Annotated in this window: 53 protein-coding genes and 1 pseudogene (2 of these 54 running past the window's edge); 25 read left to right on the top strand and 29 right to left on the bottom strand. The window is 58.4% G+C overall.

Annotation, left to right across the window (positions count from 1 at the left end):
- Positions 1-354 carry the 5' end (the start) of a LysR family transcriptional regulator gene (locus tag ASC85_RS17895; RefSeq protein WP_057450725.1) on the bottom strand. Its footprint begins 594 nt before the window's first position, so only the first 354 of its 948 coding nucleotides appear in the window; its start codon is at positions 352-354; its stop codon lies beyond the left edge, outside the window.
- Positions 355-607: 253 nt separating this feature from the next.
- Between ASC85_RS17895 and ASC85_RS17900 the strand changes: the two genes are divergently transcribed.
- From ASC85_RS17900 to ASC85_RS17910, 3 genes are all read left to right on the top strand, one after another.
- Positions 608-1,891 carry an MFS transporter gene (locus tag ASC85_RS17900; RefSeq protein ID WP_162254879.1) on the top strand — a complete coding sequence of 428 codons (1,284 nt, stop codon included), beginning with the start codon at positions 608-610 and terminating at the stop codon, positions 1,889-1,891.
- A 119-nt stretch (positions 1,892-2,010) separates the two neighbouring features.
- Positions 2,011-3,249, top strand: coding sequence for an OprD family porin (locus tag ASC85_RS17905; protein ID WP_057450727.1), 1,239 nt, complete (start codon positions 2,011-2,013; stop codon positions 3,247-3,249).
- Between the two features lie 333 nt (positions 3,250-3,582).
- The gene (locus tag ASC85_RS17910; RefSeq protein WP_177343175.1) at positions 3,583-4,179 is read left to right on the top strand and encodes a phosphoglycerate mutase family protein; all 597 of its coding nucleotides are present in this window, start codon (positions 3,583-3,585) and stop codon (positions 4,177-4,179) included.
- Here the strand turns inward: ASC85_RS17910 and ASC85_RS17915 are convergent.
- From ASC85_RS17915 to ASC85_RS17925, 3 genes are all read right to left on the bottom strand, one after another.
- Positions 4,168-4,848: a class I SAM-dependent methyltransferase gene (locus ASC85_RS17915; protein WP_057450728.1), complete on the bottom strand. Its 681-nt coding sequence runs from the start codon at positions 4,846-4,848 to the stop codon at positions 4,168-4,170. The genes ASC85_RS17910 and ASC85_RS17915 overlap by 12 nt on opposite strands.
- Positions 4,849-4,911: 63 nt before the next feature.
- On the bottom strand, positions 4,912-5,541 hold the full coding sequence (locus ASC85_RS17920; protein ID WP_057450729.1) for a LysE family translocator: 630 nt from the start codon (positions 5,539-5,541) through the stop codon (positions 4,912-4,914).
- 217 nt (positions 5,542-5,758) lie between these two features.
- The gene (locus tag ASC85_RS17925) at positions 5,759-7,306 is read right to left on the bottom strand and encodes a TerC family protein (RefSeq protein WP_057450730.1); all 1,548 of its coding nucleotides are present in this window, start codon (positions 7,304-7,306) and stop codon (positions 5,759-5,761) included.
- Between the two features lie 407 nt (positions 7,307-7,713).
- Between ASC85_RS17925 and ASC85_RS17930 the strand changes: the two genes are divergently transcribed.
- The 8 genes from ASC85_RS17930 (at position 7,714) to ASC85_RS17965 (ending at position 16,144) form a co-directional block, all read left to right on the top strand.
- The gene (locus ASC85_RS17930; RefSeq protein WP_236712375.1) at positions 7,714-8,847 is read left to right on the top strand and encodes an MFS transporter; all 1,134 of its coding nucleotides are present in this window, start codon (positions 7,714-7,716) and stop codon (positions 8,845-8,847) included.
- Positions 8,848-9,033: 186 nt separating this feature from the next.
- A complete protein-coding gene (locus tag ASC85_RS17935; protein ID WP_057450732.1) occupies positions 9,034-9,888 on the top strand; it encodes a MurR/RpiR family transcriptional regulator in 855 nt (284 codons plus the stop codon).
- Positions 9,889-9,926: 38 nt separating this feature from the next.
- Complete coding sequence (gene ddpX, locus ASC85_RS17940) at positions 9,927-10,466, top strand: D-alanyl-D-alanine dipeptidase (protein ID WP_057450733.1); 540 nt, start codon at positions 9,927-9,929, stop codon at positions 10,464-10,466.
- A 161-nt stretch (positions 10,467-10,627) separates the two neighbouring features.
- A complete protein-coding gene (locus ASC85_RS17945) occupies positions 10,628-12,208 on the top strand; it encodes an ABC transporter substrate-binding protein (protein WP_057450734.1) in 1,581 nt (526 codons plus the stop codon).
- Between the two features lie 76 nt (positions 12,209-12,284).
- Complete coding sequence (locus tag ASC85_RS17950) at positions 12,285-13,301, top strand: ABC transporter permease (RefSeq protein WP_003201952.1); 1,017 nt, start codon at positions 12,285-12,287, stop codon at positions 13,299-13,301.
- Between the two features lies 1 nt (position 13,302).
- Complete coding sequence (gene ddpC, locus ASC85_RS17955; RefSeq protein WP_013693388.1) at positions 13,303-14,184, top strand: D,D-dipeptide ABC transporter permease; 882 nt, start codon at positions 13,303-13,305, stop codon at positions 14,182-14,184.
- A 2-nt stretch (positions 14,185-14,186) separates the two neighbouring features.
- Positions 14,187-15,176 carry an ABC transporter ATP-binding protein gene (locus ASC85_RS17960; RefSeq protein ID WP_053179869.1) on the top strand — a complete coding sequence of 330 codons (990 nt, stop codon included), beginning with the start codon at positions 14,187-14,189 and terminating at the stop codon, positions 15,174-15,176.
- Positions 15,176-16,144, top strand: coding sequence for an ABC transporter ATP-binding protein (locus ASC85_RS17965; RefSeq protein WP_057450735.1), 969 nt, complete (start codon positions 15,176-15,178; stop codon positions 16,142-16,144). The genes ASC85_RS17960 and ASC85_RS17965 overlap by 1 nt, the downstream gene beginning before the upstream one ends.
- Before the next feature lie 55 nt (positions 16,145-16,199).
- Here the strand turns inward: ASC85_RS17965 and ASC85_RS17970 are convergent, their stop codons facing one another.
- The 9 genes from ASC85_RS17970 to ASC85_RS18010 all read right to left on the bottom strand — a co-directional run bounded on the left by ASC85_RS17970 (position 16,200) and on the right by ASC85_RS18010 (position 23,529).
- Complete coding sequence (locus ASC85_RS17970; RefSeq protein WP_057450736.1) at positions 16,200-16,901, bottom strand: hypothetical protein; 702 nt, start codon at positions 16,899-16,901, stop codon at positions 16,200-16,202.
- Positions 16,902-17,016: 115 nt separating this feature from the next.
- Positions 17,017-17,427: a YybH family protein gene (locus tag ASC85_RS17975; RefSeq protein ID WP_057450737.1), complete on the bottom strand. Its 411-nt coding sequence runs from the start codon at positions 17,425-17,427 to the stop codon at positions 17,017-17,019.
- Positions 17,428-17,687: 260 nt separating this feature from the next.
- Positions 17,688-18,929: an MSMEG_0569 family flavin-dependent oxidoreductase gene (locus tag ASC85_RS17980; RefSeq protein WP_057450738.1), complete on the bottom strand. Its 1,242-nt coding sequence runs from the start codon at positions 18,927-18,929 to the stop codon at positions 17,688-17,690.
- Positions 18,930-18,961: 32 nt separating this feature from the next.
- Positions 18,962-19,288 (bottom strand): MSMEG_0570 family nitrogen starvation response protein, encoded by a 327-nt coding sequence (locus tag ASC85_RS17985; protein WP_057450739.1) that lies wholly within the window; start codon positions 19,286-19,288, stop codon positions 18,962-18,964.
- A gap of 1 nt (position 19,289) precedes the next feature.
- Positions 19,290-20,318, bottom strand: coding sequence for a sll0787 family AIR synthase-like protein (locus tag ASC85_RS17990; protein WP_057450740.1), 1,029 nt, complete (start codon positions 20,316-20,318; stop codon positions 19,290-19,292).
- Entirely contained in the window at positions 20,311-20,871 is a 561-nt protein-coding gene (locus tag ASC85_RS17995) for an MSMEG_0567/Sll0786 family nitrogen starvation N-acetyltransferase (RefSeq protein WP_057450741.1), read from the bottom strand. The genes ASC85_RS17990 and ASC85_RS17995 overlap by 8 nt, the downstream gene beginning before the upstream one ends.
- Positions 20,872-20,885: 14 nt before the next feature.
- Positions 20,886-21,986: an MSMEG_0568 family radical SAM protein gene (locus tag ASC85_RS18000; protein WP_057450742.1), complete on the bottom strand. Its 1,101-nt coding sequence runs from the start codon at positions 21,984-21,986 to the stop codon at positions 20,886-20,888.
- Positions 21,979-22,935 carry a Nit6803 family nitrilase gene (locus ASC85_RS18005; protein WP_057450743.1) on the bottom strand — a complete coding sequence of 319 codons (957 nt, stop codon included), beginning with the start codon at positions 22,933-22,935 and terminating at the stop codon, positions 21,979-21,981. Before ASC85_RS18005 ends, ASC85_RS18000 begins: the two co-directional genes overlap by 8 nt.
- 111 nt (positions 22,936-23,046) lie before the next feature.
- Positions 23,047-23,529, bottom strand: a complete 483-nt coding sequence (locus ASC85_RS18010; protein ID WP_057450851.1) for an MSMEG_0572/Sll0783 family nitrogen starvation response protein — start codon at positions 23,527-23,529, stop codon at positions 23,047-23,049.
- Positions 23,530-23,927: 398 nt separating this feature from the next.
- Here ASC85_RS18010 and ASC85_RS18015 point away from each other — a divergent pair, with 398 nt between their 5' ends.
- Complete coding sequence (locus ASC85_RS18015) at positions 23,928-25,829, top strand: sigma 54-interacting transcriptional regulator (RefSeq protein WP_057450744.1); 1,902 nt, start codon at positions 23,928-23,930, stop codon at positions 25,827-25,829.
- Positions 25,830-26,056: 227 nt separating this feature from the next.
- A complete protein-coding gene (locus ASC85_RS18020; protein ID WP_057450745.1) occupies positions 26,057-26,788 on the top strand; it encodes a hypothetical protein in 732 nt (243 codons plus the stop codon).
- 147 nt (positions 26,789-26,935) lie between these two features.
- Here the strand turns inward: ASC85_RS18020 and ASC85_RS18025 are convergent.
- The 5 genes and pseudogenes from ASC85_RS18025 to ASC85_RS18045 form a co-directional block, all read right to left on the bottom strand.
- Positions 26,936-27,658: pseudogene (locus ASC85_RS18025) on the bottom strand (cyclase family protein); the annotation flags it as partial.
- A gap of 160 nt (positions 27,659-27,818) precedes the next feature.
- Complete coding sequence (locus ASC85_RS18030; protein ID WP_057450746.1) at positions 27,819-29,261, bottom strand: hypothetical protein; 1,443 nt, start codon at positions 29,259-29,261, stop codon at positions 27,819-27,821.
- 75 nt (positions 29,262-29,336) lie between these two features.
- On the bottom strand, positions 29,337-30,485 hold the full coding sequence (locus ASC85_RS18035) for an iron-containing alcohol dehydrogenase (RefSeq protein WP_057450747.1): 1,149 nt from the start codon (positions 30,483-30,485) through the stop codon (positions 29,337-29,339).
- Between the two features lie 182 nt (positions 30,486-30,667).
- Positions 30,668-32,041, bottom strand: coding sequence for a sigma-54 interaction domain-containing protein (locus ASC85_RS18040; protein WP_057450748.1), 1,374 nt, complete (start codon positions 32,039-32,041; stop codon positions 30,668-30,670).
- Between the two features lie 70 nt (positions 32,042-32,111).
- The gene (locus ASC85_RS18045) at positions 32,112-32,612 is read right to left on the bottom strand and encodes an Lrp/AsnC family transcriptional regulator (RefSeq protein ID WP_018603980.1); all 501 of its coding nucleotides are present in this window, start codon (positions 32,610-32,612) and stop codon (positions 32,112-32,114) included.
- Positions 32,613-32,731: 119 nt separating this feature from the next.
- On the opposite strand from ASC85_RS18045, the gene ASC85_RS18050 reads away from it, so the two are divergent.
- The 4 genes from ASC85_RS18050 to ASC85_RS18065 all read left to right on the top strand — a co-directional run bounded on the left by ASC85_RS18050 (position 32,732) and on the right by ASC85_RS18065 (position 37,106).
- Positions 32,732-33,766, top strand: coding sequence for a histone deacetylase family protein (locus tag ASC85_RS18050; RefSeq protein ID WP_057450749.1), 1,035 nt, complete (start codon positions 32,732-32,734; stop codon positions 33,764-33,766).
- Between the two features lie 50 nt (positions 33,767-33,816).
- Positions 33,817-34,872: an ornithine cyclodeaminase gene (locus ASC85_RS18055; RefSeq protein ID WP_057450750.1), complete on the top strand. Its 1,056-nt coding sequence runs from the start codon at positions 33,817-33,819 to the stop codon at positions 34,870-34,872.
- A gap of 177 nt (positions 34,873-35,049) precedes the next feature.
- Positions 35,050-36,465 (top strand): amino acid permease, encoded by a 1,416-nt coding sequence (locus ASC85_RS18060; RefSeq protein WP_057450751.1) that lies wholly within the window; start codon positions 35,050-35,052, stop codon positions 36,463-36,465.
- Positions 36,466-36,560: 95 nt separating this feature from the next.
- Complete coding sequence (locus tag ASC85_RS18065) at positions 36,561-37,106, top strand: hypothetical protein (RefSeq protein WP_057450752.1); 546 nt, start codon at positions 36,561-36,563, stop codon at positions 37,104-37,106.
- A gap of 40 nt (positions 37,107-37,146) precedes the next feature.
- Here the strand turns inward: ASC85_RS18065 and ASC85_RS18070 are convergent, their stop codons facing one another.
- From ASC85_RS18070 to ASC85_RS18100, 7 genes are all read right to left on the bottom strand, one after another.
- Entirely contained in the window at positions 37,147-37,782 is a 636-nt protein-coding gene (locus tag ASC85_RS18070) for a hypothetical protein (RefSeq protein WP_057450753.1), read from the bottom strand.
- Between the two features lie 115 nt (positions 37,783-37,897).
- Complete coding sequence (locus tag ASC85_RS18075; protein WP_057450852.1) at positions 37,898-38,398, bottom strand: lipocalin-like domain-containing protein; 501 nt, start codon at positions 38,396-38,398, stop codon at positions 37,898-37,900.
- Positions 38,399-38,469: 71 nt separating this feature from the next.
- Complete coding sequence (locus ASC85_RS18080; RefSeq protein ID WP_057450754.1) at positions 38,470-39,792, bottom strand: NTP/NDP exchange transporter; 1,323 nt, start codon at positions 39,790-39,792, stop codon at positions 38,470-38,472.
- A gap of 70 nt (positions 39,793-39,862) precedes the next feature.
- Positions 39,863-40,909: an oxidoreductase gene (locus ASC85_RS18085; protein ID WP_057450755.1), complete on the bottom strand. Its 1,047-nt coding sequence runs from the start codon at positions 40,907-40,909 to the stop codon at positions 39,863-39,865.
- Positions 40,910-40,954: 45 nt separating this feature from the next.
- Positions 40,955-41,215, bottom strand: a complete 261-nt coding sequence (locus tag ASC85_RS18090) for a DUF2790 domain-containing protein (protein ID WP_057450756.1) — start codon at positions 41,213-41,215, stop codon at positions 40,955-40,957.
- Between the two features lie 130 nt (positions 41,216-41,345).
- The gene (locus ASC85_RS18095; protein ID WP_057450757.1) at positions 41,346-42,719 is read right to left on the bottom strand and encodes a heavy metal sensor histidine kinase; all 1,374 of its coding nucleotides are present in this window, start codon (positions 42,717-42,719) and stop codon (positions 41,346-41,348) included.
- The gene (locus ASC85_RS18100) at positions 42,719-43,423 is read right to left on the bottom strand and encodes a heavy metal response regulator transcription factor (RefSeq protein ID WP_057450758.1); all 705 of its coding nucleotides are present in this window, start codon (positions 43,421-43,423) and stop codon (positions 42,719-42,721) included. The genes ASC85_RS18095 and ASC85_RS18100 overlap by 1 nt, the downstream gene beginning before the upstream one ends.
- A gap of 548 nt (positions 43,424-43,971) precedes the next feature.
- Between ASC85_RS18100 and ASC85_RS18105 the strand changes: the two genes are divergently transcribed.
- From ASC85_RS18105 to ASC85_RS18140, 8 genes are all read left to right on the top strand, one after another.
- Positions 43,972-46,197 (top strand): type VI secretion system Vgr family protein, encoded by a 2,226-nt coding sequence (locus ASC85_RS18105; RefSeq protein ID WP_057450759.1) that lies wholly within the window; start codon positions 43,972-43,974, stop codon positions 46,195-46,197.
- A gap of 16 nt (positions 46,198-46,213) precedes the next feature.
- Positions 46,214-46,672 carry a DUF6484 domain-containing protein gene (locus ASC85_RS18110; RefSeq protein ID WP_057450760.1) on the top strand — a complete coding sequence of 153 codons (459 nt, stop codon included), beginning with the start codon at positions 46,214-46,216 and terminating at the stop codon, positions 46,670-46,672.
- Positions 46,673-46,687: 15 nt separating this feature from the next.
- Entirely contained in the window at positions 46,688-47,800 is a 1,113-nt protein-coding gene (locus ASC85_RS18115; RefSeq protein ID WP_057450761.1) for a DUF2169 family type VI secretion system accessory protein, read from the top strand.
- Positions 47,797-48,837, top strand: coding sequence for a hypothetical protein (locus ASC85_RS18120; protein ID WP_156395655.1), 1,041 nt, complete (start codon positions 47,797-47,799; stop codon positions 48,835-48,837). The genes ASC85_RS18115 and ASC85_RS18120 overlap by 4 nt, the downstream gene beginning before the upstream one ends.
- Positions 48,837-49,925, top strand: coding sequence for a PAAR-like domain-containing protein (locus ASC85_RS18125; protein WP_057450763.1), 1,089 nt, complete (start codon positions 48,837-48,839; stop codon positions 49,923-49,925). Before ASC85_RS18120 ends, ASC85_RS18125 begins: the two co-directional genes overlap by 1 nt.
- A 9-nt stretch (positions 49,926-49,934) precedes the next feature.
- On the top strand, positions 49,935-50,843 hold the full coding sequence (locus ASC85_RS18130; RefSeq protein ID WP_057450764.1) for a hypothetical protein: 909 nt from the start codon (positions 49,935-49,937) through the stop codon (positions 50,841-50,843).
- A gap of 70 nt (positions 50,844-50,913) precedes the next feature.
- Entirely contained in the window at positions 50,914-52,176 is a 1,263-nt protein-coding gene (locus ASC85_RS18135; protein ID WP_430458894.1) for a TIGR02270 family protein, read from the top strand.
- Positions 52,177-52,234: 58 nt separating this feature from the next.
- Positions 52,235-53,014 carry an SDR family NAD(P)-dependent oxidoreductase gene (locus tag ASC85_RS18140; protein WP_057450766.1) on the top strand — a complete coding sequence of 260 codons (780 nt, stop codon included), beginning with the start codon at positions 52,235-52,237 and terminating at the stop codon, positions 53,012-53,014.
- A gap of 66 nt (positions 53,015-53,080) precedes the next feature.
- Here the strand turns inward: ASC85_RS18140 and ASC85_RS18145 are convergent, their stop codons facing one another.
- From ASC85_RS18145 to benC, 4 genes are all read right to left on the bottom strand, one after another.
- Complete coding sequence (locus ASC85_RS18145; protein WP_057450767.1) at positions 53,081-54,337, bottom strand: OprD family porin; 1,257 nt, start codon at positions 54,335-54,337, stop codon at positions 53,081-53,083.
- A 77-nt stretch (positions 54,338-54,414) separates the two neighbouring features.
- Positions 54,415-55,755, bottom strand: coding sequence for an MFS transporter (locus ASC85_RS18150; RefSeq protein WP_057450768.1), 1,341 nt, complete (start codon positions 55,753-55,755; stop codon positions 54,415-54,417).
- Positions 55,756-55,810: 55 nt separating this feature from the next.
- A complete protein-coding gene (locus ASC85_RS18155; RefSeq protein ID WP_057450769.1) occupies positions 55,811-56,572 on the bottom strand; it encodes a 1,6-dihydroxycyclohexa-2,4-diene-1-carboxylate dehydrogenase in 762 nt (253 codons plus the stop codon).
- A gap of 10 nt (positions 56,573-56,582) precedes the next feature.
- Positions 56,583-57,042: the final stretch of a benzoate 1,2-dioxygenase electron transfer component BenC gene (benC, locus tag ASC85_RS18160; RefSeq protein ID WP_057450770.1), read on the bottom strand. Its footprint extends 563 nt past the window's final position; only the last 460 of its 1,023 coding nucleotides appear in the window; the start codon falls outside the window, past its right edge; its stop codon occupies positions 56,583-56,585.

Below are 57,042 nucleotides of genomic sequence, written 5' to 3' on the forward strand. Positions count from 1 at the left end.
GGCGGGGAAGGCTTGCATCAGCATCGACATCAACGGGCTGAGCCAGGTGTGGATCACCGTATCCATCACGCCGATGCGCACCAGGCCTTGTTGCGGGCTGCTGGTGTCCAGTGACTGCTTCAACGCCCGCTGCACTTCGAGCATCTGTTCGGCGTAGTCGAGCACCTTGAGGCCTTCGGGTGTCAGCGAAACCCCGCGTGAATCCCGTACGAACAGGCGCAGGCCCAACTCCTCTTCCAGCGAAGCGATCCGGCTGGAGATCGCCGCCTGGGTGCTGAACATCTTCTCGGCGGTGAGACTGAAACTCTGTAGCCGGGCGACCCAGACAAAGGTTTCGAGGAATTTGAGGTTCATGAAGGCTCTCTGGGGGGCGTGTGGTTCTTGTGTTGCAATTGTTACTCCAGATCGGGCCGTCGGACGCATCAAATTTTCTTATGTCCCCTCTGATGTTTTTCCCGTTTGACGCTGTGCCGATTCGCCACCAAGAATCCGCTCCACGACGCAGCCACTGCGTCCGCATCCCCAACGACAACGCCTTCACAAAAAAATAACGAGGCGTGTCCGTCATCTTCGCTTGCTGCCGCAGGAACCTTCCATGGAAAAGACCATGACTGACTGCGTAACCACCGGGACAGGGCGCACGGGCCCGTTCAGTTGGTACGGCCCCCTGTCGAAAAATGAAAAACGTACATTCTGGAGCTGCAAGATCGGCTATGCCCTGGACGGCATGGATACGCAGATGCTGAGTTTCGTCATCCCGACCCTGATCGCGACCTGGGGGATTTCCAAGGGTGACGCCGGCTTGATCGGCACCTGCACGCTGCTGGCCTCGGCGGCCGGCGGTTGGATCGCCGGGATCCTGTCCGACCGCATCGGCCGGGTACGGACCCTGCAATTGACGGTCCTGTGGTTCGCATTCTTCACCTTCCTGTGCGGGCTGGCGCAGAACTACGAGCAATTGCTGGTGGCCCGGACCTTGATGGGCTTTGGCTTCGGTGGTGAATGGACCGCGGGGGCGGTGTTGATCGGCGAGGTGATCCGCTCCAAGGACCGTGGCAAAGCAGTGGGCATGGTGCAGGCCGGATGGGCGCTGGGCTGGGGAGTGACGGCGCTGTTGTATGCCGGGCTGTTCAGTTTCCTGCCGCCGGAAGACGCCTGGCGGGCATTGTTCATGATCGGCCTGGTGCCGGCGCTGTTTGTGTTGGTGATCCGTCGACTGGTCAAGGAGTCGGACACCTTCGAACATGCGGTGCGGGAACGCCAGGCCAAGCCGGAACTGGGCTCTCGCTGGGCATTCTTCGAGATATTTGCCCCACGGATGCTCAGCACCACGTTGCGCGCCTCGCTGTTGACCACTGGTGCGCTGGGCGGCTACTACGCCATTACCACGTGGTTGCCGACGTACCTGAAAACCGAGCGCGGCCTGAGTGTGCTCGGTACTGGCGGCTACCTGGCGATGGTCATCGTCGGTTCCTACATCGGCTACGTGACCAGTGCGTTGCTGACCGATGCCATTGGCCGCAAGAAGAACTTCATCCTGTTCGCCGTCGGCTCCATGGCAAACGTCTTGGCCTACACCCAACTGCCCATCGATAACACCTGGATGCTCTGGCTGGGCTTTCCACTGGGCTTCTTCGCCTCGGGCATCTTCGCCGGCATGGGCGCATTCCTGACCGAGCTGTTTCCCACCCGCATGCGCGGGTCGGGGCAGGGCTTCTGCTACAACGCCGGGCGTTCCATCGCGGCGTTGTTCCCGTTGTTCATCGGCGCGTTGAGCAACACCTTGCCCATCGGCACTGGGATCGGCGTATTCGCCGCTGGCGCCTATGGCGTGGTGATCCTGGCGGCGTTGAGCCTGCCGGAAACCCGCGGCAGACAACTCGAGTCCTGACCAGCCGTGACGTCCGCGCACAGCGCGGACGCCGCAACAACCCTTAAAACAACAACCATCGGACGCGATTGCAACGCCCCCGAGAGGGTTCGCTCGCGTCCATAAAAAAGGAGCATGACATGGGGCATTTCACATCCACCTGGTTTTACACACCCGCCGGCACGTTGCTGGGCCTGAGCCTGATCGGCGTGCCGAACGCCCAGGCCGACTTCATCGCCGACAGCAAAGGCAGCCTGGAGGCCCGCAACTTCTACTTCAACCGTGACTTCCGTCAGGAAGGGGCACGGGACAAGGCCGAAGAATGGGCGCAGGGCTTTCTGCTGCGGATGGAGTCGGGATACACCGCCGGGACCGTGGGTTTCGGCCTCGATGCCTTGGGCATGGCCGGTTTCAAACTGGACTCCGGGGGCGGTACGGCGGGCACCAACCTGCTACCAGCGGATTTGTCTGGCGGTTCGCAAGACCGCTATGGCGAACTGGGCCTGACCGCCAAAGTTCGTGTGTCCAACAGCACCTTGAAACTGGGAACGTTGCAGATCAAGGACCCTGCGGTGAGTTCCAACGACACGCGCCTGTTGCCAGGAACCTTCAAGGGCGGCTTGCTGAGCGTGCAGGAAATCGATCGTTTGAAGCTGACTGCCGGGCAACTCACGCAGATCAACTTTGTCGACTCCACCGATTACCAGGACATGACCGCCAACCGCATCGGCGGCAGCAGCGACAAGTTCCAGTTCGCCGGAGCGGACTATCAGTTCCTGCCGAACCTCACGGCGCAATACCGCTATAGCCTGTTGGAAGACATCTACCAGCAAAACTACCTCGGCTTCGTCCACACCCTGGACCTGGGCGCAGGCCAGTCGTTCAAGAGTGACGTGCGCTATTCGCGCAGCACCGAAGACGGCAATTTTCGCGAACTCGACAACCAGGCCTTCGGCGCCATGTTCACCTATAGCCTGGCGGGCCATGCGTTGGGCCTGGGCTACCAGCGCATGAGCGGCGACGATCCATTTCCGTACATCGGACGCAGCGATCCCTACCTGGTCAACTTCGTGCAGATCGGCGACTTCGCCAACATCGACGAGCGTTCCTGGCAAGCGCGCTATGACTACAACTTTGCGGCCATTGGCGTGCCCGGGTTGACCTTCATGACCCGCTACATCACCGGCGACAACGTCCAGCGCAGCGCACTGGGCGAAGGCAAGGAATGGGAGCGCAACACGGATATCGCCTATGTGGTGCAGGACGGCACGTTGAAGGGGCTGGGCTTGAAATGGCGCAACGCGACGGTGCGCTCGAATTTTGGCAACGACCTGGATGAGAACCGGTTGATCGTCAGCTACACGATGGCGCTTTGGTAAGCTCCCGGCAATTTCTGGCCAGAGCTTGCTCTCGCTGGGTTCTGTAGGAGCTGGCGAAGCCTGCGATCTTTTGATCTTTCGCTTCGATCGTTCCCACGCTCCTGCGTGGGAATGTCGCCAGGGACGCTCCGCGTTCCGCTTCTGGAAGGTGACGCAGAGCGTCACGGGATGCATTCCCACGGACGTCGCTCTAGTTCCCTGCGCGACAGCGCAGCGTCGAAGACGTGGCGGGGGCTCCCTCGCCACAGGTTCACCACTCCTTGAATAAAACAGCATTGCACTCGATCAATGGCGTCGTTGCCTGTATACAGGTGCGCTTCGAAAGGGATTTTCATGCAAGACAAGGGAGCTGTTGCTGTGATTTACCTGATACGCCATGCCACGCCGCTGATCGATTACAAACCCTGCAATGCGTATGCAGCCAAGCTGCTGCTGGATGAATACAACCAGACCTCGTCCATCGATGAGGGTGAGATTGCCGCATTCCTGAGTCAATCGGACTTGTCCCAAGCTCTTTTGGCGACCGAAGCCAACATCATTTCCTCGCCCGTCAATAGAGCCTACGCGACGGCATGCCGGCTATTCGAAGCCACACGTATCCAACAGGATGCTCGACTACGTGAATACGACCTGCGGCTGAGCAGCATTCCCGTCTTGAAAATGGGCGTGAGGCATTGGTTCGCGTTACACAGGATCCTGTGGTTGCTGGGGATTTCACTGGGGGCTGCCAGCCGAAAAGCCGAACACCAGCGGGCGCTCGGTGTCGCCGATGAGCTTTACAACAGCTGCGGCGAACCGGGGAAGGCCACGATCGTTGTCTCTCACGGCATGTTTCTCAGAACCGTCAGGAAAACCCTGCAAAAGCGCGGGCTGCAGGCGCGCAGGGTTTATCGCTCGGGGTGTTTTACCGTCGAGTCGCTAACGCCATGACGGGGATTGCTCGGCCACCAGCAGTAAAGACTGCGGCATCGGGCTTTGTGGATGTTGCGGTTCCTGCAGGACCACCAATCGGAAACCGGCCATGTCCAGGGCATTGAGCCAACTGGACAAGGTGCGGAAGTACCACGGCATACGTTGCCATTGGCCTTTGAACCCATCGAAGGTCTCTTCTCGCCAACCGTCCTGATAATCGCCCGCCGCCACGGTCCATGGATGCAGCGTCTGAACCACCAGCGCGCCGGCTGGGCTGAGCAGGGCATTCATCGCAGCGAGCAAGGGGATGATGTCCTGGTGCAACAGGGCGAAGTTGGCGCAGATCAGGTCGTAGCCGCTGCCGACGTCCACCTTTGCCTCCACCAGCGCGTCATAGCTTGCCAGATGCACCGGCGAGGAACCCGCCGCCCGCGCCGCATCGACCAGCGTCGCGTCGCCATCCACACCCACCGCATCGATGCCCCGTTCAGCCAGCGCTCGCAACAGCCAGCCTTCGCCGCAACCCAGATCGAGCACGCGCTCGGGCTGGCGGCTCTGTACCGCCAGTAGCATGGCCTGGTTCGTGACCGTCAGCCGGCTTTCGATGGCACCCGTGCGGATGGCTTCGATCCAGGATTGGGCATTGTGATGCCAGCTTTGGAGGAGGGTGGTTTCCGAAGACGACATTGATCCAGCTCCGCAATGGATTGGCTAAGCATAGGCCAATCGCTGGCGCAGGGAAGCCAGTGGTCAAAGCGGGCGGTCAAGAAACAACAGGCGTGCGGCCAGCGCTGCCATGACCCCGGCAAAACCATACGTGCCCAGGCGCCTTGAAATCCCTCCGCTTGCCAGCTTCGCCCTGAGCAGGGCGGCGCAAACACCCAGCAAGGTATGGAAGATGAGGGCAATCAGTGCCAGCAATGCTCCGAGGAAGATCAACTGCAGGGTCACACCGCCGGCCTTGACGTTGACGAACTGGGGCAGGAATACCATGAAGAACAGCAGCGCCTTGGGATTCAGGAGGCTGTTGAGGGCACCTCGGCAGAAGATTTTCCACAGCGAAGCCGCCTGAAGCTGGCTATTCTGAGTCGCTGCCGGAGTCCTCAGTGCTTGCCAGGCAAGCCACAGCAAATAACCGGCCCCGGCCAGACGTAGCAGATCGAACGCCGGCGCCCAGCTCATCACCAGCGCACCAATTCCCGCGCTGACCATCATCGTCATCAGCCCGTCCGAAAAGGAAATGCCAAGGGCGGCGGCAATGCCGGCACGCCAGCCGTGGGCCAGCGCATGACTGGTGACAAAGGCCATGTTGGGTCCCGGTACGATCAGCAAAAGCACAACGGCAACCACGAACAGGTAGAGATTGGCGGTATCCGGCATGGGGGGCGCTCCGAGGGATGAACCATGACAGTAAGCGAATGGCGAGGAGAGTGTCAGTTACAGTCCGGGCTTATCTGATAGCAACAGTCGTTTCTCGCGATGCATCACGGTAATCGCTAAACTGCTGGCCCGAATTTCGACGATCCCGACGCGAGCTAATGTTGGACGCCACCGCGTAGAGAATAAACAAGGCCGCAAATGCGGCCTCGTCTTGCGCTTATTCCTTACGCAACAGCACCCTGGTTACCCGACGCTCTTCAACCTCCATCACGGTCATGCTCCATCCTTGCCAACTGAGCGTGTCGCCAATGATCGGCAAACGATCCAGCAGGCTCATCATCAACCCGGCAAGCGTCTGGTAATCCTCCGTCGCTTTCGCCTGGAAGCCGATGTGCTCGCGAACCTGACTGAGATTCAGGGCACCGCTGACGAGGAAACCCTCGTGCTGGGGAACAATGTTCGGGCCTTCGATTTCACTGGCATCCGGCAGTTCACCTGCAATGGATTCCAGGATGTCGGTCATCGTGAGAAGCCCCACGAAGTCACCGAACTCGTTCACCACGAACGCGATATGGGTCGACTCCTTACGCATTTGCTCCAGTGCATTAAGGATCGTGAAGCTGTCCAGCAGGTTGATGGCTTTGCGCGCCATGGCCTCCAGATTCGGCTGATTGCCCGCGAGTATTTCCTTTAGCAGTTCTTTCTTATGGACAAAGCCAAGCGGCTCATCCACGCGTCCTTCCCGGATCAATGGCAAGCGCGAGTAAGCAGAGTGCATCAGCGTCGTACGGATTTCTTGTGGAGCATCTGCCAAGTCGAGGTGGTCAATTTGCGCACGAGGCGTCATCACGCTGCGTATCGGCCGCTCGGCCAATTGCAGCACGCCACTGATCATGACCCGTTCGCGCCGATGGAAAACCTGTTCGGGTTCGTCGCCTTCAAGCATGTCGGCGATTTCCTCGCCGACTTCATCGGCCCCCAGCTTTTGGCCGCCCAGCAGGCGCAACACCGCATGGGCGGTACGTTCGCGCATCGGTCGAAGACCTTGCAGGCTTTTCTTGCGACGCGAGCGCGCCAACTGGTTGAACAGTTCGATCAGGATCGAGAAACCAATCGCGGCGTACAAGTAGCCTTTTGGAATATGGAAACCCAGGCCCTCGGCAGTGAGGCTGAAGCCGATCATCATCAGGAAACCCAGGCACAGCATGATGACGGTAGGGTGGCCGTTGACGAATTTGGTTAGAGGCTTGCTCGCGATCATCATCAAGCCGATGGAGAACATCACCGCGATCATCATGACCGACAGGTGCTCCACCATGCCCACGGCCGTGATCACCGCATCCAGGGAAAAGACCGCGTCCAGTACCACAATCTGCGCAACGATAGGCCAGAACATCGCATAGGCGGCATTGCCGGTACGTTGCGCCACGTGGCCCTCGAGTCGCTCATGCAACTCCATGGTTGCCTTGAATAGCAGGAACACACCGCCAAACAGCATGATCAAGTCCCGGCCCGAGAACGTCTTGCCGAAGACCTCGAACAGTGGGTTGGTCAACGTCACCATCCAGGAGATGCTGGCGAGGAGACCAAGGCGCATCAGCAATGCCAGGGACAGGCCGATGATACGGGCGCGGTCGCGCTGCTCGGGCGGAAGTTTGTCAGCCAGGATGGCGATGAATACAAGGTTGTCGATGCCGAGCACCAGCTCCAGCACGATCAAGGTCAGCAGGCCCAGCCATGCCGTGGGGTCAACGATCCATTCCATGGGTTATTCGTTCCCTCGGATGATCAATGCAAGGGAAGGGGGCTGCAACGCACATGTGCAGGCCATAGGGGCGCAGGAGAGAAAACGGTTCTTCGAAAGGCGACTGGGAGGTTCCTGAAGGGTGTTCATACAAACCTGGAAATAATTGGGGAAGAAATCCTACAACGGTTTCTAGCATTTCATACGAGGCGATTTATTACAGGATCTGACAGGGCGGCGATCGATGGGACAGTTGTGCATCGTATCTAGTTGTGCATCGTATCTGCTTCGGAGTAGAAGGGACCGAGCCAATCCGCGCAGTGCAGGCGGCGCAGTGGGTTTACGATGACTCAGCAGATGAACAGGGATGGACATTAGCGATGGGTAACTCAGCCTTGCGGATATGGTGTGCAGTCAGTGTGCTGTGCATGGCCTCATTCACGATGGTCACTTCCGAATTCGCGCCCATTGGTTTGTTATCGCAGATATCGACAGACCTGGATCAAACCCCGTCTACCGTCGGACTGACGGTAACGTTGTATGCCTGGATCGGGGCTGCCAGCGGCTTGTTGTCCAACTGGTTGAACCGCTGGATCCCCCGCAAGGCGTTGCTGATCGCATTGATGCTAATGCTGGCCGTATCAAACGGGCTGGCGGCGTTATCCCCTGAATTTTCGACGCTGCTCGGTGCGCGCGCCGTCGGCGCATTGGCCCATGGTGTGTTCTGGGCAATCGTGGCAGCCACTGCCGCGCATATCGTGCCGTCGCAACGCATGGGGTTGGCCACCTCGATTGTCTTGGGCGGTATCACGATCGCCACTGTAATGGGCGTTCCGCTGATCAATCTGGTGGGGCAATACAATGGTTGGCGTACGGCGTTCGTATGCCTGGCCTTGATGTGTGTCGTCAGCGCCGGTGCGATAACACTGGTGCTTCCTTCCATGCAGATTCATTCCCTGGCCAAGGGGGGCGGGTTTGCAGCGGTGCTGCGGCGCAAGGATCTGTTGATCACGTACGTCATCACCGGACTGACAGCGGCTGCGCATTTTGGCGCCTATACCTTCGTCGAGCCGTTTATTGGCCAGGTACCTGGTATCACGCCGTACTTGATTGCCACCCTGCTGTTTGCTTTCGGAGCCGCAGGTTTTCTTGGCAACCTGCTTAGCGCTTTTTTCATTGATCGCTACTTGAAGGCCTTCATTCTGGTGGCGTTGGTCGCGATGGCATTGGCCTTGGTGACCTTGGGTGTCTACGGTCCGTTACTGAGTATCGCGCCGGTGATTATCTTGCTGATGGTCTGGGGCGTCGCTATTTCCGCCTTGTTCACCGGCCTGCAGACCTGGGTCTTGAGAATTGCCGGCGATCACACGGTGCCGGCCACCGCGGTCCATACAGCCGTGCTGAATGGCGCGATCGGGTTGGGTGTGATTATGGGTGGGGAAACGCTGAATCTGGCTGGGTTCAAGGGGGCGATGCTATCGGCCAGCGTGGTGATTGTCCCGGCTATTGTCCTGATGATTGCCGCAGGAGCACGGGCTCGAAAAGAGCCCGTTTTTTCCTGAACAGAGGGGAGTAGAGATTCGTTTCCCTTCAAACTCAACCGCGTTGTGCCCCCCCCCCGCCAATCACCGCAGGACGTCTGCTGAAAATAGTCATTGTATTGCCTCGAAATCGAATGTTATTGTTATAACACTGTAGAAATTAATGACAATACAATAACATTTCGCGTTCGGGAGCTCTGAAAATCCATGGAAAAGAACAGCTTCCTGCAATTGCTGGAGCGAGAGTTCTCCAACCTGACCCCGACTGGCAAGCGGATCGCCAGTTATCTGTTGGGTAACCCAGAACAGCTTCCGTTCGAGTCGGCCGATAGCATCGCGCAGCAGACCTCCACCACTGGAATTTCCGTAGGGCGCTTTTTTCGATCCCTTGGCTACCAGAACATCGATGAAGTCAAACAGAGCTTGCGCGTTGAAACGCCAGCGTCGTGGCTGATCACCGATCGCATCGGCGCCTTTCGTGCCGAAAGCAATCAGCAAGATGCTCTTGATCGTTCCCTGAGTCGCGAGATCGAGGCCATTCGATATGTCTACGGTCTGGCGCGCAGCGACGCCTTCGCCGATATCGTGCAACGCATCTACGAAGCCGATGCAGTATTCATTCTCGGCATTCAGTCCACTCGAGGGATTCTCACAGCGTTCCATAGCCACCTTGAGTACATCCGGCCCAAGGTCTACTACGTCGATGGTCTGTCCGGCATTTACGCAGAAACCCTGAATTCCGGCTTCGCCAATCCCTACGCAATCATTGCGGATTTCCGTGCTTATTCCAGCGTGACTCAGACTTTCTGCGACGCGGCCATAGACAACGACGTCCCATTGGCCCTAATCACCGACCTGCAATGCTCCTGGGCCCGAGACTACCCACTTGACCTCTTGCAACTGAAAACCGATGTCGGGCAGTTCTGGGATTCACCTGCGCCATTGGCCTGCCTGTTGAATCTCATGGTGTCGGCCGTCGCTGAGAAATACGGGGATCGACTCGATGAGCGCTTGGCCAAGAACCGTCAATTGCAAAAAGCTTTCGGTCAGTTCGAAGGCTGATCTTCATCGTCCCACTGAATCCCAACTGGAGTATTGGCGTGAACAACAGCCCCCTTGTAGAGATCGATGCCCAGCGCTACCAAGTGCAAATCGATTTGATCTACGCCGGTGCAGACAACCTGGCAGGAAGAGTGATTTATCCAAATGCGCGCTGCCTGTTACATCGCCAGGCTGCCGACTGTTTATACAAAGCCAGTCAGCTCGCGCGTCAGGCCGGGTTTACCCTTCGCATCTATGACGCCTATCGGCCGCCTTATGCCCAGTACCTGTTGTGGGACGCGCTGCCAAACAACGACTACGTGCGTGACCCACATTTGGGCTCCCATCACAGCCGTGGCGTGGCCGTGGACCTGACTCTGGTCGGCACTGATGGCGAGCCGCTGGATATGGGGACTGAATTCGACGCAATGGAAGAGAAATCCCACCAGTTCTATCCCGACTTGCCAGTAGACGTGCAACGCAATCGACTGCTGTTGGTGGGAATCATGCTCGCCGCCGGCTTCCAGGCGATTGCCACCGAGTGGTGGCATTACGAACTTCCGGATGCCGACGATTACCCCTTGCTGGAAGACGTTTAAACCACGGATTTACCAACAGATAGCACCGCGCAGCCCACGCTCAGTGCGGCTGATAACAATAACAAGACAGCGTTACTTACGTTTCACCTGCAACTGCCCGGTTATAGCTTTTATAAAAAACCTGACGTACTTCCCTCTATCGAATGATCAAGGAAACCGGCATGAACCCAATGAACACCGTGACCTGCAAACCCTTTCCCGGCGCCGGCAAGCTATTGCTGAGCATTTTGTGCAGTGCATTGAGCCTCGGTGCCTGGCAGGCTGCGACAGCGGCTGTACCACAAGACACCCTGGTCATCGGCAAACCCGCTGATCCCCAGACCCTCGACCCGGCCGTGACCTTCGATAACAACGACTGGACCATTACCTACCCGTCGTACCAGCGCCTGGTCGGCTACAAGGTCGAAGGCGATAAAAGCAGCACCGAAGTTCAGGGTGACCTGGCCGAGAGTTGGACCGTTTCTCCGGACAATCTGGTCTGGGAATTCAAAATCAAACCTGGCAACAAATTTGACGACGGTGCCCCTGTAGATGCCGCCGCGGTGAAGTTTTCCTTTGATCGCTTGATGACTCTCAAGCAGGGACCTTCCGGTGCATTTCCGGAGGACATGGTGGTCACGGTTGTCGACCCGCAGACCATCCGGTTCACCCTGAAGACGCCTTTCTCGCCGTTCCTGTTTACCCTGGCCCACAACGGTGCGTCGATCATCAACCCCGCTGTGGTCAATAAAAGCGCGGACGTCAACGCCTGGCTGTCGAGCCATACCGCAGGCTCCGGCCCCTTCCGCTTGAGCAACTGGCAAAAAGGCCAGTCGCTGACCATGGAGCCGAACACCTACTTCGCCGGTCCCAAACCTGCGCTCAAAACGGTGGTCATCAAGATCATCGGTGAGCCCTCCGTGCGTCGCCTGCAGTTGGAGCGGGGGGACCTGGACATCATCGAAGACATGCCCGAAGACCAGCTCGGCGTTCTTGCCAGCAAGCCCGGCGTGGTGGTGAAGGAGTTCCCGTCGCTACGGGTCACCTATCTCTACCTGAACAACAAAAAGGGCCCACTGACCAGCGTCGATGCACGTCGCGCGATCACCGAAGCGGTGGACTACAACGGCATCGTCAAAGGCATTCTCAGGGACAAGGCCAAGCTCCTGAACGGGCCAATCCCGGACGGCATGTGGGCGTATGACAGCTCGTTGCCGCCGATGAAGCAAGACATGGCAGCCGCCAAGGAAAGCCTGGCCAAAACGCCGCAGAAAATTACCAACCTCAGCTACATGTACTCGGACAAGGATCCTAACTGGGAACCGATCGGCCTGACCCTGCAAGCTGCATTGGCGCCACTGGGCATCAACCTCAAGCTGGAAAAGCTCGCCAACGCCACGCTGCGTGAGCGCGTCGGCCAGGCGGACTACGACATCGCCGTCGGTGCCTGGAGCCCGGACTTTGCCGACCCGTACATGTTCATGAACTTCTGGTTCGACTCCAAGATGCAGGGCCTGCAGGGCAACCGCTCGTTCTATAGCAACCCGCAAGTCGACAAGTTGATTCGAGAAGCGGCCGCTAATAGCGACACCGCCAAGCGCGTCGAGCTGTACCAGACCGCGCAGAAAATGGTGCTCAAGGACAGCGTCTACGCCTACCTCTACCAGAAGAGCTACACCTTGCCGATGCGTGATTCGGTCAAGGGTTACGTGTTCAACCCCATGCTCGAACAGGTGTTCAACTTGGGCAGTATGAGCAAGTAAACCGGCTCCCTCGCGCTGGCCATTCGTGGCTGGCGCGGCTTCTGATTTTCGTCGCGGGTGCTACTGAGGTGCCAAAATGGCCTTCCTGACTTTGTTGCGCAAGCGCCTGCTCGGCCTGTTGCTGGTCGTGTTCGGCGTTTCGCTGATTACCTTTGCAATTTCGCACCTGATCCCGGGTGATCCTGCCCGACTGATCGCTGGCGACCGTGCCAGTGATGCGTTGGTGGCAGGCATACGTCATCAACTGGGATTGGATCTGCCGCTGTATCAACAATACGGTCGTTACCTGATGGACCTGGTGCAGGGAGACCTGGGAACCTCGATACGCACCAGCCGTCCCGTGCTGGAAGACTTGCAGACGTTCTTCCCGGCAACACTGGAGTTGGCGCTGGTAGCGCTGGTGCTGGCGATCCTGGCCGGCGTGCCGCTTGGCGTGCTATCAGCGGTTTACCACAATCGGGCGATTGACCAGATCGCCCGCACGCTTGCAGTCACCGGCATTTCAACGCCGGCCTTTTGGCTCGGCCTGGGCGCAATTGTTCTGTTCTACGGTCATCTGGGTTGGTTGCCGGGAGGAGGGCGGCTGTCCGAAGGGCTTGCTCCGCCGCCGACAATCAGCGGTTTTTATCTGCTCGACTCGCTGCTCGCCGGTGAGGGCGCGCTGTTTCTCGATGCCGTCGAGCATCTGATTCTGCCGGCGGCGACCCTGGGGTTCGTGACCTTGGGCGTCGTCGCACGGCAGATTCGTTCAGCCATGCTTGATCAACTCGGCGAAGACTATATCCGCACCGCCCGCGCCTACGGCCTGTCCCGTTGGACTGTGATCCTGCGCCATGCACTGCCTAACGCGCTCATCCCTTCGGTGACAGTCCTGGGATTGACCCTCGGAGATTTGCTGTATGGCGCGGTGCTGACCGAAACGGTCTTCGCCTGGCCCGGCATGGGCGCCTATGTGGTCAAGTCGATCCAGTCGCTGGACTTCCCGGCGGTGATGGGCTTCGCCATTCTGGTTTCGTTCATCTATGTGCTCCTGAACATGGCCATCGATATTGTGTACCGCGTGATCGACCCACGCATCGGCGAGGTAAGTTGAAATGTCCGCTACCCTGATGGCTACGCGCCGCCCGCGCTGGAACGAAAAATTCGCCTATCTGACCTACCGCATCCGCCGCAGCCCGCTGACCATGGCGGGCCTGGCGATCACCTGTATCGTCTTGCTGTGCATGATCTTCGCCCCTTGGCTCGCCAGTCACGATCCCAACGCGCTGAACTTGGCCGAACGCCTGGCGCCGCCTTCCAGCAGCCATTGGTTCGGCACCGACGAAGTCGGCCGCGACCTGTTCAGCCGCGTGTTGTTCGGTAGCCAGCAGTCGGTGGGGGTCGGTCTGTTCGTGGCTTTTGCATCCTGTTTTATCGGCGGGTTGCTGGGGTGCTTTTCCGGGGTCATCGGTGGTCGTTTCGACGCATTGATCATGCGCCTGATGGACATCATGCTGTCGGTGCCATCGCTGGTGCTGATCATGGCCTTGGCGGCTGCGTTGGGCGCGAGCCTGTTCAACGCGATGCTGGCGATTACGCTGGTACGAATTCCTTCCTATGTCCGGCTAGCCCGCGGCCAAGCCTTGAGCATCCGCGAGATGGGTTATGTCAAGGCCGCCCAAACCTTCGGGGCAGGGCGCTGGCACCTGGTGCACTGGCACGTGGCACGTAACGCAATGCCGCCATTGCTGGTGCAGTTGAGCCTGGATATCGGCAGCGCGATCCTCATGGCCTCGGCCTTGGGCTTTATCGGCCTGGGAGCGCAGCAGCCTACGGCCGAGTGGGGCGCGATGGTCGCCACCGGGCGCAACTACATCCTCGATAACTGGTGGTACTCGACCTTTCCCGGCCTGGCGATTCTGATCACGGCCACCGGGTTCAACTTGCTGGGCGATGGCGTACGCGATCTGCTCGACCCACGGCAACAGGGGAAATGACCATGCATGCGTCGAGTCCAGTATTGTCCATCGACAACCTGAGCCTGGAGTTCCCGGCTTATAAAAACAACGTCAAAGCCCTGAACGGCGTGTCGCTGCACGTCAATCCCGGGGAAATCGTCGGCGTCGTCGGCGAGTCCGGATCGGGCAAGTCGGTCACGGCCATGCTCAGCATGCGATTGTTGCCCGAGCGCAGCTATCGCATCACCGCCGGCAGCCTGAGCATGCTCGGTCGCGACATGCTGGCAGCGCCTGAAAAAGAGTTACTGACGATTCGCGGGCGCGATGCCGCGATGATTTTCCAGGAACCGATGACCGCCTTGAACCCGACCCGGCGCATCGGCAGGCAAATGCTTGATGTGATCATTCATCACCAGAAAATCAGCGCCGCCCAAGCCCGTCTCAAGGCGATCGCACTGTTGCGCGACATGCACATAGCCAGTCCGGAACAGGTATTGGAGAGCTATCCTTTCGAACTGTCTGGCGGCATGCGCCAGCGGGTGATGATCGCGCTGGCGTTCTCCTGCGAGCCTCAATTGCTGATCGCCGACGAGCCGACAACGGCCCTCGACGTGACCGTGCAACGCCAGGTGTTGTTGCTGTTGCGAGAAAAAGCCAGGCAGCGGGGCACGGCCATCTTGCTCATCACCCATGACATGGCGTTGGTTTCGCAGTTCTGCGACCGGGTCTACGTCATGTACACAGGGGCAGTGGTCGAGGAGGGCCGCACGGCGGATGTCATGGGCAATCCGCAACATCCCTATACGCAAGGTTTGCTCAGTGGTCTGCCGGAAATGGTCGAGCCGGGCCAGCCGCTGCTGACCATTCCCGGTCAAGTGCCGAACCTGGCCTCTTTGCCCGTGGGCTGTACTTTTCAGGAGCGGTGTACGTACGCCATGCCGGTGTGTAGCAAGCGCCCGAATCTCAACACCATCAACGGTAATGACCAACGTAAAAGCGCGTGCTGGTTACCGGTCAAGGAGCTTTCGTGATGAACAGTGCCGTCCTTCAACCCATCACCCAGATGGCGTCCACGATTCTTCAACTTGACGATGTCCACGTTCGTTTTCCCGTGAGCAATGACTGGTTGGGGCGGCCGCGCGGATATGCCCACGCCTTGAACGGTATTGATCTTATGGTGCGGGCAGGCGAGACCCTGGGCATTGTCGGCGAGTCAGGTTGCGGCAAGAGCACCTTGGCCCAGCTGTTGATGGGCCTGGTGCCGCCCAGCAGCGGGGAGATTAACTGGGCCAATCGCAGCGGTGAAGGCCGCAGCAACGTTCAGATTGTTTTCCAGGATCCACAATCGTCCCTCGATCCGCGCCTGCCTATCTGGAAAATCATCACCGAACCGTTATACGCCCGAGGCCATGTCAGCCATGCGCAAATGCGCGATGTGGCCGCCAGGGTCGCGGCCCAAGTCGGCATCCGCCCGGAGTACCTGGACCGCTTCGCACATCAGTTTTCCGGAGGGCAGCGTCAGCGCATCGCCATCGCCCGAGCCCTTTCGTCAGACCCGGATATCATTGTCCTGGACGAGCCCACATCGGCGCTGGACATCTCGGTTCAGGCGCAGATTCTCAACCTGCTGGCCGAGCTGCAAAGTGCCCGCAATCTGACTTACATCCTGATTTCCCACAACGTATCAGTGGTGCGTCATATGGCTAGCCGGGTAGCGGTGATGTACTTGGGGCAAATCGTTGAACTGGGCAGCGCGGCTCAAGTGCTCGATCAGCCACGTCACCCCTATACCCGTTTGTTGCTCGAGGCGGTACCACGACTGGGCGTGCCTTTGCACGACGAGCAAGTCGCCGCGCCTACCGAATTACCAGGGAACCGCCGACTACCGAGTGGCTGCTTCTTCCGCGAACGGTGCAATCTATGCACCGTTGGCTGCGAGAAGCCTCAGGCCTTGCTGGGGGATGAGCAGCAGTGTGTGCGATGTCATTTACAGGATTGAGTCACTGGCTTCGTCAATCCCCAGACCTGAACATCGCATAGGCGGCATTGCTGGATTATTTAAGATACGCCATGCGTTTTTTTGCGATGTAGCAGTCATTGGTATCAATAGCCTTCTGGTAATACTCCAAGCGCTTCGAGCGATTGCTATCGCCTTGTAGCCGATAGATTTCCGCTTGGTAGTCACGAACATTACCCCACTGCATGGCGAGGCCGACAGGTTCCTCAGGCTTGCATTCAAGACGGACAACAGGCTGTGGAAAATATTTTTCGTAGAGCGGCATGCGGGTTTCTATAGCCTGTAATGCTTTTTGGTACTCGGACCTATCAGTGGATGCCAGGCACCAATGTGCAATTTCAAGTGCCGGTGGAGCAAAGCCTTGAGCGAGGCTTCGTTCAAACAAGGGGCAAGCTTTTTCCTTGATCACTTCGCTCGGAGATAGCATCGCGTAGATCAGTCCGAGGCGATATTGGGCTACGGGATGATCAAGGGCCGCTGCTTGCTCAAGCAAAGTGAAGGCTGGCTTGAGTAGTGCACCGCCTTCTTCCGCTAAGTTCAGGGAGTGCTGTCTCTCCTCTTCGCTTGTCGTTGGCGTATCAGCTGTCACTGCTACGAGCTTGTCATTTGCTTGTAGCAGGTACGGGACAGCTTCCTGGTAGAGGCTCTCTCCACGAGGATCTATATGCAGTGTGCTGGCTACGCATAATTGCGGCAGCAGACACGCTATCAGGGTGTAGCTCCGACAGTTGGGGGACACGGATTTGCCTCCAGGCGTTAACTATTTGGGCGCGGTACAGGTCAGTAGGCTGCCATTTCTCGCGTGCGGACCTTGGTTACCAGCTATTGGGTAAACACCATTGCGTTTCAATACCCTACGATTCAATGACCCCATCCAGCAACGCCGTCCCATAGGAATTGTCCACCACACATAGCCACTTTTCCGATATCTGTCGAAATACATAGGTGGCCCGGCGCATGACTTCAGTTTTCGCACCTGACTTATCAGTGGCCTGTAGCAGGGTCTCCATGATAACAAGCGCTACATCACCACCGAGTATGACCTGCATCTCCCCCTGAGTGACTACGATGCTGTGGTTGAAGTGCTCCGCAATGGCGACAAATGCTCGGCGGATGCTCTCTTTGCCTGCGACTGTCAGCCCTGGTTTGACGACGAGACTTGCGTCATCCGCATAAAACCTCATCAACTCGTCGAAATTTTCGGCCGTAATGGCGCGGTCAGCGGCTTCGATCGTCTCTTTGATAGTTTGGGCAAGCGTGTCCATTCCTGTGCTCCTGATTAGCCTCAGAAACAGGAATGAAAAACCCCGCTTCTGAGGCGGGGTTTGGCATATCGTGCGCAGTCCCACCCTCTAAGTGAAGGTGGTAATAATTGAATTTGTGCAGGGGAAACTGTAGTTCTTCATGGCAACAATCTGCTGTATAGAGCTCAGAAAATCAACCGTATAGGCACGCCTTACGGATATCACGCTCAACCATGTCCACCAAGCCGAGATGTCCAGATTATCTACACTGCCTCTTCATCCTACTGCCCAGGACTGCATCGTTGCGCCGCGGCCAAATGTTCCACCACGTATTGCGCGTCCCGGGCGACCCCCGAGAACCGACCGGACCCCCAGGTGTGCAGCCACGGAAGACCCAGGAAATACAAACCTTGTCGAGCGGTGACGCCGCGGGTATGGCCGGGGTAGCTGCGGCCGTTGAAAACCGGTACATCGACCCAACTGAAATCAGGCTGGAAACCGATGCACCAGATGATGCTGGTGATGCCGCTGCCCGTCAGGTCCAGTTCACTTCTTTCGGCTTGCGGCACCCAGAGCGGGGCGTAAGGCGTGCCGACCGGTGCATCGATGGCGTGTTCGGCAATGTATTTGTCGATACTGGCGTTGATGCGGTTGTACACCGCATCGGCGGCATCCAGGTTGGCCCCAAGGTCAGTGGCAAATTTCAGTGTGGTGCCGTCCAGGCTATCCAGTCGTCCGAACAGTTCCATGCCTTCGCTGGCAAAACGGCGCAAGTCGATATCGCGACCGCCGTCACGCCCGGTGACGTAGTGGTTGGTGTTGTCGCGCACGCCTTCGCGCAGCGGATGGGTGTCGACGCCGATGTCGTAGTAACCCATCTCTGCCAGCCAGTCGACCACATCCTTACCGCGATAGAAACGTGCGCAACGCGGTGCATCGCCGACGGCCAGGAACACCTTGCGTCCGGCCAGGTGCAGGTCTTCGGCGATCTGCGCACCGGACTGCCCGGAGCCGACCACGAGCACGGCGCCTTCGGGCAGGGCGTGTGGGCTACGGTATTGCTCGGAGTGAATCTGGGTGATCTCGGCCGACAAGCGTTCGGCAAGACGCGGGATGATCGGGGTGTGATAGCCGCCGCTGGCGACAATCACCTGATCGGCCGTGAAGTCACCCGCCGAGGTACTGAGCAGGTAACCGCCCTCGGGGCGTGCGGTCATGCGCTGTACGGCGACGCCTTCTTTGACCGGCGCGTTGACCTTGGCGATAAAGCCGTCAAGGTACTTGATGATTTGATCTTTTTTCATGAAGCCATGGGGATCATCCCCCGTATAGGGGTGACCTGGCAGGGCGCACTGCCAGTTTGGCGTCACCAGGCAAAAGGCATCCCAACGCTGGGTGCGCCAGGTGTGTGTCAACGTGTGCTTTTCCAGGATCAGGTGATCGATGTCCTGTTGTTGCAGGTAGTAGCTGGCTGAAAGTCCAGCCTGACCGCCGCCGACGACGATTGCTTTGTAGTGAGTCATGTTGAAATCCTCTTGAGGTATAAACCGGACGGTCAGATGTCGCCGAAGCCTGAGTAGTGAACCTTGCCGGCTCCCTGGTTCTTGATTTCCAATACTTCAACCCGCGCGTCCGGATCGGCGAAGGCACGGGCCATCAAGCGCAGGCCACCCAGGCTGTCCATGGCCGAGCTGCAGTAGAAGCCCTTGACCTGCTTGACTCGCTCCGAGGCCGCGTTCAGACCGGTTTCTGCCCGTCGCAGAAACTCGGCCATGACGTAGGAACGGCCTTCTTCGAGGTGCTCGTAGATGGTGGTCGACGGTGAGTAGGCGTTGCTTTCCTGGCCATCGGGCCAGCGCAGGCGAATATTGACGGCGGGCATGTCAGTGTTCCTTTGAAACGACGGAATGAAGAAATTCGGGGTAGCTGAATCCGGTAAAAGCCTGATCGGCCAGGTTCCAGAACTCGTGGTGTTCATGGCCCTGGCTGACGCGTAGTCGGGCGCTGTCATCGACTTCGCCGATGCACGCGCAGTGCACGCCTTCAAAGGCAAACGCGGCCTCGACGGTAGCCAGATCCTTGCGGTCCAGAGTGAGCAGGAAGCCATAGCTGGGGAAGGTCTGCAGCCAGCGCTCCATCGCCGCGTCGGCGGGTAGGGGCAGGGCGTCCAGGTCAATCCGCGCGCCACAGCGGGTGGGCTCCAGCAGCATCAGTAACGTGCCGAGAATCCCGGCATTACTGATGTCCTTGGCGGCCAGTAGCAGGCCGGCTTCGGCCAGGCGCGGGATGACTTCGAGTTTTTCTTGCAGGCGGGTGCCGGGGACGTTTTCGAAGGCTTTCCAATAAGGCGCATTGCCGTGCCATTGACCGTCGAGGTCCACGGCCATGGCGATGACCTGGCCCGGTTCGACGTGCAGGGTCGAGAGTAAATTGCGTGCCCAGCCAGTGATCGCCACCGCCAGTGCCGTGGGATTGCCCGGTGCCTGGCTGGTGTGACCGCCGGCCATGATCAGGCCATAGGCCTCGCAGGCGTCACGGATACCGGCCAGCACACGGTCGGCGGCCTGGCTGTCATGGTGCCAATAGGCATTGACCACTGCGCTGGCGCGACCGCCCATGGCGGTGATGTCACTGACGTTGGCCATGACGGCCGACCAGCCGGCGAACCACGGAGCCTGTTCGACAAAGGCCGGGATCATGCCCTCGATGGCGAGCAGTTGGTACTGGCCACCGCAGCGGATGGCCGCCGTGTCGTCGCCCGGCAACGCATAAAGATCGTCACGGCTGGCCGCGTGCATCGGTAGTGCCCGCGCCGGGTTCTGGATCGCTTGCTTGGCGTGCATTGCTGGCGTGTCACGCAGCCTTGCGAGCATGCCTTGCAGCGGTGTTGGCGCGAGTATCGGGTTAGTCATGACGACGCACCTTGCGTGGCAATAGCGCAACTTGCCGGGGCATGAAGGGATAGCGATCCAGTTGTGCTTGCATCAGGCAATGCGGGTGACCGAGCAGGTCGATGGGCTGTAACGTTTGCCAGTGCAGGCTGTGGAAATAGCTCTCGTTGGCTTGTTGCACAGTCGCCAGGAAGGTCCGGCAGCCGAGATCGATGGCACGCGACACGGCTTCGTTGACCAGCGCCTTGCCGATCATCCCGTGACGGCGATAGGCCCGCTCGACACACAGGCGCCCGCCATACCAGACACCCGGTTCGGTTTCGTAGATGCGCACTGCGCCGATCACGTGCTCGGGCATGCCGCAGTGATGCGCCACGGCCACAATCGGGATCGCCTGAAAATCTTTTTCGTCTTTGTCCTGAGCCAGCAACTGCTGCTCATCGGAGAACACGGCACGGCGCAAGGCGTAATAATCCTGGCGCTCCCAGGCATCGGCAGCGGGCTTGACCAGCAGGTCATCGGCGAGAAAGTCGGCAAAGGTGCCGTCGATCAGGGCAAAGGCATGTTCGGCCATGGCGTGTACTCCCGTTACTCGTGGTGTTTCAGGGCCGAGCAGGCGCCGCATTTGGCGCAGCCGGCGTTGATGTTGGCCGAGTGCAGACCATGCTTGCGCAGGCTCGCGCCGATGCGCGGATAGAGCCGTTGCATGAAGGCACTGTCGGGCTTGGGGTGATGGGCCAGAGGCGTGCCGTCGATGGGCACGAACGGCACGACGAAGGGGTACACGCCGACGCTGGCCAGCCGTTCACTCATCTGCGCAATGGCGTCTTCGCTGTCGCCCAGGCCGGCGAGAATGTAGGTGCTGACCTGGCCGCGACCGAACACCTGGACGGCGGCATCGAAAGCACTGAAATAACGCTCCAGCGGCACTTCGGCCTTGCCCGGCATGATGCGTTGACGCACGGCGTCGGTGACCGCCTCCAAGTGCATGCCCAGCGAGACCACGCCGCTATTCTTGAGGCGCTGGAACCAGGCATCATCGTCCGGCGGCTCGCACTGGGCCTGGATCGGCAGGTCGACGACGGCGGTCACGGCCGCGGCGGATTCACAGAGGATGGCGGCGCCGCGGTCGGACGTCTGCGGGGTGCCGGTGGTCATCACCATGTGCTTGACGCCGTCCAGTTCCACAGCGGCCTTGGCGACTTGAGCAAGCTGTGCCGGGCGCTTGCGAGCGATGGTTTTACCCGCCGCCAGAGACTGGCCGATGGCGCAAAACTGGCAGGAGGTGACGGCCTCGTTCATGCGGATGCAGTGCTGCAGAATCGTCGTCGCCAGCACGTCCTTGCTGTGCAGGGTGGCAATCTTCCAGTAAGGCGTACCGTCTTCGGTACTCAAGCCATAAAAGTTCGGCACCCCGGGCAACTGCACCTGGCCGACTTGAAGACCTTCGCGAAAGATCAGCGCCTGGCCGCCAGCCGCATCCGGGATGGCGGAGTAGGGCGAGTCCAGTGAGGCGTGATTGAGCATCGGCACCATGGCGGTGTATTCGCCCAGGCTCAATGCCTTGTGGTCCGAAGGGCCGGCACCGCCTTTGCGTGACAGGCCATCAGCGCCTTGCCAGCGAACGCCGTGACATTGCAGTTCTGCCAGCAGATCGCTGCGAGATGAGGAGGCGATCAGGTTATTCATGGGCCTGCCCCTCGAAGCTTTCGTGCCGCTCGTGCAGGTGAGCAGCGGGGCGCCGATCAATCAGCAGGCTGAGCAGTTCGGGGCGGCTGTAATGGCCCACCGAGTCCATCATTCGCTTGCGTTTATTGATCAGGTTGAAGTCGAGGTCGGCAATCACCACGCCTTCACCACTTCGCAGCGGCTCACCGAGCAATTTGCCTTCCGGCGAGACGATGGCGGTGAAGCAGCCACCGGAAATAGGCTCGATGGCGCAACCGGTGTCAGCCATGATCCGGGCCTGTTGTTCGGCGTCCAGCCACGCCGTGGCATTGACCACGAAGCATCCGGATTCCAGGGCGTGGTGGCGGATGGTGACTTCAATCTGGTCGGCGAAGATCTGCCCGACCAGCGAGCCTGGGAACATCGCCGCGTGAATTTGTTCGCCATCGGCCATCAGCGCATAGCGCGCCAGCGGGTTGTAATGTTCCCAGCAGGCGAGTGCACCAATGCGGCCGACGGCGCTGTCAGTGGCGCGCAGACCCGAGCCGTCACCTTGGCCCCAGACCATCCGTTCGTGGTAAGTGGGCGTGATTTTGCGGCGATGCTGGATCAGCGTACCGTCGGCATCGAACAGCAATTGGGCGTTGTAGATCGTTCCGCCATCGCGTTCGTTGACGCCGATGCAGGCGACGATTCCGGCTTCGCGGCAGGCTTCGCCCAGTTGCCGTGTCGCATCGGACGGTACGGTGACCGATTGTTCAAGCAGCTGCAGGTGTTCTTTGCCCATCGCGAAGGGCGGCTGGACGAAAGAGAAATAGGGGTAGTAAGGAACGACGGTTTCCGGGAACACAGCGAACTGAACGCCATTGCGACCCAAGTCCAGGAGCGTGTTGCAGAGCTTGGCCACCGTGGCGTCACGGGAATACAGCACCGGACTGAACTGGACGGCGGCGGCGCGGATGGTAGGCATGTCAGGGGTTCCTGTCAGGGTGGTCGACTGAGCTTTCGGTGCCTGCGATGACGCGCTCGAGGTCGTCATCGCAGGCCAATCAGGCTCCTTGCACGAACTCGTATGCCGCTATTACGCCGTCCAGGTATCGATGATCATTGCGCCTTCACGGCGCATCAGCAGGCGCAGGTCCATCACGTCCAACGGGTTGATTGGGCGGATACCTTCGATCAGGCCTTTTTCGGTCTGGCCATACAGGGCTTGCAAGGCGAAGCGACAGGCGTACACCTCACCGCCTTCGGCCATGAACGCCTTGATCTGGTTGTTGACGGCCAAATGGCCAGGGAAGGCTTCGGCGCCGAGGGTCGGAAAGCCTCGCTGTACGCCCAGTTGTACGCCGGGTCCGTAGAGCAGGATTTTGGTTTCGAAGCCTTTGCGCAGCAGGCGTTTGGCTTGCAGCATGTTGACCAGGCCGATGGAGCCTTCGAAGGCGATGGTGTGGAAGGTCAGCAGGGCTTTTTCGCCCGGTTCGGCTTTGACATCCTCGAAGACTTTCTCTTCGTAATTGACCAGAAAGTCGCCGTCTTGGTAATAGGCAATTTCCACGTTTGGCATGTCGTCGTCTCCGTTATGGTTGCTGTTATCGATGGCCGGGATCGGCTGATCGTTGCAAGGCATAGAGCGAAGGACGTGCCAATATTTGAACGCAAGCTGAAGATGCTTTTATCTATATGAAAAATATAGATATTTTATTTATCCAAGGTCTGTGGGAGATCACGCGGGGCCGGCGGAGAAGCTACGTAATTACGTAGAAATACGATTATTCGTAGTGGATTTAACGAGAGTTCGTATGGCTGGAGTGGCGGGGCGCCTGTGCAGGCCAGACACCACGGAAGGTGTCCTACTCGGTATCTGGTATGGCTTTTTTAGAGCGATCTGATCCTATCGAGATATTACGAACTTCCGTATAAATACCTTTTTTCGACACCTGATCGTTACGAGATTTCGTAGGCATGAGCGATACCGACTTCCTCAACGGCTGGGCCGATCTGGCCTATTCCTCTCGTCATATGGTGTTCGAGCATTGCGCCGAAGCCATTGCCTTGCTCAACCCTTATGGCGACCGGTTCGGGGACTTGAACATTGCCACGTGCCAGCTGTTGGGCTACCCCCGTCAGGAGCTGCTGGAGCTGCCCGTCAGCAAGCTGTTTGGCCATCAGTTGGCGGACTTGATCGTCTTTACTCAGGCTGTGATGGACAAGGGCCGCGGCTGGACCGACGAGCTCAGTTGCAACTGCAAGAGCGGCGAGCGTATCGAGCTCGAAATATCCGCCACGGTTCTCAGCGTCAAAGGTGAGCAGCAGCTGATTCTGGTGCTGCGGGAACAGAGCAAGCAACGCTACCAGCGCGACCAGGCGGAAACCGAGCGCACCATGCGGGGCGGCCTCATTGAGTGGCGCAACATCATGAACTTGTTCCAGGAAACTGAACGAGATAAGCAGTTGCTACTCAGTTCGGTGGGGGACGGTATCTACAGCATCGACAGTGAAGGGCTGGCCACCTTCGTCAATCCCGCCGGCGCCCGCATGCTGGGCTGGGCCCCCGAAGAGATGATCGGTAAAAACATCCACCGTATCCACCACCATACCCATGCCGATGGCAGTCACTATCCGGTAGAAGACTGTCCGATCTACAAAGCGGTACATGACGGCCTGGTGCACGAGGGGCGGCAGGAGGTGTTCTGGCGGCGCGATGGCAGCTGCTTTGCAGTCGAGTTCACCAGCACGCCGGTGATCAGCGATAGCCGGATCGTCGGAGCTGTGGTGGTGTTTCGCGACATCACAGAGCGGCGCACGACAGAGTTGCAACTGCAAAACGCCCTGGCTGAACTACAGGCGCTGAAGCAGCGGCTCGAAGAGCAGAACGCCTATCTGCAGGAAGAGATTCATATCGAACACAACTACCGCGACATCGTCGGTCAGAGCGAACCGATTCTGAAGATCGTACGGCAGATAGACGTGGTCGGTCCGACCGACGCCAACGTACTGATCCATGGTGACTCCGGCACGGGTAAAGAACTGATCGCCCGGGCCATTCACCAGGCCAGCAAGCGTCGGGATCAACCGCTGATTCGGGTCAATTGCGCGGCGATTCCGGCGGAGTTGTTCGAAAGCGAGTTTTTTGGCCATTTGCGTGGCGCGTTCACCGGCGCCGTGCGTGACCGGATTGGCCGTTTCGAATTGGCCAACGGTGGAACCTTGTTTCTCGATGAGATTGGCGAGATTCCCCTGGAGCTGCAGAGCAAACTGTTACGCGTGCTTCAGGAGGGACAATTCGAACGGGTGGGCGAAGAACGTACCCGCAGTGTCGATGTGCGCATCATTGCGGCCACCAATCGTGATTTGCGCGCTGAAGTTCAATCCAAGCGTTTTCGCGAAGACCTGTTTTTCCGGCTGAATGTCTTTCCTGTCCATTCGCCGGGTTTGCGTGAGCGTCGCTCCGATATTCCCTTGCTGGCCTCGCATTTTCTCCAGCTTATCGGCGCGCGCTTGAATATGCCCGGACACCGCTTGAGCAAGGGTGACATGGCACGCCTGCAGGCCTATGACTGGCCGGGCAATATCCGCGAACTGCAGAATGTCATCGAGCGTGCGTTGATTACCGCAACCGGCGCGGAATTGAACATCGACTTGCCCAATGCAGCGGCGTCCAGCCAGGTCGATGTGGTCGAGGTCAATCCGCGAATAATGACCGAGCAGGAGTTGCGTGCGCTCGAACGGGATAACTTGTGCGCGGCAATGTCTGCCTGCGGTGGCAAGTTGTTCGGCAAGGACGGGGCTGCCGAGCTTCTGGGAATCAAGCCCACAACGCTGGCGTCGCGCCTGAAAAAGCTAGGCATTGTGGCAGTCGTTTGAGAATGGCTGCATAGGGTAACCAGGCAGAATCTGAAATATATTGTTACGTGTAATGTATATTATGTTAAACGAGATATGGGTAGATGTTTACTCCTTCGCCTGAGCCGTCTGCCTCCTATCTCCCCCTCAGCTCGAAAGACCAGAACGCTTAAGCATCAATAGCTGCCAATCCACAGGCTTGACTAGAATCTCTTCGACAAGGAGATCCTTCGCGTGGAGCCAGCGCTATGTGTGATGATGGCAACGACGACAACACCCCTAAACACTCACGAATCGTGATATGTCCATTTTCAGGACAGTCCAAGCAATGGGTCAATACGAGGGAAAACTGGCGGAAAGCCAGGCGCTCAAAGATTGAAGCCAACACCGAAAGGACCGACCTGGCCGACTATGAATTCTTCACTTTCGATGGGCCTTCAAAAAAAAGGCTTAAAGAGCGTTTGCAGAGCTGCATAGGCCCTGACGAGGTCATCTACATTTTCGGCCATTGCGCTCCTGGAAGCATTGAATTATCCAAGGAAGTCTCTGCTAGCAGCGAATCCATCACTGCCTTTGCCCTAGCTAAAATTTTAAAAGATGGAGTCTCGTTGAATAAAAATTTTGCCGGGAAGATAAAAATTTATGGCTGTAACTCGGCGTTGCCAAACGGCGCCAAAAAATCTTTCGCTCATTCATTTGCCTGCATCATGAAGCTCTACCATTATGATAACTGCGAGATTCATGGATACGCCGAAACGCTCGTGGATGGTTACGTAGGCGCGCATAAAATTGCCACTAGCGACAGCGCATTGGTTAAAGCGCTAAACACAATGATTCAGAAAGACGAAGCTTTCGGCTCCGGAATAGATGCCACGTACAATGAGGACCATGCTTTGCGCCCCAGTAAGTTTCGGCAGAACATGGAAGTCTCCGACGAAATGGCGCGCGAGTTCTACAACGAACTTAAATCAAACAAATAAAACAGGGATTTCGTACCTGATACTCCGTTTGAGTTTTGGCGTTACCCTCCTCCCCGCCTATGCTGAGCATTTTTTTGATGCGAACGGCTTAAAGCAGTGTGCTTAACTTATGCTGAGGCAGGAGTAAGCCTGCCTCAGCACAAATGACTATTTGATTACTACCGGGTTAACCGGTGATCCGGTAGCGCGATGCACTTTAAGCGGTGCAGCCACATAAAGAAAAGTATATTGCCTATCTTTAGCGCAACTTTCAGCCAGTTTTTCCAAATCACAGATCTCTGTAAAGGCGATACCGAGATTACGCATCAAAGCACAGTGCAAAGGCAGCGCGACCCCTGACACTGGGTCTGTCGTTACTTCGTTGGCAATGGTGTCGGTGACAAGATTTGGAATTTCCTTATCATGGAACCATTGAACAAGCTCCTCCGAATACGTAAGGCCTGGCTCACAGAAACCGTCATAAAACGCCTCGCCCTCTTCATAGAAAGCTTGAAGGAAGTTAGTCCTGATAATCAGGATGTCGTGCGGCTCGATCGTATGGCCCTGAGCCTCTGCGCATGCCTCAAGATCCATATGAGTGAATGTCTCTCCCTTATCCAACATGCGCTTGCCACGATGCCGCGCCATATCCAGTAACACTCCGCGCCCAACTACTCCTCGTTCGCCGATAGGCGCAACACTGGCCTTGTCGAGGCCGCCCACAGTTGTTCGTGCATCGTACCCGTTCCATATTTTTCCGCCGTACCAGAGGTGGCCAAGCGCATCATATTGCGTGGACCCTTGCAGGAACGCGTCGATCTTGTCATCCGCGTAGTGCAAGCCGCCGGGATAGCAAGGGCTATGATCATTGTCCCAACTTGACTCATCGAGAACCATCTTTTTCCTTTTTTTAGTTGCAGTTATGATTAAGGCGCACAACGAATGCGCCTTGTATCCGTACCAGTCAGGACATGCAAAATATCGAATAGAAGTGCGCGCTCAATGATCAAGCGTCTAAACGGGCAATCACGCTATTGAGCGTCTAGACCGATCAATCAGCCATAGCCTCTTCCACTCCCTGCTTAATGGCCGTGGTCGGCTCAGCAGCTTTGGCTGGTTTGTTAGGCGCTATCTTCAGGTCCTTGGCAAATGTTCCATCCACCTCGCCCTTGAAGAAGTTTTTGCCGTAGATCAGCAAGCACAACACAACGCCAATTCCGAATGCCCAGCTAGCCCCTTTGATTGCCAGTACCGCGCCGATCACGCCGGCGATACCCAGGTCGCGCTGGCTACGCGCTTCAAGGATGCCCAGACGCACGCTTACATAACCCTGGATCAGCAAGGTCAGCGACAGCGCAACACCGAGAATCGGCTGCACCAGAGTCACTACGGGCAACAGCAGCAGACCGGTGTTGGTCCCCCAACGGAACGACCCGACACCGCCGATGATCGATTTCATCGCCTTCGGCCCACCTTTGAAACGTTCGATCACCACCACCAGCATCGCCGCCCATTTTGGGCCGCACATCGCGACATCCGGGCCAAAGATGCTCATGAATGCGTTACGCGCGCCGAAGATCAGGTGAGCACGATCGGCGTTGTAGTCGACGACTTCATCCGTGCGGACGGTTTCAGCTTCATCGAGGAGCGATTTCGCACTGAGCACATCGCCGAAAACAATGATGTATGCCGCCAACATGGTCGGCAGCGCGGAGATGAACATGGAGAGCGGCGGCATGCCCAGGCCGAATACGGTGTAGTTGCTCCACAGGCCGGAAAAATCCGGTTTGCTGATGCCCCACTGAATAGTTGGCCACGACGCTTCACCAAACAGCGGTGCAATCACCACTGCCAACAGAATGATTGGCAAGATGCCGAGCTTGGCGAAGTTCCACCAGAAGCGGTTGCGTTGCTTGAGCTCGTTGAAGTGCTGGGAGAAGATCAAATAGAAGGCAATGCCGACCGCAATGGAAATGGTCCAGGGCAGTACATTGAATTTACCGCCAACCTGGAATACCGCGATCACGGCACTCAAGCCGGCACCGACGATAATCCCGGATTTGATCGCCGAAGGCACATATTCCACCACCTTCTTCGCCATTCCGGTCGCCCCCAGGGCAATTGAAAAGATCCCCAGCATCAACTGGAAGGCAATCAAGGCGTGGACACGCTCCGGGCCCATTGGGAATTGGGCACAGTAAGCCATCAACAGCGGCACCGCCGGGGTGATCCAGCCAGGCACGGTCGGGTCACCAAGCAAATGGTGCGCGAGGTAAAGCAAGCCGTTGAGCATCACGACGGCAAGCGCGACTTCAAATGGCATGCCGAGCAGTTCGGTCATCAGCGGAATGGCGGCCAGATCCACGGCGCACATCAGCAAGCCTTGGAGATAGTCCGGGATTTCGATCTTGTAGTGAATAAACGGCAACCGAACCTTGAAAGGACCCAGCGGGATGTACGGGCTTTCGCTCCGCTGCACAGTAGTGTCGGACATTGAGTTCACCTGTTTTATTGGTCTTGTAATGGCGGGCGCACGCACCCGCAGGACGGGAGTCGTGGCTTATCGGGATCAATAGGCGGCGCGATAGATTTTCTCGATATCGGCTGCTGTCAGCTTGCGCGGATTGTTGCGCATCAAACGGTCGATCTGGCTGGCCTCCTCGGCCATTGCCGGGATAGCTTCTTCAGGCACGTTGAAACTGCGTATGCCGGATGGAATATCCACAGTGGCGCATAGATCGGCCATGGCTTTGACAGCCTGATCCGCGGCATCCTTGTCGCTCAGGTGCGCGACACGCACGCCCATGGCTTCGGCGATATCACGGAAACGCTCGACACAGGCGGTCTTGTTCCATTCCATCACGTACGGCAGCAGCAATGCGTTGCTGACACCGTGGGCAATATTGAAACGCCCGCCCAATGGGTATGCGAGCGCATGCACTGCGCCTACCCCTGCGTTGCCGAATGCCATGCCGGCCATCAGGCTGCCGGTGGCCATGTCTTCCCGAGCTTGCAGGTTGGATGGATTGGCATAAGCCTTCGGCAGCGCCTTGGCGATCAGTTTGATAGCGCCCAACGCGATGGCATCCGTGATTAGCGAAGCGTTGAGCGAAAGATAGGACTCGACCGCATGCACCAGCGCGTCGACACCACTGGCTGCCGTCACACTGCGTGGGCAGGTCAGTGTCATGGTCGGGCAAACCAGCGCCACGTCGGGTAGTAGGTAGTCGCTGACAATGCCTTTCTTCAACTGCGCTTGCTTGTCAGAAAAAATCGCTACGTTGGTAACCTCCGAACCCGTGCCAGCGGTCGTCGGGATAGCAATCAACGCAGGGCCTTTACGTTTCACCAGGTCGACACCAAACAGTTCGGTCAGCGGACCTCCATGACCGGTATACGCCGCGACACCCTTGGCGATATCGATAGCACTACCACCGCCCACAGCAATCAAGCCGTCGTGGCTGCCCTCGCGATAGGCACGGGTGCAGTCCTCGACGATGGCAATTTCCGGCTCAGGTTTGACCTGATCGAAAATGCCGTAACGGCGACCGCCCAGCTGCGCCAGCGCCAGCTCAACAGTGCCGGACTTCAACAGAATGACGTCGGTGACGATCAGCGGGTTTTGGACATCAAGGCGAGTCAGCTCAGCCGAAAGCTGCTCGATAGCGCCTTTTCCAGTGATCAATTTGTTCGCGATTTTGAAAGCAGAGATGTTCATCGGGCTCGTCCAGTTGATGTTGTTTTATTGGAAGACGTGCCATACGAGTTAGCGAAAGCCGTGCCAATACCCGCAAAGCCCCGTGGCGTGGGCCTTTACGCGATTCACACGAAAGAAGAAGGTTTTTTACCGGTTAGTCCCGATTAGTTTTCTGATCGATTTAATCGGGGCTGATTAGAATCCTAATCAGAATGTTCCCAGCGTTTCATTTTCTGCACCACGGTCGCCTGACTCACGCCTAACGCCTTGGCTGCAAGGCGTGTGGTCTTGTGCGCACGCAGCGCGGCACGAATCGCATTGCGCTCGGCGTTTTCCAATACCTTGCGCAGCGGCAAGCCGGTGTCATTGGTATTCAGTGGATTGAGGTTGAGGATCTCCTCAGGCATATCAAGCGCCTCAATAGTCCCGGTCTGATTGGTCACCACCAGGCGTTCGACTATGTTGATCAACTCGCGGATGTTGCCGGGCCAGTCGTAGTCGCACATCAGGTCGAGGGCTTCGAGCCCCCATTGCACCTGGCGTTCATAACGGACATTGAATCTATCCAGGTAGTAATGCAGCAGCGGAGCGATTTCTTCCCGGCGCTCGCGCAGTGCCGGAATGTTGATCGGCACCACGTTGAGCCGGTAATACAGATCAGCCCGAAAACGACCTTCTGCCACCAGCTTTTTGAGGTCATGGTGGGTGGCGCTTATGATGCGTACATCGACTTCCTTCAGCTCCAGGCCCCCGACCGGAATGAAGCGGTTTTCTTCGATGACCTTGAGTAACTTGACCTGCACCGGCAGCGGCAAATCACCAATTTCATCGAGAAACAATGTTCCGTGATGCGCCAGCTCCAGCAGGCCACGCTTGCCTTTAGGACCTGCCCCTGTAAACGCTCCAGGCGCATAGCCAAACAGCTCGGCTTCGATCAGATTCTCGGGAAGCGCACCACAGTTGAGGGCGAGAAATGGCTCACTGGCACGCGGACTGGCGTTGTGGATGAATTGCGCTACGAGGGTCTTTCCGACGCCGGTTTCGCCCTGGAGCAAAACCTTCACCGAACTGCTGGCTACCTGCCGGGCCAGCGAGAAGACACGGCCGGAAACCTCCTGATCGGCCATAAGCGGAGAACTCAGGAGTTTGTCTCGTTGGCCAGCATGAAGTTTGGCGGTGCTGTTGCGCAGTTGCTTAAGCTGTTGCAACTCATCGCGCTCGTGTTTCATGCGCAGCAGTTCTGTCATGTCGCGTACGGTACTGACAACATATGAAATCCGGTTTTCAGCGTCGAGAATCGGCGTGGCGCTGACGAGCAATTTCTTGCCCTGGCTCAGGCTCTGCATCACCGACACTGGCCGACCTCCCTGCAATACCCGCAGCGTGGCCGATTGCGAGATAACGCCCTCCTTCACCAGCTCTTGCATGGGGCGACCGATGAGATCGCCACCACTGAGTCCGCTCAGACGCTCATAGGCTTGATTGACCTTCAGCGTCTTGCCGTCGCCATCAGTGATGTAGACGCCGTCATGCAAAGCGTTGAGCAGTTCTTCGAAACTGGCGTCGTTGACATTCACCGGGAACGTTCCTTCGAGGGTGGGGAGCAGTTAAGTGTAAAAGTTGTGCAGAAGAAAATCGTCAACCCACTCACTCCTTGCTCGATTTAGGTATCGCAATCCGGCTACTGGTCTTGACCTCGCGCAACGCCAGGCTCGACTGAATGGATGCAATACCCACCTGGCGCCTGAGCACCTGCTCGATAAAGTCACTGTAGCTATCAAGATCTTCTGCCAACACTTGCAACACGTAGTCGGCATCCCCGGTGATCTTGTGACAGGACAACACTTCAGGCAATTGCGCAATCACCGCCTCGAAGGCGTCGGGAGCGTGATCGGCGTGGGTGGAAAAACGGATGTGCACGAACGCCATGATATCCAACCCCAGCATGCGTCGATCAAGGTTGGCCTGATAGCCCTTGATCACGCCCGCTTCCTCCATTCTCTTACGCCGGCGCCAGCAAGGCGTGAGGCTTAACGACAGGCGTTCACTGAGCTCGGCGTTGGAAATGCTCGCATCCTCTTGCAGCAATGTGAGTATCGCCAAGTCAGTCTCGTCAAGGCTGATGCGTTTGGATGATTTTTTCTGCATTTTGCGAATCCTGAGTAAAAACACCCGAAAAATCTAGAAAACCACGAATATAAAGCAAAGAAAGCGCATCCAGTCCAGAACAGAATATTTGCACTGGCTCACATTAACGGATGCGCAGAATGTTTACAGTTTTCAGTGATTCCCACCGTTTGCACCACGGCACCGAATTGAAAGACGGCGTGCTCAAGCCGTCGTTCGAACAGCCAAGCCGGGCCGATACCGTCCATGATCGAGTCAAGCAGGTAGGCCTTGGCCAGATCGTCGAACCACGGGCATTTGACCGGTCGTGTTACGTCAATGCCCACAGCGAGCGCTACGTCAGCTTTCTTGAAAGCGCATGGTCAGAATGGTGTGCGACCGGGCGTACCCACGACGCCTTGCCGCTGGTATGGCCAGTGCGCGATTTGTCCAACGATCAAGTCCCGACCTTCATCGACGGAAAGCTCGGTTTCTTCGCCATGGATGCCGGTTCTCCGATTACCGCGACCACATGGCAAGCCGTAAAGACCAGCGCGGACATCGCCCTCACCGGCCTGGCGCTGATCGATGAAGGCCACGACAGTGCCTTCGCCCTGTGCCGTCCGCCCGGCCATCACGCAGCGCGTGAGTACATGGGGGGTTATTGCTATCTCAATAACGCCGCCATTGCCGCACAACAGGCCATCACCCAAGGCGCAAAACGTGTCGCGATACTGGACGTCGACTTCCATCATGGCAACGGCACCCAGAACATCTTCTACGAACGCAGTGACGTCATGTTCGTGTCGTTGCACGGCGAACCCGCGGTGTCTTATCCGTACTACTCAGGTTTTAGCCACGAAGTCGGCGCCGGCCATGGCGAAGGTTACAACCTCAACTACCCGTTGCCGAAAAACACCACCTGGGAAAGCTATCGCAGCGCCCTGCTACACGCCTGCAGGAAACTCCAGCAATTCGCCCCTAAAGTGCTGGTTATTTCACTCGGCGTCGACACGTTCAAGGACGACCCCATCAGCCACTTCCTGCTGGAAAGCGAAGATTTCATCGGCATCGGCGAGCTGATAGCGGGTGTGGGCTGCCCCACTCTGTTCGTGATGGAAGGCGGCTATATGGTCGATGAAATCGGAATCAATGCGGTCAATGTGCTGCATGGTTTCGAGAGCAAACGCAGCTGAGCCGTCCCCTGCCCTGCAACGTTTTTACTAATGAACCGGAGAATAAAAACATGACTCTTTTCATAGACGTCGATCATGCGGCACGCCTGTTCGCCACGGTGGGCATCCGCCGCGCAGTCCGCGAAATGGCGGATTACATCGAAGCTGATTATTCACGTTGGGCGCAGTTTGATAAGTCGCCGCGCACCGCCAATCATTCGGCCAAGGGTGTGATCGAGTTGATGCCCACCGACGACGGTCAGCAGTACTCGTTCAAATACGTCAATGGTCATCCGGACAACGGTCAAAGCAACTTGCTGACGGTCATGGCCTTCGGGGTCCTGGCCGATGTACACAGCGGCTATCCAACCCTGCTCAGTGAACTGACGCTGACCACCGCTGTGCGCACTGCGGCGACCTCCGCCTTGGTCGCGAAGTCCCTGGCGCGCCCGGGTGCAAGCATCATGGCCATCATCGGCAATGGCGCCCAGAGCGAATTTCAGGCCCTCGCCTTCCACGAAATGCTATCGATCAAGGAATTGCGCATATTCGATATCGATCGTGACGCCTCGCTTAAGTTGAAGCGCAACCTGGCCGCGTTCCCGGATCTTGAGGTGATCCTGGCCGGCTCTGTGCAAGAAGCGGTCAAGGGCGCAGACATCGTCACCACGGTCACCGCGGATAAGGCCTACGCAACGATTCTGACGCCCGAAATGATCGAGCCCGGCATGCATATCAATGCCGTAGGGGGGGACTGTCCGGGGAAAACCGAACTGCATGCCGAGATCTTGCGTAACGCCCGGGTCATCGTTGAATTTGAACCTCAGACCCGGATTGAAGGTGACATCCAGCAATTGGAAGCCGACTTTCCCGTCGTCGAATTTTTCCGGATTGTTCAGGGCGAGATCAAGGGCCGCGAGAACGACGCGCAGGTCACCGTGTTCGATTCGGTGGGCTTTGCCCTCGAAGACTTTTCGTCACTGCGCTACGTACTGGACCTGGCCCAGGAGCATGCAATCGGTGAACACATCCACCTGGTGCCGAGGCCTGCCAACATAAAAGACCTCTACCAGATCCTGGATCAGCAGCCAGCAATCGTCCCCTCACGCCTGCGCACAGTGAGCTGAAAAAACGATAGGTGATGCCCCTGAGCAAAGTGCCAAGGGGCTACTCACCGCTGTGTGTAAGCGGCAAATCTCGCTCTGCAAAAACAACCACCGTCAGTAGCCGTTGCATCTCTAACAAATACGCAAGACACCACTTTTCTGCCAAAACTCAAAAACATAAAATCAAGAGGTTTTGTAATGAAATCGACTCCCTCAGGGCTGATTGAACAGCCCGCGCTGCAGCGCACCCTCAGCAATCGTCACATTCAGTTAATGGCCATGGGAGGCGCCATCGGTACCGGTCTTTTCATGGGGTCCGGGAAGATCATCGCCCTCTCGGGCACGTCGATCATCCTCATCTACATGATCATCGGTCTGTTCGTTTATTTCGTCATGCGTGCCATGGGCGAAATGCTGCTCTCGAACTTGAACTTCAAAACCTTCGCGGATTTTGCCGGTGCCTACCTCGGCCCGCGTGCGGCATTCTTTCTTGGCTGGTCGTATTGGCTGAGTTGGAGCGTGGCGGTGATAGGTGATTCAGTCGTGGTCGGCGGTTTTTTTCAGTATTGGTTCCCCGATGTGCCCGCCTGGATACCCGCCATCGGTATGCTGATGACACTGTTCGCCTTGAATGTACTGACGGTCAGGCTTTTTGGTGAAGTGGAGTTCTGGTTCGCGATCATCAAGATCATTGCCGTCATCACCCTGATAGGCGTCAGCATGGTGCTGATTGCCAGCTCCTTTGTCTCACCCAGCGGTGTTACTGCATCGCTGAACCACCTGCTGGATAAACAAGCCGCGTTTCCCAACGGCTTGTTCGGTTTCTTTGCCGGTTTCCAGATGGCAATCTTCTCATTTGCCGGCACCGAACTGATCGGTACCGCCGCCGCCGAAACCCGCAACCCCGAGAAGACCCTACCGAAAGCCATCAACTCGATTCCGCTGCGAATCATCCTGTTTTATGTGCTGGCACTGGCCTGCATTATTGCAGTGACTTCGTGGCAACAGGTTTCGCCCAACAAGAGCCCTTTCGTCGAGCTGTTCCTGGTTGCAGGTTTTCCCGCGGCAGCCGGTATCGTCAACTTTGTGGTGCTGACGTCTGCCGCTTCGTCGGCCAATAGTGGTGTATTTTCGTCTAGCCGCATGCTGTTCGGACTGGCCAACCAGGACAACGCTCCGAGGATTTTCCGAAGTCTGTCGAGCAATAGCGTGCCTCTGCTGAGCCTGGCGTTCACCACACTGTTGATGCTCGTGGGTGTGCTGTTGCTTTTCATCGTTCCTGAAGTGATGACCGCATTCACCATTGTTTCCACTGTATCGGCAATCCTGGTGATTTTTACTTGGTCGACCATCCTTGCATCGTATATCGCCTATCGCAAAAAGCGACCTGAGCTGCACGCGAAATCGGCCTATAAAATGCCTGGCGGTGTACCAATGGCCTGGTTTTCCCTGGCGTTCCTGGGCTTTGTTCTTTGTCTGCTGGCATTGAGACCTGATACCCGTATTGCGTTGATGGTCATGCCGGGTTGGTTCATCTGGTTGGCAATTGCTTACCAACTGACCTGTTCCAGAAAACCTAAAACCGCTGCGGGATCTGCAAGTCAATACAGCTGAGATGTTTGGCGCACCGTACACCTCAACTCATCCTTGATAGCTCAAAGCCATCAGTCGATAATCACGCCTTCTAAAAAAGCACATAAGGATTTGCTGTGAAGAAGCTCTACTTGGCTCTACCGTTCTGCGCGCTGCTGCTACAAGGCTGTGGTGTGACCATGACCCGCTATGAACCCAATTTTCAGAACGTTCAGCAGCTCAAGCAAAATGCACCCATGCAGCCCTTGCGCGAGACGCAGGTGAATGCGGATTCAGGTCAAGGGTCGCTGATGGTGCGCCTGAACCCGATTTCGTCGCCCGAGGGCAGCGTTCCACTGCACATCCAGGCCGCGATCAACGATGAGCTCCGTCAGGCCGGTCTGTTGGACCCTCGTGCTGACCGGCAGTTGCAGGTTCAGTTGGTCAAGAGCCAACTCACTGCAGGCGTAGGCAGCGGCCATGGCGAGGTGGCTGCGCGCTTCACGCTGCGTAAAGGTGATCAGGTTCTATACGAAACCACTAAAGACGTGCAGCGTGATTGGGACAGCAGTTTCTTCGGTCCGATCGCCATTCCGGCGGCCGCGAACAACTACAACCCTATGCTGCAAGACTTGCTCAAGAGCTTGTACAGCGACCCACAGTTCACTCAAGCGTTGAAGTAATAAAAAAAGAGCCGCGATTGCGGCTCTTTTTCTATCGGTGTCAGCCCCGTGGAATGCGGGTGTCGACAGCGGTGTATTTCATGCGGTTGTTGTCGACCCAGTTCTTCAACAGCGCATTGACCTGGCGGTTGAAGGTGTCGGTGATGGCAGCCTTGGGCGTATTACCTGCCAGGGGCAGGAACCAGATGCCCATCCAGGTGTTGACCGCATCATGATTGCTGGTCTTGCCCAACGGCTGGCCCTGCTCGTCCAGGGTTTCCAGGCTCATGGTGTACTGATCGGTGGCCAACGCAGGAATGATCGTGAAGGTGAAGCCGCTGAGGAACGCCAGGACCATTTGCCCACCGCCTGGCGCATGGTTATAGACCTTCAATCGAAGACTGTAATCGCCTGGTTGCTTCTGGAATTCGTCAAAGACCACGCGCCCAAAAAGACCTGATTCATCGAAGGTTCGCTTCAGATCCGGCTTGAGCATGTCGCGAGCCTGCGGCACCTCGGTGGCCTTGGCATTGTCGGGATCGCCCTGATAGAAATCGAAATCGACATAGACGTTCGGCTTGTTCGAGTAGCCGGCCATCGAAGGCAGATTCACGGGGGCTACTTCATCTTTGGTGAAACTGGCGCATCCACTCAGGCTCAAGGCCAGGGCGAGGCCTATGGCTTTTGCAAATTGCATATCGACTTCCTTGCGTAATTTGACTAATGCCGCTCACAGAGAGGGGCACGAATTCTAGCGAGATCCGTTTAAAAGCAAAAGGCCATCATCTGATTGCACACACGACGCTTCGCAATTATCTGACACGCTCAAAGACAATGTGAACCTTCGCCCCATCCGGGCGGCGAAAATCTTCTACCATCCGGTTGCCATCGACCTTCAACTGCAGGTCGTCCCGGGTGCGCACAGCGCCCACCCAGTTCGGGAACGTAGACCCTTCGACAGTGTTGCCTGTGAACTCACCGTTCTGGTCGACCGTATATCGCCCGAAAAAACCGATGCCCCCCGCCATCGCTGCCCGGTTTTCCTCATCGGTGCCTTCGCCACGAACGTTGGATCGAAACGCCGGCACCCGTGGATCCGTGAGTACTTCGACAAACGTCAGCTCTGGCGTGAAGACGAGCCAACCGTGAGGATCGGGGCCATAAGCATTCGATTTAATGCCCTGGCTCTCAACGGTTGCACTGACCATGCGCCATGTTCCGACCACGGAATTTTCTTTGCCCGCAAACACACTGGAGCACGCCGAGAAGGCAATCACCGCTACGATCGCCAGCACCTTGTTTTTCAGAGTCATCCGCTTCACCTTTCCTCGCCGCAACGACGCGGCAGACAATAGAGTGGGTTTCATTCTGGTCGGCACCGTCTTCATGCCCTGGCCGCGATGGCCGCCAAGCGTAGCTCCTGCAAAGTGGCATTATCCGCCCTCCTCCCCAGTTGCCAGCCCAAGTAACCCCACAGCAGTGCGCAACAGGCGCCGATTATCGCGGCCGGGCCGGCGCCTTGCCCCAGGAGGTCGAGCAGGCTCTTGGCCCAGCCGCTCATGGCGTCACCTGCGCGATAAACCACGGTGTCGATGAAGTTCTTGGCCTTGTATTTACTCTCGGCATCCAGCGGTGCGAACAGCATTTCCCTGCCCGGTCGAACGAACGCGTACTCGCCGATCCGTCGCACGATCATCAATGCCGCCAGCAGAGCGAACCCCGGCGCCAACGCCAGGCCGAGGAAGCCGATGCACATGAGCAGCGGCACGACGGCCAACAAAGCACGCACTCCCAACTTCGGCGCGATGCGGCCGGTGATGAACAGCTGGGACAGCAACGCACCAGCCTGCACGATGATGTCGATGGTGCCGAAGATGCGCACTTGCGCCTGGCGATCCGGATAGTGCTCGGCCACCAGGCGCGCCTGTTCGAAATAGAGAAAGGTGCTGACCGTCGCCAACAGCACCACGAAGCCGGCGATCCCCAGCAAGTAAGGTGACCTGAGCACCGCCGTTAATCCGCTGAACGGATTCCCGTGCAATGGCTGCCGGGGGCTTTGCGTCGGCGCAGCGCCCGGACGGCCAGCCCCGCCCGTTTCGCGCCACCCCATCAACGCCCGTTTCAACACCAGCGTGGCACCGAGCAACAAGGCCGCCAGAAACATCAACCCCGAGGCGCCGAGGGGACCGATGAGCAGCGCGCTCAGGGCCGGCCCCAGCAGGCCGCCGACGCTGGCGCCTGCGGCGATGAAGGCGAACAGCCGCTTGGCCTGCTCGCTGTCGAATACATCCGCCATCAGGCTCCAGGCCACAGACACGACGAACAAGTTATAAACCGAGATCCAGACGTAAAAGACCCGAGCCAACCAGACACTGTCCGGCTGGAACTGGAACAGCTCGACGAACATCAACAGGTTGAAGCCGAAGAAGCCGTACACCCAGTCGATCAGGCGCAGGCGCGGCACCCGCGAACTGAGCCAGGCGAACAACGGCACGGCTGCCAGCATGACCAGGAAGGTCGCGGTAAACAGCCATTGCAGGTTCTCCACCCCCGCCGCGATACCCATCGACTCACGGATTGGGCGCAGCATGAAGTAACCGGTGAAGAGGCAAAGGAACAGCAGAAACCCGCACAACGCCGGACGCAACTCCCCGTCGCGGGCGTTCAAGGCGAGACTCAGCCGATGCAAATAGGACGGCGCACTCATAAGGGACTCCGGGGAGACGGCAACAAGGCAATGGTCAAGCGCGGAACGGACGCCCGCGCCCAGGGTTGCATCAGCGATAGGTCACGCCGGTCAGACGCTCGGAGACAAGCCAGAGCCGCTCGGCATCCGCCTGCGTGCTCGCAGCCGGCGGTGTCTTGGCGAACCCCAACGGACCGCGTCTTTCATCGTCACCGGTCGGGCCGTAATAAGCCCCACCCACGGCTTGTGCAGCCGTGGCGGCGTACAACGTGGGCAACGCCCCTTGTGCCGCTGAGTGGTACGCGTCACGGTCCTTTGCCCAGCGCCGACCGAACTCGCTGTCGAGGCCTGGACCCCGTGCGACCAACTCGGTGACCGCAACGCCGGGATGCGCCGCCATACTGCGAATGCCCCAGTTTTCGGAGTCACTGCGCCGCTGCAAGGCAAATGCCCAGTGCAGGACGGCCAGTTTCGATTGCGCGTAGGCCGCGTACGGATCGTACTTCTGCTCGCTCTGAAGGTCATCAAGGTTCATCGCGCCGCGCGCCGCGGCAATGCTGGACAGGCTCACCACGCGGGGATCCTGGCTTTGACGCAAGAGCGGCACCAACAGGCCGGTCAGCGCGAAGTGCCCCAGGTAGTTGGTGGCCAACTGAAGTTCAAAGCCGTCGGCGGACGTGCCTCGCTCGGGCGGCGCCATGACGGCGGCATTGTTGATCAACACATCAAGGCGTGGCAGCCGCTGATTGAGACGCTGGGCCAGGTCGCGCACCGATGAAAGATCAGCCAGGTCCACGTTCTCGAACTGCACCTTGGCGTCGGGCTCGGACTCGCGGATACGCGCAATGGCCTGTGCGCCGCGCTCCGGGTTGCGCGCGGCGATGATGACCTCGGCGCCGGCACGCGCCAAGGCCAGCGCATCCTCGTAGCCCATGCCACTGGTACCACCGGTGATCAGGACAATTCGACCTTTTTGCGACGGTATGTCGCCGGTCGACCAGTCTGGTTTCGGTGCAACGCGAGCGGAGGCTTCGATACTCACCGCACTGAGCAGCGCGACGCCCGCAGCGAGGATTCGAGCCAGTCTTCCAAGCCGGCTCATGCGGCCAATGGTGGGTGTTGTTATGCTATTCCACATGGTGATGGTCCCTGTCTGAAGAAATCAACCGGCATCGCCGGACGGTTACTGTGTCGAGCACGCCTCAGCCAACTGCAGAAAGCTGACGTGTTTCTTTACCCCTTGGGTGTTCAAGTAGGTCATCTTGGCTTGCACGACCTCGCATACCGGCGATGTCGCCGCCTCGATATGAATGACCCTGGCGATGTCCAGCGGCATGCCATATTCGTAGGCCGGAAACTGCAATTGTTCTTTGGCGAGCAGCGGTGAACCGCTCAAGGAGATGACTGCCAGCAGGCCGGCAATCGACAGGTTTCGAATGTTCATAGTGGGCTCCACGACACAGTCCTCGTTGGGATGGTCGTAGCACTCTAGGCGGGGGCGACTGACGTCAAGGTGACTGCTGGCTGACGGGAAGATGTCAAACGCGGGCGGACTTTACTCGCGGAGGCGACGACTAAGGCGCCGCCTGGTTCATCAAGGAAAATCCGAACGTATTGAGCCCATTTTCGCTGTGGGCAAACACGCGTCCACCGTGCATGGACGCCACCGCACGCACGATGGAAAGGCCCAGGCCATGGTGCGCATCGCTTCGCGCCCTGGCGGTGTCGGCGCGATAGAAACGCTCGAACAAACGCTCCAGGTGCGAATTGTCGATGGGCTCTCCGGCATTGGAAACGCTCACCTCGACCTGCATGCCGTGGCTGGCCAGCGTCACCGTGATGGTGCTGGTCGGCGCCGCGTAGCGCGCCGCGTTCTGTATCAAATTGGCCAGAGAGCGATGAAAGAGGCGTCGGTCGATGCACACGCGCATGTCGCCTTGGATCACCACGCTCAGCTGTTTGTCGTGCAAGACCGGCTCCAGATACTCCACCGTCTTCGCCGCCTCTTCATAAAGCGAGACGTCACTGAGCTCGGTTGCCCGTTGCCCGCTCTCGGCCCCGGCCAGGAACAGCATGTCATTGACGATGGTGCCCATCCGTTCCAGTTCTTCGAGGTTCGACTGCAGCAGATCCTGCAGCTCACCCACATCGCGCCCGTGAGCCAATGCCACCTGGGTCTGTCCGATCAGATTGGTCAAGGGCGTTCGCAGCTCATGGGCCACATTGGCATTGAACCCTTCGAGCTGACACCAGGCCGCTTCCTGGCGAGCCAGGGCGCCGTTGAACGACACCGCCAGCTCCTGCAACTCGCCAGGCAGCGCCTCGGTGTCCAGTCGCTGCTTCGAATCCCCCGGCGGCAGGCTATTGGCTTGACGGCTCAAGCGCCTCACTGGCCCCAGGCCGAAACGCGCGATCCAGTAACCAAGCAGCGCAACCAGCCCGATGCCCAACGCCGAGGTCAGGATCAATATCTTGGTAAAGTGGTCCAGGGTCCTCAGAAACGGCGTTGAATCCAGCCCCACGATAAAACGCAGTTCCGGACGATTGCCCATGGCGGGAATGGTCTTGAGCAACACCATCATGGGGCGCTCTTTCTCAGGCAGGTCGACGGTAAAAAGCCCATCGGAGCGCTTCGACCAATCCTGGCCGTCCGGCATCGCCCCGCCGTAACTGAAGGCTGGGTCGTCCACCAGGATCCAATAGCGCACCCGTTCATCCGCAGGCGTCAGGCCGTCGAGCTTCTGGCGCAAACCGACCCAGAACGTCGGCGAATCGTATTTGGCGAGCACCGGGTCGAGCACGGAATGGCGCAGCACCAGCTCGTTTTGCATCTGCTCATCGAGCGATTGCTTCAAGGAACAGCGCAACAGCGTCGCGCTGATCGACATGATCAGCAGGACAGCGAGGGCGAACATCAGGGCAAGCCGCTTGGCGATCGATCTTTTCATCAAGGTGTTCCACTTTGCCTGCTATCGACCTCACGGCTTTCCAGCACATACCCCATGCCGCGGACGGTATGCAGCAGCTTGCGCGGATACGGGGCATCTACCTTGGCGCGGACGCGCTTGATCGCAACTTCCACCACGTTGGCATCACTGTCGAAATTCATGTCCCAGACCTGCTCGGCAATCATCAACTTGGAAAGAATTTCGCCCTGATGCCGCGCCAACAGGCTCAACAGGGAGAACTCCTTGGCCGTCAGGTCCAGCCGCAGCCCTCCCCGGGTCACCTTGCGCGCTTGCAGATCGACCTCCAGGTCGTCGATGCGCAAATGCGTCAGGTCAACCGTGTCACCGGCGCGACGACGGATCAAGGCCTGGACACGAGCGACAAGTTCGGCAAACGAAAAAGGCTTGCCCAGGTAATCATCGGCACCCTCGCGCAGTCCTCGAATGCGGTCATCCACCGTCCCCCTGGCCGATAGCATGATGACCGGGGTTTTCTTTTGCAGGCGCAGGCCTTGCAGCACGTCGTAGCCGTCCTGGCCCGGCAACATCACATCCAGGATCACCACGTCGTAATCCCATTCCAACGCGTAATGCAGACCATCGATGCCATTCGTGGCAACGTCGACAATGTAGCCGAGCTCGGTCAAGCCACGATGGACGTAGGAGGAGGTTTTTTCTTCGTCCTCGACAATGAGCAAACGCATCGGGTAACGCCTCTCTTAAACGGTGCCACAAATTAGGAGATCAACTAGTTGATCCCGATGTTTGGCTCGGTGCTGATGCTTCAAGCCGCCTGCAAGATCGCCCGGATGTACATTTTCCCCAGTCTAGGCTGCGAAGGTGTCCGCAGGCTGACCGCCTCCTGACATTCTTGTCAGAAAATGCTTCAAGGGCCGAGTCCGTCACTCTCACTGAGTTATTCGAATTTGGAATTAAAGTTATAGCTAACGAAACTATGTAAACGACCTTCCGTCACCTATCTTGACGTCAGGTATCGGTCCCATTTTGGGCGATGCTGGAACGTTACCCAACGGGCTCCAGACACACGTTAATCCACTGGATAAGGATCTGCTCGTACGTTCAGTTTGATTGAAGACCGCAAGACCGATAAGGAGATCCCCCTGTGGTGGATGTGCTGCAATTGTTGGACTCGATTCCCCCTGGCATCCCCTATGGCGACGACGATGCGTACGACGCCACCTTCTTTACGACGGCCAACTGACGCCCGAACACGAGCCAAAGGAAGCCGTTCATGGCAATCACGCAAAACAACCGTTTGGTACAGGTCGACAGTCCTCTCGGCGGCGATGTCCTGTTGTTGCAAAGCATGGAAGGCAGCGAAGAGTTGGGGCGGTTGTTCCACTACGAATTGGACCTGACCTCCGAAGACCGGGCGATCACGTTCGACCAGTTGCTGGGCAAGCCGATGGGCCTGACCCTGGAACTGTATGACGGCGGCAAACGCTACTTCCACGGCATTGTCTGCAGTTGCCGGCAACTGACCGGCCACGGTCAGTTCGCCGGTTACCGCGTCAGCTTGCGCCCCTGGTTCTGGCTGCTCACGCGCACCTCCGATTGCAGGATTTTCCAGAACAAGACCGTGCCGGACATCATCAAGCAGGTGTTCCGCGACCTCGGTTTCTCCGATTTCGAGGACAGCCTGAGCGGCAGCTACCGCGAGTGGGAATATTGCGTGCAGTACCGCGAAACCAGCTTCGACTTCGTCAGTCGGTTGATGGAGCAGGAAGGCATCTATTACTACTTTCGCCATGAAGAGGCGCGTCATGTATTGGTGTTGGCCGACGCCTATGGCGCCCACTCCACGGCGCCAGACTACGCCTCGGTGCCCTTCTATCCACCTGATCGGCAAATGCGCGAGCGCGATCACTTCTACGACTGGCAACTGGCGCGGGAAGTCCAACCCGGCTCGCTGGCCCTGAACGACTATGATTTCCTGCGCCCGCGCGCCAGTCTTGAGGTGCGCTCCAGCGTGCCGCGCAACCACACCAACGCCGACTACCCGCTCTACGACTACCCGGGTGAATACGTCCAGAGCAACGATGGCGATCACTACGCCCGTACCCGCATCGAAGCCATTCACAGCCAGTTCGAGCGCGTGCAATTACGCGGCCGCGCCCGCGGCATCGGTTGCGGTCATGTGTTCACGCTGACGGGGTACGACCGTGCCGACCAGAACCGTGAATACCTGGTGGTGGCCGCCCGTTATCAGATCCGTCAGGATGCCTATGAAAGCGGCCAGTCGGACGTCGCCGAACAGTTCGTCAGCGAACTGGACTGCATGGATGCCAACCAGGCCTTCCGCCCTCTGCCCCTCACACCCATGCCCATTGTTCGCGGGCCGCAGACTGCCGTGGTGGTCGGCCCCAGTGGCGAGGAGATCTGGACCGACCAATATGGCCGGGTCAAAGTGCATTTCCACTGGGATCGCCATGACCAGTCCAACGAAAACAGCTCCTGCTGGATTCGCGTGTCCCAGGCCTGGGCCGGCAAGAACTGGGGATCCGTGCAGCTCCCGCGAATCGGTCAGGAAGTGATCGTCAGTTTCCTCGAGGGCGATCCGGATCGGCCGATTATCACCGGCCGCGTTTACAACGCTGAACAGACCGTGCCCTACGGATTGCCGGCCAATGCCACCCAGAGCGGGGTGAAAAGCCGTTCAAGCAAGGGCGGTTCACCGGCCAACTTCAATGAAATCCGCATGGAGGACAAGAAAGGCTCGGAGCAACTGTTTATCCACGCCGAGAAGAACCAGGACATCGAGGTCGAGAACGACGAAACCCACTGGGTCGGCCATGATCGGCGCAAGACCATCGACAACGACGAGACCGTGCACGTCAAACACGACCGCACCGAAACCGTCGATAACAACGAAACCATCACCATTGGTGTGGATCGCAAGGAAAAGGTCGGCAATAACGAAACCATCTCCATCGGTGTGAACCGTACCGAGGATGTCGGCAGCAACGAGAAAATCACCATCGGCGCCAATCGCACCGAGAACGTGGGCAGCAACGAGACCATCACCATCGGTGCCGACCGCACGGAAAAAGTCGGGGCCAACGAGAAAATCAGCATCGCCAGCAACCGCACCGAAGACGTGGGCGGCAACGAAACGATCAGCATCACCGGCAACCGTAACGAAACGGTCCAGGGCAACGAAGGGATCGAGATCAACGGCAACCAGAGCACCCAGATCGGCCAGAACGAATCCCGCGACGTCACCCAGAACCGCACCACCAACATCAATCAGAACGACAGCCTGGACGTCGGCAAGCACTTCTCCCTCACCGCCGGCGACTCGATCAGCCTGACCACGGGCGCGGCCAGCATCACCATGAAGAAGGACGGCACCATCGTGATCAGCGGCAAGAACATCACCATCGACGGCTCCGGCGCCATCAATATCAAGGCGAACAAGAACGTTGTCGTCAAAGGCCAGAAAATCCTGCAGAACTAGCCACGGAGTGGGCGCCATGACCGTTGAATATCATTTAGCCGTTTCCTCCACCGACACGCCCGCGCGCGTGGATGGCGTTGTGATTGGGGTGCTGCTGGATGTGCCCAGTGCAGATGCCCCTGTGGTGGCCTTCCCTGGCTGCCTCGGCGAAACCGGCCTCGCCGCGCGCACCACCACCCCACTCGCCCGTGAAGACATCGGCGCCCAGGTCGCGCTGATGTTCGAGGCCGGTGACCTGACCCGGCCGCTGGTGATCGGTCGCATCCAGCGTCTGCCGCAAACCACAACGCCAGCCGTCGCCCACCTGGACGGCGAGCGCCTGGAGTTCACCGCGGAGCGGGAAATCGTCCTGCGCTGCGGCAAGGCCAGCATCACCCTCACCCGCGAGGGCAAGATACTGATTCGAGGGACCTATCTTTCGAGCCGATCATCCGGCGTGAACCGCATCAAGGGTGGTTCGGTGCAGATCAACTAGACAGGTAGTCGGCCTATGGAACTGCTCAACGCCAGCAAACTGCTTGCTGCCTACACCCAGGGCCTGGAGCCCGATGGCCGCGAATCCCTGGTGATCGTGGCCAAAGGCACGTTCAATTTGCCGCTGGACGGCCGTGCGGCAACCCTCGCCGACACCCAGCAACCGCTGCTGATGGCCGATACCTTCCTCGGCGAGCCGGGGCTCAGCGCTCCGCTGCAGGAAATGGACTTCGCCCCGGTCAAGCCATTCTGCGACGTGCTGGTACGCGGCAAGGCCTATGCCCCAGGCGGGCGGCCCGTGACGCAGTTGGCAGCGGGCATTCGCATCGGTCAGATGAGCAAAGCCTTTTCCGTCCTCGGCCCCCGACAATGGCAGCCGGGGCTGTTGGGGGTTTCTCCCGGTTTACCGCAACCCTTTACCGAGCAGGACATCTCCTATGCCCAGGCCTTTGGAGGTTCCCATCCCATGGCCAAGAATCCGGATATGCGACATTGCTACCCGGACAATCCCAGCGGTTGCGGTTGGTTCCCAGGCAGCATCGACAGTGCTGAAGTCGCTTACAAGCCAATGCCGAATACGGAGGAACTGGGCAAGCCGATCGGCAGTCCCTCTGGCGACTTCCGCCCGATGGCCCTCGGCCCCATCGGCCGCAGCTGGCCGCAGCGCGCTCGCTTCGCCGGTACTTACGACGATGCCTGGCTGGCCAACTGCTTTCCGTTTCTGCCGCAGGATTTCGACAGCCGCTACTTTCAGGCTGCCCCTGATGATCAGCAGATCCCTTACCTGCGTGGCGGCGAGGATGTGCTGCTGCTCAACCTCACGCCCCAGGAGCGCGCGGGTTTTCGCATCCCCGAAATGGACGTGCCGGTGACCTTCTTCCTGAAAAAAGGTGGTCATGAGACTGTGCAGGCGGTGATCGATACCCTGCTGATCGACACAGACGCGCTCCAGGTGCAAATGACCTGGCGTGTCTCCCGTCCTCTACGGCGCAATTTGTTCGAGATCGCCCAGGTGCTGGTCGGCACAATGTCCACGGGCTGGTGGCGCGCCCGTGAATTGGGCAAGGATTACTACCCTTCGCTCTCCTCCCTGGTAAGAGCCCAGCAGGCGCCGGAGGAGACGGACTGATGACCGCGCTTTGTATCATCGGCTCTGGCATGGTCAGCGCTGTCGGCCTCAGTGCACCCGCGAGCTGCGCGGCGATCCGCTGCGCCATCGACAATTTCCAGGAAACTCGCTTCATCGACCAAGGTGGCGAATGGCTGATGGCCGCCAGCGTACCTCTGGAACAGCCCTGGCGCGGCCGCACCAAGCTGATCAAGATGGCCGCTCGCGCCGTCGCCGAGGCGCTGCAAAGTACCCCCAACGTCGATCCGCAAAAGACTCCGCTGCTGCTGGGGGTAGCGGAAGCCGAGCGCCCCGGTCGCCTCGATGGTCTCGATAAGGGGCTGCTGCACGCCATCGAAGCCGAACTGGGCTTGCGCTTTCATCCCAGTTCCAACGTCATCGCCCGTGGACGGGTCAGCGCTGCCGTGGCCCTGCTTAATGCGCGTACGCTGATCTACCAGGGCGGCCATCGCCACGTACTGATTGCCGGCGTCGACTCCTTCTTGAACGGACCGACACTGGCCGCTTTCGAAGCACGCGAACGCCTGCTCACCAGCCAGAATTCCAACGGATTTATCCCCGGCGAAGGCGCCGCCGCCGTGGTCCTGGCCGCCCCCGTAGCCAGCGAAGAGCCGCAATTGGCCTGCATCGGCCTGGGGTTCGGCGTGGAGAAGGCCACGGTGGAGGCCGAAGGCATTCCCCTGCGCGCCGAAGGCCTGACTCAAGCTGTACGGACGGCCCTCAGTGAAGCCGGCTGTGGGTTGGAGCAAATGGATTATCGGCTCACCGACATCTCCGGCGAGCAGTACTACTTCAAGGAAGCCTCCTTGGCCCTCAGCCGGACCCTGCGCGTGCGCAAGGAATTCTTCCATCTCTGGCACCCGGCGGACTGCATCGGTGAAGTCGGCGCCGCCATCGGCCCGGCCATGCTCGCCGTGGCGTTGGCCGCCAGTCGCAAGGGCTACGGCGAAGGCCCGAATATCTTCTGCCACCTCGGCAACGACGCCGGCGAACGCGCCGTCGCACTGCTCGTTTACCAGACTGTGAGGGCTGCGTAATGGCCAACCAAGTCTTTGCCAACAATATGGAGATTTCCTGCAAGGCGGCGGATGGCAAGTCGATCGCCTGCTTCCCGGATGTCTGCTTCACCCCGCCCCAGGCCCCGCCCACCCCGCTCGGCGTGCCTATTCCCTATCCCAATACCGGTATGGCGAAGGACACGGCCAAGGGAAGTCGGACGGTGAAGATCACCCGTAAAGAAGTCATGCTTAAAGACAGAAGTCACTTTAAGACCAGCTATGGCGATGAGGCCGGCTGCGCGCCGAAGAAGGGCGTGATTACCGGTAAGATCAAGGGCAAGGTGTACTTCACCTCTTGGTCGATGGATGTGAAGTTCGAAGGCCTGAACGTTGTGCGGAACATGGATCTGACCACACATAACCATGCATCACTCCCCGGAAACACACCGACCTGGCCCTATTTGGACGAAGCGGCCTTCGCCGACGATAGTGATCATGCCTGTGCCCCTCTGGCTAAAAAACTCAAGACCCACTGCGAAAAGCACGTTAAACGGACCAAGAAAGGCCAGGTAAAAAGGAAGTCATCAAAGGACGCCATGTGTGCCGATCGTAAATGTAAGGCCGCGATGAAGTGTTCTCTATCACCCTATTCCCCCTCGAATTGCTGCGATGGGAAAACCCCCCATCATGTAATACCTAAGCACTGCATCCAGAAGCCTAATCAAGGAAACTCTTCCAACCCTGATGTGTATACCGGCTGCGAGGGCTATAACTCCAAATTAGCCCCGTGTGTATGCGTGTCTGGACATGACAAGAGCACCGGGCAGCACAAAAAAGTGCACGACATATTCGACAAGGCCGAGGATAAAAACCTCGTTAACGGCAAGGCTGGGACCTGGACTTATGAGGCCGCAGCAAATAGCGGAGCAACGGCGGTCAGCCAAGTATTACGATGCAACCCGAAATGTACACGGTCCCAGTTGGATGCTTATCACCAGCAGCCCAATAGATCGGCGGTTCCTCCGAAAAGCCCCAACATCAGCAATACCACCAATCTACGTGCTGACAGCAGCGGAAACAGGACCCCGGAAAACTTCTCAACAGTTGCCAGCGGCACATTTGGATAAGGAGCAACCATGACATCATCCAGGCATTATTTCATTGATGGATTCACTCCCACCAAGGGACTCCTGGGCGTAGTAGCCTTTCCATATGCACTCAAAGGCGAGGACACGGAGTACACCACGTTCTATACGACCCTCGACGGACAGTGGGCGCAGCAAAAATTCGACTTTGACAGCCGCTCAATCACCTATTTGATACAGGGCGAATATCGAGCATGGTGGATACTCGGAAAGCGCGGAGAAGTGGTTGAGATCAAACAGGGAACCCCCTCCTTTGAGTTGATCGCTGACGCAGGGACCGGCGGCGAAAAATTAGGTTACATGAACAAAATTACCGTTATCGACGGGGAACTACATGCCTGTGGCTATAGCCGGCAGGTGTACCGTCGAAGTAATGGGATATGGGCACATATGGACCAGGGGCTGCTCTATATAGGCACAGAAGATGGCATAAGCCTGGAATCCATGGCGGGCCATTCCAAAAGTGACATTCATGCCGTTGGTAATGCCGGTGAGATATGGTTTTTTGATGGCTCACTCTGGAGGCAATGCGATAGTCCAACGAACGTCGATCTGAATGAAGTGGCGACGTTCGAACAGGACCAGTACATCGCATGTGGCGATGATGGGGTGGTATTAGTCGGATCGAAAGATTGTTGGAAAGTCATCCAGAATGATGAAGTCGAAGGTGACCTATGGGGGGCTGTTTCCTTTCAAGATGTACTTTATGTTGCCGGATTCGAAGGGATAGGCGTCATAGATAACAATCAGGTGAAAAAACTCGCCATCCCCGGCGTGAAAAAAATGGATGGTTATCGCCTTCGGACATGTGGCAATTATCTATGGTCCATTGGTAACGATCAGATAATGCGATTTGACGGGACTCACTGGGCAGAAATCATTTGCCCTGACAATATATGAAACCAGTTTGCGCATGCGAGGGTGAAATTATCGCCCCTACTCAGGGATGGTCCCTCGGAGTTATTCTGAATTGAACACCGAACTTTCGTTCCTAGTAGACCAACACGCCGAAGAAGCCAGCTTCCTCGCCGTCCTGCGCGACTATGCCCTGCGCGCACCGCACTACGATCTAGACCACTTGAGCAAACTCGACGACCGCCTCGACGCCCACCTTGACGGCCTTCGAATCGCCGGAGCCACCGGCCTGGAAACCCTCCTGATCCAACTCAGCCCACACGCCATCGGCGAGATGTTCGCCAGTGTGGTGCTGGCCTTCGAGACGGCCGATGCGAAAGTGCTGTCGCGGCTCAGCGAGCATTTGCGCAGTGCCTTGGAAACGGAACGCGGTTACCTGATGGCTTTGGGTTGGCTTGACTGGGAACGGGTATCGCCCTGGATCGAACGTATGCTCGCCTCCCCCGAGCCCCTGTTCCGTCGCCTCGGCCTCGCGGCCTGCGGCATGCATCGCCACGACCCAGGCCCCGCCCTGCTGGCCGTATTTTCCGATGCCGACCCAAGCGTGCTGGCACGTGCCGCCCGCACGGCGGGCGAGCTGCGCCGGCGTGAGCTGCTGCCGGCGATTCGCCCCCATCGCCTGCATGAGAATGCGGCCACGCGCTTCTGGGCCAACTGGGCCACCGCACAGATGGGCGACGAGCAAGCCCTGGAGCCATTGCGACAATTCGCCGAACAACCGGGCGAGTTCCAGTACCGCGCGCTCTGCGTATTGCTGGCCTGGCAGGAACGCGAGCCCAGCATCGCCTGGATACGCCAGTGGGTACAGGATCCCAGGGATCGGCGCATCGGCATCCAGGCCCTTGGGCTGCTGGGCGATCCGGTCTGCGTACCGTGGTTGATCGAGCAGATGAGCGACCTGCCCTATGCCCGCGTCGCCGGTGAAGCCTTCAGCCTGATCACCGGCGCGGACCTGGCGCTGCTCGACCTGGAGTTGCAGGCCCTGCCGGATTTCGATGCGGGCCCGAACGACAACCCTGATGACCCCAATGTCGCGATGGACCCCGATGAAAACCTGCCCTGGCCCGACCCGCAGGCAATCGAAAGATGGTGGCAAGCCAATGGCGGACACTTCCCGGCAGGTACTCGTTATATGCTGGGATTGGCTCATAGCGAACACAGCTTTCAGCAAGCCCTTATCCACGGCCAGCAACGCCAGCGCATCGCCGCCGCCTGCGGCATCGCCCGCTATCGGCCAGCCGAAGTGCTTTTCCCCACGAGCGCACCGGCCTTGCGGCAAAAGCGGTTGTTGGGGATGACGGCGGTATTCGGGCGTTGATCAGGATGTTTATATAGCGCGCCGGCACCTTGCAATCACTTACCCCTCTGGAGGCACCATGCCAAACGCAGTTGGACAGAACCCTGTGGCACTCATCAGTGGGGTTGGAAGCGAGATCGGAATCGGCATGGCGATCGCCCGCAGGCTTGGCGCGGCGGGAGCCAGACTGATCATCACCGCCAGCAGTGCACGCATCAATGATCGAGTAGCAGAACTGCGCGCCGAAGGGTTCGAAGTCGAAGGCCGGGCCCTCGATCTTACCGATGAAAGCCAGGTTCGTGAGTTCATGGCGTGGGCAGAGTCCCTCTGGGGGCAGATCGATATCCTGGTCAACAACGCGGGCATGGCCATGCAAGGCAGCCCGGAGTCTTTTTCCGACTTGGCAAGCATGGATCTGCACACCTGGAACCTGACGCTGGGGCGAAACCTGACCACGGCCTTTCTGCTTACACGGGCTGTTCTGCCCGGCATGCGGGCGCGTCGTTACGGGCGCATCGTCAACATCAGTTCCACTACCGGCACCCGCTGCAGCAACCCCGGTGAAGCGGCTTACAGCGCCGCGAAGGCCGCGATGGTCGGAATGAGCATGAGCCTGGCGCTGGAAGTCGCCCAGCAAGGGATCACCGTAAACAGCGTCGCTCCCGGCTGGATCACCACAGGATCGACCACTACAGAGGAAGCCAAAGCGGCCGAATACACGCCGATGGGCCGCGCCGGACGTCCCGAAGAGGTCGCTGCACTGGTGGCTTTCCTTGCCTCTTCAGAGGCGAGCTACCTCACGGGCGAAGTCATTGTGGTGGATGGTGGGAACTGCCTGGTCGAGAACAAGGCTCCTTGATCTGAACAGGCTTCCCAGGCATTCGCCATGGCACCGGCCAGGGTGGCGTCTGATGCACCGAGCAGATCAGAGCAGCTTCCAGGTGTAACTGAGGATCAACCGGTTCTCGTCGATGTCGCTGCGGTAGTTGGAACGCGCCATGACGTTGCGCACGCGTACCCCCAGGCCGCTTAAAAAACCGTTCTGGAACGCGTAGCCGATATCCAGATCGCGCTCGCGATCCTTGCCCTCAAAACCCGCGCCGGTGTTCACGTTGTCACCCGTGATGTAGCGCACCGTCGTCGTGAGGCCAGGCACCCCCATTGCAGCAAAGTCATAGTCGTAACGAGCCTGCCAGGAGCGCTCATCGGTATAGGCGAACTCATAAGTTGGCACCTCGTTACCCAGAGGCGTGACGTTGGCGAAAACCCTTGGGAACGCACTGTCGCCATACATCGCCTGGTAACCGACATAAAAGGTGTGGCCACCACGTTTTGCAGACAGCAACGAAAAGAACGCCTGGTTATCGATTTTTCCCAGCATTTCACTGCCGTCCTCGCTGGCATCGTAATAGCCGAGATTGGCGCCCAGAACCCAGTCGCCCATGGGCTGGCTGTGCTTGAAACCAATGAAGTCCTGGGCATAGATGTCTTTCAGCTGGCCGTGCCAGAGGCTGACGCTGGTGCGATTGCTGTTGAAGCTGTAGTCGCCGCCGAGGTAGTTGAAAGCATCGCTGTCAGCCTGGCGTTGAGGCACATGGCCTAGCATGGCGATCATTTTTTCGTCGCCGGCTTCGTTGCGCAGGCTGGTCGTCGTCAAGTGACCTGCTTGCACAGTCAGGCCACTGATCTCGCTGGAACTGATGCTCACCCCCTGATAACTCGGGGGCAGCAGACGTATGTCGCTGAAGGCGAGTACCGGAAGATTCGGTTGCAGCTCCCCGACCTTCAGTTCGGTTTTAGAGACTTTCGCTTTGAACGTCAGGCCCAGACGGCTGTAATCGTCAGCCGCACGGCCATCGTCCGTGACCGGCAACAACCCGGTATTGACCCGGTCAGGGCTGCTGTCGAGCTTGAGGCCCAGCGTCCCTAGCGCATCGATGCCGAACCCCACAGGCCCCTGTGTGTAGCCGGACTTGAAGGTCAGGATGAAACCCTGCCCCCACTCCTCGGCCTTGGATTGCCGATTTGCGCCGACGATGTCGGAATAGTCCCGGCTGAAGTAATAGTTGCGAGCTTGCAAGGTGGCGGTGGAACCTTCGAGCAAGCCCTGGTCCGCCGCCGACGCGACGAGTGGCACGCCCAGGAGTGAAAGCCAGAAACGCGGTATGGTCTGCTGATTCATGTTGTGCTCTTATTTATTGTTATTTATCGACAGCTCATGGGCCCGCCGTCATGACGTGCGGGCTATTACGCTCGGTGTCAGGCCTTTACCGAGGGCGCTTCAATCGCGGCAGGCAGGGCGCGACGTTCGTTCAGGGCGAAGGCCGTCATTGCCAGCGCCGCAACAGCGCCTGGAATGGCAAAGGCCATGAAGTTCAGTTGCAGGGGCAATTCGATCCCCATCAGTGCGCCGCCCAAGAGCGGACCGACGATTGCGCCGTTGCGACCGATTCCGGAGGCCCACCCCAGGCCCGTGGAGCGAATGTTCAAGCCATAAAGCTGTGCGGCACCGGCGTACAACAGGATTTGCGTGCCGATAGTGGTAGCGCCGGCGATGAAGATGAGTAGGTACAGCACCGGCATCGGGCTATTGATACCCAGCAGGCTGATGGAGAGTGCGGCAGCAAGAAAGAACCCGATCATGACCTTCACCAGATTCAGCCGATCCCCAAGCCAACCTCCCAGAATCGCGCCTGCCATGCCGCCAAAATTCAAGGCCAGCAAGAACGTCAGGCTTGAACCCAGGCTGTAGCCGGAGTTGGCCATCAGCTTGGGCAGCCACGAGCTCAATGCGTAGACCATCAGCAGGCAACAGAAAAACGCCACCCAGATCGCCACCGTTCTTACACCGAGGCCATTGCTGAACAGCTCCAGTACTGATGCGCCCTTGCCCTTGGTTTCATTTAGTTGAAGCGTGTCATCGACGCCGATTTCACTCCCTGGCGCCAGGCGCTCGAGCAGCGTGCGGGCCTGCTCGGTGCGGCCCTGGCGGATGAGAAAGCCAATGGACTCCGGGAGGTAGTGAAGAATCAACGGCAAAAGCAACAATGGCAGGGTCGCGACGAAGAACATCGACGACCAACCAAAACGCGGCAGCATGAAGATACCGACACCGGCCGACAGCATGCCGCCGAGGGAATAGCCGCTGAACATCAACGCAACCAAGGTGCTGCGCATTTTTTTCGGCGCGTACTCGTTCATCAGCGCGACCGCGTTGGGCATCAGCCCACCACATCCAAGCCCGGCGATGAAGCGGCACACGCCGAACTCGCCGGGCGTGCTGGCGAAACCATTGATCACCGTCGCCATGCTGAACAGCGCGAAGCAGATGGTGATGCCTTTCTTGCGGCCGATCTTGTCGGCCAGACTGCCGAATGCCAAGGCACCGAACATCATGCCAAACAGTGCATAGCTGCCCAGCGCGCCGGCCTGCAGAGGCGTCAGCCCCCACTCCTTCATGATCGCCGGCAAGACCACGCCGTAGATGAACAGGTCATAGCCGTCAAAGATCAACAGCAAGGCGCATAAGCCCATGACCAGCCAATGGAAGCGCCCGAAACGGGCGTTGTCGATGATCGAATGTACGTCGATGGTCCGCATGGCTTTACTCTCATTATTTTTGTTGTGTGTGAGATCCGTAGGTACTGCCGCAGTGTCAGCCCAGGTCGCCGCCCCCTACCGGCAAGGTCACGCCGGTGATGTAGGAAGCCTCATCCGATGCCAGGAACAGAATGGCGCCGACTTGCTCATCGAGGGTCCCGTAGCGTTTCATCGGGCTGCTGTCGATGGTCTGATCGACGATTTGCTGGTACCAGACCCGCTCCTGCTCGCTTTGCGGCTGGCTGTTGCGAGGAATGCGGCGCGCCGGCGCTTCGGTGCCGCCGGGGGCCGTGGCGTTGACCCGGATGCCGCTGCCGGCGGTTTCCAGTGCCAGACAGGCAGTCAGCGCATTGACGCCGCCTTTGGCCGCGCCGTACGGAACGCGATTGACGCTGCGCGTGGCGATCGATGAAACGTTGACGATCGCGCCGCTACCCTGTTCGAGCATGTAGGGCAATACGCTGTGGCAGCACCACAGCGTCGGGAACAAGGAACGGCGTACTTCGGCTTCGATTTCATGTTCGGCGTAGTGCTCGAACGGTTTGGCCCAGATCGTTCCGCCGACGTTGTTGATCAAGATGTCGACGCGCCCGAAACGCGCCTTGGTCGTAGCCATTACCTGTGCGCACTGCGCGTATTGCTCCAGGTCAGCCGTCAAGGTCAGCGCATGTTCATGCTGCAGTTCGTGGACCAGTTCAGAGCGGTCGACAGCAACCAGCAACGCGCCCTCCTCCAGCAATCGCTCGGCAACACGCCGACCGATGCCCTGGGCCGCGCCGGTGACCAGCACGACCTTTTCGTTGAAACGTGGGTTCATTTCAGTGTCCTCAGGCGGCGTCGCCGGTGACGATTGCGTTGGGCGTGAACTTCTCGTAGTGGAAGCTGGCCGGGGTGACACCTTGTTCCTTGAAATGCCGGCGTACGGCATCAACCATCGGCGGTGGCCCGCAGAGGTACACGTCGACATCACCGTTGTTGAGCACGGCTGGCGCCATGTGCTGGGTGACATAGCCTTGGCGAGGATGCGCGGTTCCGGGGTCCGCCACGCAGGTCACGAAACTGAAGTTCGGCAGGCGCGCGGCGAAGGCTTCCAGGGCCTCGACCATCACCAGGTCCTGATCGCGAGTCACACCGTAGATCAGCGACACCAGTTGCGTTTCCGCACGTTCGGCGAGTACTTCAAGCATCGACAGGAACGGTGCAAGCCCGGTACCTCCGGCCAGGAACAACAGTGGCCGAGTAACCTCACGTAGATAGAAGCTGCCCAACGGCCCTGTCATGGCAACT

The sequence above is a fragment of the Pseudomonas sp. Root401 genome, assembly GCF_001425105.1.
GTDB classification, from domain to species: Bacteria; Pseudomonadota; Gammaproteobacteria; order Pseudomonadales; family Pseudomonadaceae; genus Aquipseudomonas; species Aquipseudomonas brassicacearum.

Excerpts from the sequence above, each read along its gene's own strand:
- ASC85_RS17900 (WP_162254879.1), top strand. The coding sequence starts at position 608 with ATGACTGACTGCGTAACCACCGGGACAGGGCGCACGGGCCCGTTCAGT.
- ASC85_RS17905 (WP_057450727.1), top strand. The coding sequence starts at position 2,011 with ATGGGGCATTTCACATCCACCTGGTTTTACACACCCGCCGGCACGTTG.
- ASC85_RS17910 (WP_177343175.1), top strand. The coding sequence starts at position 3,583 with ATGCAAGACAAGGGAGCTGTTGCTGTGATTTACCTGATACGCCATGCC.
- ASC85_RS17915 (WP_057450728.1), bottom strand. The coding sequence starts at position 4,848 with ATGTCGTCTTCGGAAACCACCCTCCTCCAAAGCTGGCATCACAATGCC.
- ASC85_RS17920 (WP_057450729.1), bottom strand. The coding sequence starts at position 5,541 with ATGCCGGATACCGCCAATCTCTACCTGTTCGTGGTTGCCGTTGTGCTT.
- ASC85_RS17925 (WP_057450730.1), bottom strand. The coding sequence starts at position 7,306 with ATGGAATGGATCGTTGACCCCACGGCATGGCTGGGCCTGCTGACCTTG.
- ASC85_RS17930 (WP_236712375.1), top strand. The coding sequence starts at position 7,714 with ATGGCCTCATTCACGATGGTCACTTCCGAATTCGCGCCCATTGGTTTG.
- ASC85_RS17935 (WP_057450732.1), top strand. The coding sequence starts at position 9,034 with ATGGAAAAGAACAGCTTCCTGCAATTGCTGGAGCGAGAGTTCTCCAAC.
- ASC85_RS17945 (WP_057450734.1), top strand. The coding sequence starts at position 10,628 with ATGAACCCAATGAACACCGTGACCTGCAAACCCTTTCCCGGCGCCGGC.
- ASC85_RS17950 (WP_003201952.1), top strand. The coding sequence starts at position 12,285 with ATGGCCTTCCTGACTTTGTTGCGCAAGCGCCTGCTCGGCCTGTTGCTG.
- ddpC (WP_013693388.1), top strand. The coding sequence starts at position 13,303 with ATGTCCGCTACCCTGATGGCTACGCGCCGCCCGCGCTGGAACGAAAAA.
- ASC85_RS17960 (WP_053179869.1), top strand. The coding sequence starts at position 14,187 with ATGCATGCGTCGAGTCCAGTATTGTCCATCGACAACCTGAGCCTGGAG.
- ASC85_RS17965 (WP_057450735.1), top strand. The coding sequence starts at position 15,176 with ATGAACAGTGCCGTCCTTCAACCCATCACCCAGATGGCGTCCACGATT.
- ASC85_RS17975 (WP_057450737.1), bottom strand. The coding sequence starts at position 17,427 with ATGGACACGCTTGCCCAAACTATCAAAGAGACGATCGAAGCCGCTGAC.
- ASC85_RS17980 (WP_057450738.1), bottom strand. The coding sequence starts at position 18,929 with ATGACTCACTACAAAGCAATCGTCGTCGGCGGCGGTCAGGCTGGACTT.
- ASC85_RS17985 (WP_057450739.1), bottom strand. The coding sequence starts at position 19,288 with ATGCCCGCCGTCAATATTCGCCTGCGCTGGCCCGATGGCCAGGAAAGC.
- ASC85_RS17990 (WP_057450740.1), bottom strand. The coding sequence starts at position 20,318 with ATGACTAACCCGATACTCGCGCCAACACCGCTGCAAGGCATGCTCGCA.
- ASC85_RS17995 (WP_057450741.1), bottom strand. The coding sequence starts at position 20,871 with ATGGCCGAACATGCCTTTGCCCTGATCGACGGCACCTTTGCCGACTTT.
- ASC85_RS18000 (WP_057450742.1), bottom strand. The coding sequence starts at position 21,986 with ATGAATAACCTGATCGCCTCCTCATCTCGCAGCGATCTGCTGGCAGAA.
- ASC85_RS18005 (WP_057450743.1), bottom strand. The coding sequence starts at position 22,935 with ATGCCTACCATCCGCGCCGCCGCCGTCCAGTTCAGTCCGGTGCTGTAT.
- ASC85_RS18010 (WP_057450851.1), bottom strand. The coding sequence starts at position 23,529 with ATGCCAAACGTGGAAATTGCCTATTACCAAGACGGCGACTTTCTGGTC.
- ASC85_RS18015 (WP_057450744.1), top strand. The coding sequence starts at position 23,928 with ATGAGCGATACCGACTTCCTCAACGGCTGGGCCGATCTGGCCTATTCC.
- ASC85_RS18020 (WP_057450745.1), top strand. The coding sequence starts at position 26,057 with ATGTGTGATGATGGCAACGACGACAACACCCCTAAACACTCACGAATC.
- ASC85_RS18030 (WP_057450746.1), bottom strand. The coding sequence starts at position 29,261 with ATGTCCGACACTACTGTGCAGCGGAGCGAAAGCCCGTACATCCCGCTG.
- ASC85_RS18035 (WP_057450747.1), bottom strand. The coding sequence starts at position 30,485 with ATGAACATCTCTGCTTTCAAAATCGCGAACAAATTGATCACTGGAAAA.
- ASC85_RS18045 (WP_018603980.1), bottom strand. The coding sequence starts at position 32,612 with ATGCAGAAAAAATCATCCAAACGCATCAGCCTTGACGAGACTGACTTG.
- ASC85_RS18050 (WP_057450749.1), top strand. The coding sequence starts at position 32,732 with ATGTTTACAGTTTTCAGTGATTCCCACCGTTTGCACCACGGCACCGAA.
- ASC85_RS18055 (WP_057450750.1), top strand. The coding sequence starts at position 33,817 with ATGACTCTTTTCATAGACGTCGATCATGCGGCACGCCTGTTCGCCACG.
- ASC85_RS18060 (WP_057450751.1), top strand. The coding sequence starts at position 35,050 with ATGAAATCGACTCCCTCAGGGCTGATTGAACAGCCCGCGCTGCAGCGC.
- ASC85_RS18070 (WP_057450753.1), bottom strand. The coding sequence starts at position 37,782 with ATGCAATTTGCAAAAGCCATAGGCCTCGCCCTGGCCTTGAGCCTGAGT.
- ASC85_RS18075 (WP_057450852.1), bottom strand. The coding sequence starts at position 38,398 with ATGACTCTGAAAAACAAGGTGCTGGCGATCGTAGCGGTGATTGCCTTC.
- ASC85_RS18080 (WP_057450754.1), bottom strand. The coding sequence starts at position 39,792 with ATGAGTGCGCCGTCCTATTTGCATCGGCTGAGTCTCGCCTTGAACGCC.
- ASC85_RS18085 (WP_057450755.1), bottom strand. The coding sequence starts at position 40,909 with ATGTGGAATAGCATAACAACACCCACCATTGGCCGCATGAGCCGGCTT.
- ASC85_RS18090 (WP_057450756.1), bottom strand. The coding sequence starts at position 41,215 with ATGAACATTCGAAACCTGTCGATTGCCGGCCTGCTGGCAGTCATCTCC.
- ASC85_RS18095 (WP_057450757.1), bottom strand. The coding sequence starts at position 42,719 with ATGAAAAGATCGATCGCCAAGCGGCTTGCCCTGATGTTCGCCCTCGCT.
- ASC85_RS18100 (WP_057450758.1), bottom strand. The coding sequence starts at position 43,423 with ATGCGTTTGCTCATTGTCGAGGACGAAGAAAAAACCTCCTCCTACGTC.
- ASC85_RS18105 (WP_057450759.1), top strand. The coding sequence starts at position 43,972 with ATGGCAATCACGCAAAACAACCGTTTGGTACAGGTCGACAGTCCTCTC.
- ASC85_RS18110 (WP_057450760.1), top strand. The coding sequence starts at position 46,214 with ATGACCGTTGAATATCATTTAGCCGTTTCCTCCACCGACACGCCCGCG.
- ASC85_RS18115 (WP_057450761.1), top strand. The coding sequence starts at position 46,688 with ATGGAACTGCTCAACGCCAGCAAACTGCTTGCTGCCTACACCCAGGGC.
- ASC85_RS18125 (WP_057450763.1), top strand. The coding sequence starts at position 48,837 with ATGGCCAACCAAGTCTTTGCCAACAATATGGAGATTTCCTGCAAGGCG.
- ASC85_RS18130 (WP_057450764.1), top strand. The coding sequence starts at position 49,935 with ATGACATCATCCAGGCATTATTTCATTGATGGATTCACTCCCACCAAG.
- ASC85_RS18140 (WP_057450766.1), top strand. The coding sequence starts at position 52,235 with ATGCCAAACGCAGTTGGACAGAACCCTGTGGCACTCATCAGTGGGGTT.
- ASC85_RS18145 (WP_057450767.1), bottom strand. The coding sequence starts at position 54,337 with ATGAATCAGCAGACCATACCGCGTTTCTGGCTTTCACTCCTGGGCGTG.
- ASC85_RS18150 (WP_057450768.1), bottom strand. The coding sequence starts at position 55,755 with ATGCGGACCATCGACGTACATTCGATCATCGACAACGCCCGTTTCGGG.
- ASC85_RS18155 (WP_057450769.1), bottom strand. The coding sequence starts at position 56,572 with ATGAACCCACGTTTCAACGAAAAGGTCGTGCTGGTCACCGGCGCGGCC.